The sequence below is a fragment of the Pantoea sp. Cy-640 genome (assembly GCF_011752635.1).
GTDB classification, from domain to species: Bacteria; Pseudomonadota; Gammaproteobacteria; order Enterobacterales; family Enterobacteriaceae; genus Pantoea; species Pantoea dispersa.
Genome location: NZ_VWXB01000001.1, coordinates 855,041 through 911,778 on the forward strand (window position 1 = coordinate 855,041; position 56,738 = coordinate 911,778).

At 55.9% G+C, this 56,738-nt stretch carries 54 protein-coding genes, 2 tRNA genes, 1 other RNA gene, 1 pseudogene and 1 other annotated feature (2 of these 59 running past the window's edge); of the genes and pseudogenes, 29 read left to right on the forward strand and 29 right to left on the reverse strand.

What is annotated here, in order from left to right:
• From acnA to topA, 5 genes are all read right to left on the reverse strand, one after another.
• Positions 1–1,678: the 5' portion of an aconitate hydratase AcnA gene (gene acnA, locus F3J36_RS04260; RefSeq protein ID WP_166718996.1), read on the reverse strand. 1,004 nt of this gene lie to the left of the window's left edge; only the first 1,678 of its 2,682 coding nucleotides appear in the window; the start codon lies at positions 1,676–1,678; its stop codon lies beyond the left edge, outside the window.
• A gap of 436 nt (positions 1,679–2,114) precedes the next feature.
• Positions 2,115–2,291: a hypothetical protein gene (locus F3J36_RS04265; protein ID WP_021314644.1), complete on the reverse strand. Its 177-nt coding sequence runs from the start codon at positions 2,289–2,291 to the stop codon at positions 2,115–2,117.
• Positions 2,292–2,294: 3 nt separating this feature from the next.
• Positions 2,295–2,453, reverse strand: coding sequence for a YmiA family putative membrane protein (locus tag F3J36_RS04270; protein WP_071813666.1), 159 nt, complete (start codon positions 2,451–2,453; stop codon positions 2,295–2,297).
• A gap of 492 nt (positions 2,454–2,945) precedes the next feature.
• Positions 2,946–3,920, reverse strand: a complete 975-nt coding sequence (gene cysB / locus F3J36_RS04275; protein WP_021510116.1) for an HTH-type transcriptional regulator CysB — start codon at positions 3,918–3,920, stop codon at positions 2,946–2,948.
• 192 nt (positions 3,921–4,112) lie between these two features.
• The gene (topA, locus tag F3J36_RS04280; RefSeq protein WP_166718997.1) at positions 4,113–6,710 is read right to left on the reverse strand and encodes a type I DNA topoisomerase; all 2,598 of its coding nucleotides are present in this window, start codon (positions 6,708–6,710) and stop codon (positions 4,113–4,115) included.
• Positions 6,711–7,080: 370 nt separating this feature from the next.
• Between topA and F3J36_RS04285 the strand changes: the two genes are divergently transcribed.
• On the forward strand, positions 7,081–7,329 hold the full coding sequence (locus tag F3J36_RS04285) for a YciN family protein (protein WP_132462435.1): 249 nt from the start codon (positions 7,081–7,083) through the stop codon (positions 7,327–7,329).
• A gap of 26 nt (positions 7,330–7,355) precedes the next feature.
• Here the strand turns inward: F3J36_RS04285 and sohB are convergent, their stop codons facing one another.
• On the reverse strand, positions 7,356–8,402 hold the full coding sequence (sohB, locus tag F3J36_RS04290) for a protease SohB (RefSeq protein ID WP_058758624.1): 1,047 nt from the start codon (positions 8,400–8,402) through the stop codon (positions 7,356–7,358).
• Positions 8,403–8,576: 174 nt separating this feature from the next.
• Between sohB and F3J36_RS04295 the strand changes: the two genes are divergently transcribed.
• Together F3J36_RS04295 and cobO are read left to right on the forward strand one after the other, a co-directional pair.
• On the forward strand, positions 8,577–9,341 hold the full coding sequence (locus F3J36_RS04295) for a YciK family oxidoreductase (protein ID WP_166718998.1): 765 nt from the start codon (positions 8,577–8,579) through the stop codon (positions 9,339–9,341).
• The gene (cobO, locus tag F3J36_RS04300) at positions 9,338–9,925 is read left to right on the forward strand and encodes a cob(I)yrinic acid a,c-diamide adenosyltransferase (RefSeq protein WP_166718999.1); all 588 of its coding nucleotides are present in this window, start codon (positions 9,338–9,340) and stop codon (positions 9,923–9,925) included. The genes F3J36_RS04295 and cobO overlap by 4 nt, the downstream gene beginning before the upstream one ends.
• A 33-nt stretch (positions 9,926–9,958) precedes the next feature.
• Here cobO and rluB read toward each other — a convergent pair whose 3' ends face one another.
• Positions 9,959–10,837, reverse strand: a complete 879-nt coding sequence (rluB, locus tag F3J36_RS04305) for a 23S rRNA pseudouridine(2605) synthase RluB (RefSeq protein ID WP_058782079.1) — start codon at positions 10,835–10,837, stop codon at positions 9,959–9,961.
• Between the two features lie 818 nt (positions 10,838–11,655).
• Between rluB and F3J36_RS04310 the strand changes: the two genes are divergently transcribed.
• Complete coding sequence (locus F3J36_RS04310) at positions 11,656–12,312, forward strand: serine protease (RefSeq protein WP_211072856.1); 657 nt, start codon at positions 11,656–11,658, stop codon at positions 12,310–12,312.
• Here the strand turns inward: F3J36_RS04310 and F3J36_RS04315 are convergent, their stop codons facing one another.
• Both F3J36_RS04315 and F3J36_RS04320 read right to left on the reverse strand, forming a co-directional pair.
• Entirely contained in the window at positions 12,313–12,933 is a 621-nt protein-coding gene (locus tag F3J36_RS04315) for an L-threonylcarbamoyladenylate synthase (RefSeq protein WP_021510107.1), read from the reverse strand. It abuts the gene before it with no gap.
• 12 nt (positions 12,934–12,945) lie between these two features.
• Entirely contained in the window at positions 12,946–13,830 is an 885-nt protein-coding gene (locus F3J36_RS04320) for a PHP domain-containing protein (RefSeq protein ID WP_166719001.1), read from the reverse strand.
• Positions 13,831–13,985: 155 nt separating this feature from the next.
• Positions 13,986–14,090, forward strand: a sequence feature (Trp leader region).
• Positions 14,091–14,113: 23 nt separating this feature from the next.
• On the opposite strand from F3J36_RS04320, the gene F3J36_RS04325 reads away from it, so the two are divergent.
• The 6 genes and pseudogenes from F3J36_RS04325 (at position 14,114) to F3J36_RS04355 (ending at position 21,167) form a co-directional block, all read left to right on the forward strand.
• Positions 14,114–15,676: an anthranilate synthase component 1 gene (locus F3J36_RS04325; protein WP_031280219.1), complete on the forward strand. Its 1,563-nt coding sequence runs from the start codon at positions 14,114–14,116 to the stop codon at positions 15,674–15,676.
• Positions 15,676–17,269: pseudogene (gene trpD, locus F3J36_RS24120) on the forward strand (bifunctional anthranilate synthase glutamate amidotransferase component TrpG/anthranilate phosphoribosyltransferase TrpD). The gene F3J36_RS04325 and the pseudogene trpD overlap by 1 nt, the downstream one beginning before the upstream one ends.
• Position 17,270: 1 nt before the next feature.
• Positions 17,271–18,638 carry a bifunctional indole-3-glycerol-phosphate synthase TrpC/phosphoribosylanthranilate isomerase TrpF gene (gene trpCF / locus F3J36_RS04340; RefSeq protein ID WP_166719004.1) on the forward strand — a complete coding sequence of 456 codons (1,368 nt, stop codon included), beginning with the start codon at positions 17,271–17,273 and terminating at the stop codon, positions 18,636–18,638.
• Between the two features lie 46 nt (positions 18,639–18,684).
• Complete coding sequence (gene trpB, locus F3J36_RS04345; RefSeq protein WP_021510101.1) at positions 18,685–19,878, forward strand: tryptophan synthase subunit beta; 1,194 nt, start codon at positions 18,685–18,687, stop codon at positions 19,876–19,878.
• Entirely contained in the window at positions 19,878–20,681 is an 804-nt protein-coding gene (gene trpA / locus F3J36_RS04350; RefSeq protein WP_058771266.1) for a tryptophan synthase subunit alpha, read from the forward strand. Before trpB ends, trpA begins: the two co-directional genes overlap by 1 nt.
• 171 nt (positions 20,682–20,852) lie before the next feature.
• On the forward strand, positions 20,853–21,167 hold the full coding sequence (locus F3J36_RS04355; RefSeq protein ID WP_021510099.1) for a BON domain-containing protein: 315 nt from the start codon (positions 20,853–20,855) through the stop codon (positions 21,165–21,167).
• 47 nt (positions 21,168–21,214) lie between these two features.
• Here the strand turns inward: F3J36_RS04355 and ompW are convergent, their stop codons facing one another.
• Positions 21,215–21,847 (reverse strand): outer membrane protein OmpW, encoded by a 633-nt coding sequence (ompW, locus tag F3J36_RS04360; protein WP_058771265.1) that lies wholly within the window; start codon positions 21,845–21,847, stop codon positions 21,215–21,217.
• Between the two features lie 245 nt (positions 21,848–22,092).
• Here ompW and F3J36_RS04365 point away from each other — a divergent pair, with 245 nt between their 5' ends.
• Genes F3J36_RS04365 through yciA form a run of 4 tightly spaced genes read left to right on the forward strand, consistent with a single transcriptional unit; the run spans position 22,093 to position 24,342 of the window.
• Positions 22,093–22,509 carry a YkgJ family cysteine cluster protein gene (locus tag F3J36_RS04365; RefSeq protein ID WP_150057951.1) on the forward strand — a complete coding sequence of 139 codons (417 nt, stop codon included), beginning with the start codon at positions 22,093–22,095 and terminating at the stop codon, positions 22,507–22,509.
• A 27-nt stretch (positions 22,510–22,536) separates the two neighbouring features.
• Entirely contained in the window at positions 22,537–23,271 is a 735-nt protein-coding gene (locus F3J36_RS04370; protein ID WP_104092993.1) for a YciC family protein, read from the forward strand.
• A gap of 60 nt (positions 23,272–23,331) precedes the next feature.
• Positions 23,332–23,871 carry a septation protein A gene (locus tag F3J36_RS04375; protein ID WP_058758637.1) on the forward strand — a complete coding sequence of 180 codons (540 nt, stop codon included), beginning with the start codon at positions 23,332–23,334 and terminating at the stop codon, positions 23,869–23,871.
• Between the two features lie 54 nt (positions 23,872–23,925).
• Entirely contained in the window at positions 23,926–24,342 is a 417-nt protein-coding gene (gene yciA / locus F3J36_RS04380; protein ID WP_021510094.1) for an acyl-CoA thioester hydrolase YciA, read from the forward strand.
• Between the two features lie 51 nt (positions 24,343–24,393).
• Here yciA and tonB read toward each other — a convergent pair whose 3' ends face one another.
• Entirely contained in the window at positions 24,394–25,125 is a 732-nt protein-coding gene (gene tonB, locus F3J36_RS04385) for a TonB system transport protein TonB (protein ID WP_211072809.1), read from the reverse strand.
• Positions 25,126–25,330: 205 nt separating this feature from the next.
• Here tonB and F3J36_RS04390 point away from each other — a divergent pair, with 205 nt between their 5' ends.
• A complete protein-coding gene (locus F3J36_RS04390; RefSeq protein WP_010617723.1) occupies positions 25,331–25,627 on the forward strand; it encodes a YciI family protein in 297 nt (98 codons plus the stop codon).
• Complete coding sequence (locus tag F3J36_RS04395) at positions 25,627–25,800, forward strand: hypothetical protein (RefSeq protein WP_166719006.1); 174 nt, start codon at positions 25,627–25,629, stop codon at positions 25,798–25,800. Before F3J36_RS04390 ends, F3J36_RS04395 begins: the two co-directional genes overlap by 1 nt.
• Positions 25,801–25,816: 16 nt before the next feature.
• Here F3J36_RS04395 and F3J36_RS04400 read toward each other — a convergent pair whose 3' ends face one another.
• Positions 25,817–25,990, reverse strand: a complete 174-nt coding sequence (locus F3J36_RS04400) for a YciY family protein (protein ID WP_088517180.1) — start codon at positions 25,988–25,990, stop codon at positions 25,817–25,819.
• Positions 25,991–26,152: 162 nt separating this feature from the next.
• On the opposite strand from F3J36_RS04400, the gene cls reads away from it, so the two are divergent.
• Both cls and F3J36_RS04410 read left to right on the forward strand, forming a co-directional pair.
• Positions 26,153–27,613, forward strand: a complete 1,461-nt coding sequence (gene cls / locus F3J36_RS04405; RefSeq protein WP_125308554.1) for a cardiolipin synthase — start codon at positions 26,153–26,155, stop codon at positions 27,611–27,613.
• A gap of 37 nt (positions 27,614–27,650) precedes the next feature.
• Positions 27,651–27,980: an HI1450 family dsDNA-mimic protein gene (locus F3J36_RS04410; RefSeq protein WP_013509338.1), complete on the forward strand. Its 330-nt coding sequence runs from the start codon at positions 27,651–27,653 to the stop codon at positions 27,978–27,980.
• Positions 27,981–28,039: 59 nt separating this feature from the next.
• On the opposite strand, the gene oppF is transcribed toward F3J36_RS04410, so the two are convergent.
• The 7 genes from oppF to F3J36_RS04445 all read right to left on the reverse strand — a co-directional run bounded on the left by oppF (position 28,040) and on the right by F3J36_RS04445 (position 36,650).
• Entirely contained in the window at positions 28,040–29,044 is a 1,005-nt protein-coding gene (gene oppF / locus F3J36_RS04415) for a murein tripeptide/oligopeptide ABC transporter ATP binding protein OppF (protein ID WP_058785617.1), read from the reverse strand.
• Complete coding sequence (locus F3J36_RS04420; protein WP_021510087.1) at positions 29,041–30,060, reverse strand: ABC transporter ATP-binding protein; 1,020 nt, start codon at positions 30,058–30,060, stop codon at positions 29,041–29,043. Before F3J36_RS04420 ends, oppF begins: the two co-directional genes overlap by 4 nt.
• A gap of 11 nt (positions 30,061–30,071) precedes the next feature.
• Complete coding sequence (oppC, locus tag F3J36_RS04425) at positions 30,072–30,980, reverse strand: oligopeptide ABC transporter permease OppC (protein ID WP_021510086.1); 909 nt, start codon at positions 30,978–30,980, stop codon at positions 30,072–30,074.
• Between the two features lie 15 nt (positions 30,981–30,995).
• A complete protein-coding gene (gene oppB, locus F3J36_RS04430; RefSeq protein ID WP_021510085.1) occupies positions 30,996–31,916 on the reverse strand; it encodes an oligopeptide ABC transporter permease OppB in 921 nt (306 codons plus the stop codon).
• Between the two features lie 81 nt (positions 31,917–31,997).
• Positions 31,998–33,638, reverse strand: a complete 1,641-nt coding sequence (gene oppA, locus F3J36_RS04435; RefSeq protein WP_021510084.1) for an oligopeptide ABC transporter substrate-binding protein OppA — start codon at positions 33,636–33,638, stop codon at positions 31,998–32,000.
• Between the two features lie 158 nt (positions 33,639–33,796).
• Positions 33,797–35,431, reverse strand: a complete 1,635-nt coding sequence (locus tag F3J36_RS04440; RefSeq protein ID WP_166719007.1) for an ABC transporter substrate-binding protein — start codon at positions 35,429–35,431, stop codon at positions 33,797–33,799.
• A gap of 571 nt (positions 35,432–36,002) precedes the next feature.
• Positions 36,003–36,650, reverse strand: a complete 648-nt coding sequence (locus F3J36_RS04445; RefSeq protein ID WP_031280216.1) for a YchE family NAAT transporter — start codon at positions 36,648–36,650, stop codon at positions 36,003–36,005.
• 444 nt (positions 36,651–37,094) lie between these two features.
• Between F3J36_RS04445 and adhE the strand changes: the two genes are divergently transcribed.
• Positions 37,095–39,773 (forward strand): bifunctional acetaldehyde-CoA/alcohol dehydrogenase, encoded by a 2,679-nt coding sequence (adhE, locus tag F3J36_RS04450; RefSeq protein ID WP_166719008.1) that lies wholly within the window; start codon positions 37,095–37,097, stop codon positions 39,771–39,773.
• Positions 39,774–39,828: 55 nt separating this feature from the next.
• Here adhE and tdk read toward each other — a convergent pair whose 3' ends face one another.
• Positions 39,829–40,449: a thymidine kinase gene (tdk, locus tag F3J36_RS04455; protein WP_058774613.1), complete on the reverse strand. Its 621-nt coding sequence runs from the start codon at positions 40,447–40,449 to the stop codon at positions 39,829–39,831.
• A gap of 10 nt (positions 40,450–40,459) precedes the next feature.
• Here tdk and F3J36_RS04460 point away from each other — a divergent pair, with 10 nt between their 5' ends.
• Both F3J36_RS04460 and hns read left to right on the forward strand, forming a co-directional pair.
• Entirely contained in the window at positions 40,460–40,771 is a 312-nt protein-coding gene (locus tag F3J36_RS04460) for a hypothetical protein (protein WP_166719009.1), read from the forward strand.
• 82 nt (positions 40,772–40,853) lie between these two features.
• Positions 40,854–41,261 carry a histone-like nucleoid-structuring protein H-NS gene (hns, locus tag F3J36_RS04465; RefSeq protein WP_031280215.1) on the forward strand — a complete coding sequence of 136 codons (408 nt, stop codon included), beginning with the start codon at positions 40,854–40,856 and terminating at the stop codon, positions 41,259–41,261.
• A 98-nt stretch (positions 41,262–41,359) separates the two neighbouring features.
• On the opposite strand, the gene F3J36_RS04470 is transcribed toward hns, so the two are convergent.
• From F3J36_RS04470 to rssA, 5 genes are all read right to left on the reverse strand, one after another.
• Positions 41,360–42,367 carry an NAD-dependent epimerase gene (locus tag F3J36_RS04470; protein WP_058757710.1) on the reverse strand — a complete coding sequence of 336 codons (1,008 nt, stop codon included), beginning with the start codon at positions 42,365–42,367 and terminating at the stop codon, positions 41,360–41,362.
• A 14-nt stretch (positions 42,368–42,381) separates the two neighbouring features.
• The gene (locus F3J36_RS04475; RefSeq protein ID WP_058757711.1) at positions 42,382–43,722 is read right to left on the reverse strand and encodes a UDP-glucose/GDP-mannose dehydrogenase family protein; all 1,341 of its coding nucleotides are present in this window, start codon (positions 43,720–43,722) and stop codon (positions 42,382–42,384) included.
• A gap of 23 nt (positions 43,723–43,745) precedes the next feature.
• The gene (galU, locus tag F3J36_RS04480; RefSeq protein ID WP_021510076.1) at positions 43,746–44,654 is read right to left on the reverse strand and encodes a UTP--glucose-1-phosphate uridylyltransferase GalU; all 909 of its coding nucleotides are present in this window, start codon (positions 44,652–44,654) and stop codon (positions 43,746–43,748) included.
• Between the two features lie 192 nt (positions 44,655–44,846).
• The gene (rssB, locus tag F3J36_RS04485; protein ID WP_166719010.1) at positions 44,847–45,863 is read right to left on the reverse strand and encodes a two-component system response regulator RssB; all 1,017 of its coding nucleotides are present in this window, start codon (positions 45,861–45,863) and stop codon (positions 44,847–44,849) included.
• A 101-nt stretch (positions 45,864–45,964) separates the two neighbouring features.
• Entirely contained in the window at positions 45,965–46,870 is a 906-nt protein-coding gene (gene rssA, locus F3J36_RS04490) for a patatin-like phospholipase RssA (protein ID WP_021510074.1), read from the reverse strand.
• Positions 46,871–46,966: 96 nt separating this feature from the next.
• Between rssA and F3J36_RS04495 the strand changes: the two genes are divergently transcribed.
• From F3J36_RS04495 to xthA, 6 genes are all read left to right on the forward strand, one after another.
• Positions 46,967–47,422 (forward strand): YchJ family protein, encoded by a 456-nt coding sequence (locus F3J36_RS04495; protein ID WP_040679954.1) that lies wholly within the window; start codon positions 46,967–46,969, stop codon positions 47,420–47,422.
• A gap of 57 nt (positions 47,423–47,479) precedes the next feature.
• Positions 47,480–48,328 (forward strand): formyltetrahydrofolate deformylase, encoded by an 849-nt coding sequence (gene purU, locus F3J36_RS04500; RefSeq protein ID WP_031280214.1) that lies wholly within the window; start codon positions 47,480–47,482, stop codon positions 48,326–48,328.
• Between the two features lie 144 nt (positions 48,329–48,472).
• A tRNA-Tyr gene (locus F3J36_RS04505) sits at positions 48,473–48,557 on the forward strand.
• 44 nt (positions 48,558–48,601) lie between these two features.
• Positions 48,602–48,686: transfer RNA gene (locus F3J36_RS04510), tRNA-Tyr, on the forward strand.
• A 40-nt stretch (positions 48,687–48,726) separates the two neighbouring features.
• Positions 48,727–48,854: non-coding RNA, RtT sRNA (locus tag F3J36_RS04515), on the forward strand.
• 224 nt (positions 48,855–49,078) lie between these two features.
• Positions 49,079–49,885 carry an exodeoxyribonuclease III gene (gene xthA / locus F3J36_RS04520; RefSeq protein WP_104189042.1) on the forward strand — a complete coding sequence of 269 codons (807 nt, stop codon included), beginning with the start codon at positions 49,079–49,081 and terminating at the stop codon, positions 49,883–49,885.
• A 33-nt stretch (positions 49,886–49,918) separates the two neighbouring features.
• Here xthA and F3J36_RS04525 read toward each other — a convergent pair whose 3' ends face one another.
• From F3J36_RS04525 to F3J36_RS04540, 4 genes are all read right to left on the reverse strand, one after another.
• A complete protein-coding gene (locus F3J36_RS04525; RefSeq protein WP_166719011.1) occupies positions 49,919–50,215 on the reverse strand; it encodes a YnjH family protein in 297 nt (98 codons plus the stop codon).
• Positions 50,215–52,137: a DNA topoisomerase III gene (locus tag F3J36_RS04530; protein ID WP_166719012.1), complete on the reverse strand. Its 1,923-nt coding sequence runs from the start codon at positions 52,135–52,137 to the stop codon at positions 50,215–50,217. Before F3J36_RS04530 ends, F3J36_RS04525 begins: the two co-directional genes overlap by 1 nt.
• Before the next feature lie 21 nt (positions 52,138–52,158).
• Entirely contained in the window at positions 52,159–53,202 is a 1,044-nt protein-coding gene (gene selD / locus F3J36_RS04535) for a selenide, water dikinase SelD (RefSeq protein ID WP_166719013.1), read from the reverse strand.
• A gap of 153 nt (positions 53,203–53,355) precedes the next feature.
• Positions 53,356–53,907, reverse strand: coding sequence for an NAD(P)H nitroreductase (locus F3J36_RS04540; protein ID WP_166719014.1), 552 nt, complete (start codon positions 53,905–53,907; stop codon positions 53,356–53,358).
• Between the two features lie 171 nt (positions 53,908–54,078).
• Between F3J36_RS04540 and sppA the strand changes: the two genes are divergently transcribed.
• Positions 54,079–55,935, forward strand: coding sequence for a signal peptide peptidase SppA (gene sppA, locus F3J36_RS04545; protein ID WP_166719015.1), 1,857 nt, complete (start codon positions 54,079–54,081; stop codon positions 55,933–55,935).
• 85 nt (positions 55,936–56,020) lie between these two features.
• A protein-coding gene (gene ansA / locus F3J36_RS04550; RefSeq protein WP_058757717.1) for an asparaginase crosses the window boundary here: on the forward strand, positions 56,021–56,738 show its 5' portion. The gene runs 296 nt beyond the window's last position; 718 of the gene's 1,014 nt are visible here — the first part of the coding sequence; the start codon lies at positions 56,021–56,023; its stop codon lies off the right edge, out of view.

The window sequence follows — 56,738 nt, forward strand, 5'->3', positions numbered from 1 at the left end:
ACGCCACCACCAGCGGCGGAGACGCCAGCCAGTTGGTTTTTACCAGCGGATGGATACGCCCTTCGAAGTTGCGGTTGCCGGACAACACGGCGCCCACCGTCAAATCGCCCTCTTTGATCGCGCTTTCGATCTCATCCGGCAGCGGGCCGGAGTTACCGATGCAGGTGGTGCAGCCGTAACCCACCAGGTTAAAGCCCAGCTCATCAAGATACGGGGTCAGCTGCGCCACGGCGAGATAGTCGGACACCACTTTTGATCCCGGTGCCAGCGAGGCTTTAACCCAGGGTTTGCGCATCAGCCCGCGCTCAACGGCTTTTTTCGCCAGCAGGCCAGCCGCCATTAAGACGCTGGGGTTGGAAGTGTTGGTACAGGACGTAATCGCGGAGATCACCACGGCGCCATCATCCAGCTGGATGCGGTCGCCGGTTTCACTGTCCAGATAGCTGACCGTTTTGTGCGGCTTCTGCGCGTGATTCACTTCCAGCTCGTTACTGGCGTCAAAGGCCGCCGGTACGTCGCCGAGGGAGACGCGGTCCTGCGGACGTTTCGGACCGGCGAGGCTCGACTCTACCTCAGCCATATCCAGCGCCAGCGTGCTGGTGAAGATGGGTTCATCGCCCGGTTTACGCCACAGCCCCTGCTGTTTTGCATAGGCTTCCACCAGCTCAACCTGCTGTGCATCGCGCCCGGTGAGCGTCATGTAGCTGAGCGTGACTTCATCAATCGGGAAGAAACCGCAGGTTGCGCCATATTCTGGCGCCATGTTGGCGATGGTGGCGCGATCCGCCAGCGGCAGATCGGCCAGTCCGTCACCGTAGAATTCGACAAACTTACCGACCACCCCGTGCTTGCGCAGCATCTGCGTCACGGTTAATACCAGGTCGGTGGCGGTGATACCGGGACGCAGTTTGCCGGTCAGCTTGAAACCCACCACATCGGGAATCAGCATTGAAACCGGCTGGCCCAGCATGGCGGCTTCAGCTTCAATGCCGCCTACGCCCCAGCCAAGCACGCCCAGGGCGTTAATCATGGTGGTATGGGAATCGGTGCCGACCAGCGTATCCGGATAAGCCACTTCTTTGCCGTCCAGCGTTTCATGCCAGATGGCTTTACCGAGGTACTCCAGATTGACCTGATGACAGATACCGGTGCCCGGCGGCACGACGCGGAAACGGTTAAAGGCTTTTTGCCCCCAGCGCAGGAAAACGTAGCGTTCGTGGTTGCGTTCCATCTCCAGGCGCACGTTTTCTTCAAATGCATCGTCATCGCCAAAATGGTCGACCGTGACCGAGTGGTCAATCACCAGATCGACCGGTGACAACGGGTTAACTTTCGCCACATCACCGCCCAGCCGCTTAACGGCTTCACGCATCGCCGCCAGGTCAACCACGGCCGGTACGCCGGTGAAATCCTGCATTAATACGCGCGCCGGACGATAAGCAATTTCGCGATCGGCATGTGCAGTTTGCTGCCACGCCACCAGCGCCTGAATATCTGCTGCCGTTACGGAATCTTCATCCTGCCAGCGCAGCAGGTTTTCCAGCAGAACCTTGAGGGATTTTGGTAAGCGATCAATATCACCGACCTGCTGAGCGGCTTTCGGCAAGCTATAGTAATGATATTTTTTTGCCCCTACTTCCAGCGCATCCTGACTCTGCTCACGTAACGTTAACGACATAACTCCTCCTTTTATGGGCTCTTCTGCTAAACCTCAGAGAGTGCAAGGTTTAGCTTAAAGATAGACCACATTTTCTTTAACGTTTTGATAACAACACGAATTGACACACAAAACCGCAACGAAAAATGCCCTGACAAAAGTCAGGGCATTCAGAAAGCGTTAACTGGCAGGATTAGCGAATTACAGCACGGCCCAGACGGCCGCAGCCCAAAAGGCCATTGAGAAGGCATAAACGCTGAGCCATGAAAAAGTTGTGGTATTCATCTGTCACTCCTCCCGGATCGCGGGCAACAAAAAGCCATCGTCTTCAGCGTTGTACTGATGACACCGTTTTTTTAGATGCTGAGTGTTAAAGGACGGGCTTTTAACGTGCCCACCGGAGAGTCCGGTAAAATGCGCGACAGTATGTCTTAATAAGAATTGGACGCAGACTGCGTTATTTAGACTTCGGATCCATGAATGATTCAATAAAGCTGCGCTGCTGTTCACTCAGTTCCCAGGAAGCCGGGATTGCCACTTGCGGTTCAGCAGGCGCTTCTTTGGCTTTGCACACCGGTGCTTTAGGCTGACGCGCAGCGACCGGATATTTACGACTGAGTGTATTTGCCCACATGGCTTAACCCCACATACGCCAAATCATTAACGCCACCACTACCCAGAACAGTGCTGAAGCAGCGAAGACAGTCAACCAGGCTTTGCGACGGATGTTACCTGAACGCTCTACCTTGGTGCTTTTAGCCCGGAAGTCCGGTTGTACAGTTAATCTCGTAGTCATAGTTTTTGATAATCACTCTCAATAAAACGATTGATAACAACGATGAAGATTTAGGACGAATCCTAAACTTGTTAAGTCCAAAAATCCAGTTATTTTTATTGAGCACAACGATTAACGCTATTTATCAAAACCGCCAAAACTGATGAGATAAATTTAAGCACGCTGCAAACTATTAATTTAATAGTTACATTGTAAATTTGGCTTAAACCAAAATTAGATCCACTCTAAATTTGAGTTTAATTTAACGAGCCAGTTAAAAAGCCCTTTCTCATCAGCTCTTAACTGGAGTATGGGAATATTCCTGGCAGTCCGCAAAGCGGCAAAGTAAAAATTGTGTACTGATTCGCATTTAATAAATAACAATGAAAAAACATGTGACGCATGTTTCATTTACAAAAAAATAATGGAATTTTTTGAGGTTCTGCTGGTGCTAAGCGGCGGGAAGTGTGCGGGAAGTCGCTGGACATCCCGCAAAAATAATGAGTTAGGTGATTACCTGAAAGGAAGCTTGATATCGCGGAACATCGCTTCAATATCTTCGTTTGAGCGCAGCGCCACGGCGGCGTCCACCACGTCTCGCGTCAGATGCGGTGCGAAGCGCTGAATGAAATCATACATATAGCTGCGCAGGAAGGTGCTGCGCCGGAAACCAATCTTGGTGGTGCTATTGGTGAAGATTTCTGAAGCTTCAATGCGCACCAGATCCGGATCGGAAACCGGGTCCACCGCCATGCTGGCAATCACCCCAACCCCCAGGCCTAGACGCACATAGGTTTTGATCACGTCGGCATCGGTTGCGGTAAAAACAATACGCGGCGTTAAACCGGCACGGTTAAACGCAGTATCCAGTTCTGAGCGGCCGGTAAAACCGAAGGTGTAAGTCACCAGCGGGAAATCAGCCAGCTCCTCAATCGACACATTGGATTTCCCCGCCAGCGGATGATCCGGCGTGACCACAATGGCACGGTTCCAGTGATAGCACGGCAGCATAATTAAGTCGTCGTACAGGTGCAGCGCTTCGGTGGCAATGGCGAAATCGGCATTACCTTTAGAGACCGCCTCAGCAATTTGTGTGGGGGAGCCCTGATGCATATGCAGGGAAACGCGCGGATAGCGTTCGATAAAGCCTTTGATTACGCCAGGCAGTGCATAACGTGCCTGAGTGTGGGTCGTGGCCACGTACAGCGATCCTTTATCTGGCCAGGTGTGTTCACCGGCAACCGATTTGATCGCATCCACTTTGGACAAAACTTCGCGGGCAATACGGATAATCTCTTCACCCGCTGGCGTCACCTGCGTCAGATGTTTGCCGCTGCGGGCAAAAATCTGCACGCCCAGCTCATCTTCCAGCATGCGCACCTGCTTACTGATGCCCGGTTGCGAGGTATACAGCCCCTCTGCCGTGGAGGAGACATTGAGGTTGTGGTTAACGACTTCAACGATGTAACGCAACTGCTGCAATTTCATAGTTATATCTTCCCGATAGCGACAGAGGTGCATTCCCTGCAGGCGTGTATCCGCCCTGATGGCGTAATAATGAGGGAAAGCGAGTCAGCAAAATGCAATAAGCTATAACTACTATATCAGTTAACGTAAGAATGTAGAACGATTAGCTATAAGGATGGGAAAAAGGCCAGCGAACGCTGGCCTTCAGGGAGATTACTTCTTCGCTTCCTGCCACTTACCGTCGATATAGAAAACCGACCAGCCGGTCGCTTTGCCCTCTTTTTCTGAGGCAACATACTGCTGTTTAGTCTTACGGCTAAAACGCACCAGCGTTTTATTGCCTTCCGGGTCCACTGCCGGCGCTTCGGCCAGATATTTCAGTTTCTCCGGCAGACGGTCAGCAAAGCGCTGTAGCTCTTCCACCAGCGGCGCACGGGTTTCACGCGATTTCGGGAAGGTGTTAGCGGCAAGGAACACGCCCGCAGCTCCGTCACGCAGCACAAAATACGCATCCGATTTCTCGCACGGCAGCTCCGGCAGCGGTACCGGATCTTCTTTCGGCGGCGCGACTTCGCCGTTACGCAGAATTTTACGGGTATTTTTACACTCGTCGTTAGTACAGGCCATGTACTTACCAAAACGCCCCATCTTCAGGTGCATTTCAGAGCCACATTTTTCGCACTCAACAATCGGTCCGTCATAACCTTTAATACGGAATTCACCCTGCTCGATTTCATAACCGTCACACTCCGGGTTATTACCACAGACGTGCAGTTTACGGCCGTTGTCGATCAGGTAACTGTCCATCGCGGTGCCGCACTTCTGGCAGCGACGACGGGCGCGCAGCGCGTTGGTTTCGGCATCATCGCCTTCCAGCACGTTAAGCACTTCGTTTTCAGGGATCAGGTTAATGGTCTGCTTGCAGCGCTCTTTCGGCGGCAGTGCATAACCGGAACAGCCCAGGAACACGCCGGTGCTGGCGGTGCGAATCCCCATTTTGCGTCCGCAGGTTGGGCAGTCGATGGAGGTCAGCACCATCTGGTTCGGCTGCATGCCGCCCTCTTCCGGATCTTTCTCCGCCTGCTCCAGCTGCTGGCTGAAATCACTGAAGAATGAATCCAGCACCGCTTTCCATTGCGCTTCGTTATTCGCGACCTGGTCGAGACTGTCTTCCATGTGCGCGGTGAAATCATAATTCATCAGCTCACGGAAGTTCTCTTCCAGACGATCGGTAACAATCTCACCCATCTTCTCGGCGTAGAAACGGCGGTTTTCCACCCGCACGTAACCGCGATCCTGAATGGTGGAAATGATCGAAGCATAGGTAGACGGACGGCCAATGCCACGCTTCTCCAGCTCGCGTACCAGCGAAGCTTCGCTGAAGCGCGCCGGCGGCTTGGTAAAGTGCTGGCCCGGCAGCAGGGATTTCAGATCCAGCGTGTCGCCCACGTTCACCGGCGGCAGCGTCAAATCTTCATCATTTTTACGCAGCGCCGGCATCACTTTAGTCCAGCCGTCAAAACGCAGCGTACGCCCTTTCGCTTTCAGTTTGAAATCTGCCGCGCCAACGGTCAGCGTGGTGGAATCATATTGCGCAGGCACCATCTGGCAGGCTACGAACTGGCGCCAGATCAGCTGATACAGCTTCTGCGCATCCGCTTCCATATCCTTCAGCTGCTCGGCGGCAACGTTGACATCAGAAGGACGAATCGCTTCGTGCGCTTCCTGTGAATTCTCTTTGCTGGCGTAGGTGTTGGGCGCATCCGGCAGGTAGTTCTTACCGAATTTTTTCTCCACGTAGCCACGCGCCATCGCCACCGCATCCTGACTCAGGTTGGTGGAATCGGTACGCATATAGGTGATGTGACCCGCTTCATACAGACGCTGCGCCATCATCATGGTTTTCTTCACGCCAAAACCAAGGCGGGTGCTCGCCGCCTGCTGCAGCGTCGAGGTGATAAACGGCGCCGACGGTTTGCTGCTGGTCGGCTTGTCTTCACGATCCAGAACGGCGTAACGCGCCTTTTCCAGGATGGCCACGGCCGCTTCGGTTTGCTCGCGGTTCACCGGGCGGAACGCTTTGTCGCCCTGATGCGTCACTCTGACCGCCAGCGCATCGCCTTTCGGCGTCGACAGATCGGCGTCAATTTCCCAGTACTCTTCCGGTACGAAGGCTTTGATTTCGCGCTCGCGTTCCACCACCAGACGCACGGCAACCGACTGCACGCGTCCGGCCGACAGGCCACGGGCAATTTTTTTCCACAGCAGCGGCGAGACCATATAGCCCACCACGCGGTCCATAAAACGACGCGCCTGCTGCGCATTGACGCGCTCAATATTCAGTTCGCCCGGCTTCTCGAACGCCTGACGAATCGCATTTTTGGTGATTTCGTTAAACACCACGCGGCTGAAGCGTTTGTCATCGCCGCCGATCACTTCCCGCAGGTGCCAGGCAATGGCTTCCCCTTCGCGGTCAAGGTCGGTTGCGAGATAGATGTGGTCGGCATCGGCAGCCAGACTCTTCAGTTCGGAGACAACTTTTTCCTTGCCGGGCAGAATCTGGTAGTCCGCTTCCCAGCCGTGCCACGGGTCAACGCCCATGCGATTAACCAGCGCGGCCTTTTCATCTTTCTTTACTTTCTTGCCGGTTTTCGCCTTTTCCCCGTCGGCACTTTTACGGGCCGTTGAACCACTGGTCGGCAAATCACGGATATGACCGACGCTGGATTTCACCACGTAGTCATTACCGAGGTATTTATTGATTGTTTTGGCCTTTGCCGGGGACTCAACGATGACGAGTGCTTTACCCATATGTACCTTTACCTAATTGAAACGTCCTGATAAACGGGAGAGGATTGGCAGCCCCAAAACCCAATGGGTTCAATATTGCTGCTGACTTTTTGCTTTTCAAGCCAGCGGGGACAATCTCTGGTCAGATTGCATCGGCATTTGCAACTTGATGATTAAGAGCGAGTTTTCCGTCTGACGGTATCACACATCCTGGTGTGATCTCCCTGAAAGCTGAATCGCCCACACTCTACCTGATAAAATCTGTTACGCAACTTAATTAGCATTCTGGTTAATTTCTCGCCAGTTTTCTGACCGAACGCTGATTTGCTGAACGCACCGACAGGCAAGTAATATAGAAGGAGAAAATTCGCTGTCAAAAAAGAGGTGAAAAATGTCAGCAGAAACGGAATCCATTTCACGCCAGGCGCTACTGGAAATCGCTAATCAGCTCATTCAGCAGCACGATGAATATTTTGCCGGGATGGAAGCCACTGAGGTGATTCAGCAGGGCGAGGTTCTGGTGTTTCGCGGCCCGTGGTTCCTCGACGATGAAGGGTTGCCGACCGCCAAAACCACGGCGGTGTTTAACGTGTTTAAGCACCTTGCCGTGGTGCTCTCCGCGCAGTATCACCTGGCATAAAAAAACCCGGCCTGCGCCGGGTTGGTTCACAACAGCGGTTTATCACCGCGCTGCCAGATTTTCAGAATCAGCCGCTCGGCTGCCACGCTGGCACTGTGGGTCACGCGATCAATCATCTTTTTCTTGCGCGCGAAGTGCACACCCAGCACGCTAAAACGGTCCATGCGCGCAATGATCAGCGCATCGCTGGTACCAATCTCATCAATCAGCCCCAGATCCAGCGCCTGACGGCCATACCAGTGTTCGCCTGTCGCCACTTTGTCCAGATCCAGCGCCGGACGCATCTGATGCACAAAATCTTTAAACAGCTGATGGGTTTCATTCAGGTCTTCCTGAAACTTCTCCCGCCCTTCCTCGGTATTCTCACCAAACAGCGTCAGCGTACGCTTGTACTGGCCGGCAGTGTGCAGCTCCACATCAATGTCGTTACGCTTCAGCAGCCGGTTAAAGTTAGGGATTTGCGCCACCACGCCGATGGAACCAATGATGGAGAACGGCGCCGCCACGATGCGATCCGCAACGCAGGCCATCATGTAGCCACCGCTGGCGGCAACTTTATCCACTACCGCGGTCAGTTGCAGCCCCGCATCACGCAGACGTTGTAGCTGCGACGCGGCCAGGCCATAGCCGTGCACCACGCCACCGGGACTTTCCAGCCGCAGCAGCACTTCATCACCCGGCTGCGCCACCGCCAGCACGGCGGAGATCTCTTCGCGCAGCGAGCTGACTTCACCGGCGTCCATACTGCCTTTGAACTCCAGCACATAGAGAGTCGGCTTCGCCGCTTCAGTTACACCGGCTTTGGCATTGCGCTTTTCGGCTTTGGCTTTCTGTTTCTCTTCTTTCTTATGCTGTTTCAGCCACACTTTTTGCGCCTGCGGCTTCATCTTCGCCAGCTGCAGGTCCTCTTTCATCTCGCGATAGGCTTCGTCGAGATGGGTTAAGCGCAGCTGACCGCCGCTGTGACGTTTACGCAGCGCGGCATTGAGCACAATCAGTACAATAGCTGCGATCGCCACCACGACGGTGACGGCCTTGGCCAGAAATAATCCATAGCTGGAGAGTAAATCCATTCTGCCGCCTTATTAAACAGTGAATTACAGTCAAACCCTGAGTTTACCCGCTTTGATGCCGTTCGTCGCCTGAAATGCCGGCAGGCGGCACAGAATGCGCGTTGCGGCGATTGCACCTTGCGCCAAATTGAGGCATAAAGCCAAAAAACCCTCTGACCTGCAAAGGACATCGCTGTGCATTATCAACCGAAAAGCGACCTGCTGGACAATCGCATCATTCTCGTGACCGGCGCTTCCGACGGCATCGGCCGCGAAGCCGCCCTGACCTATGCGCGCTACGGTGCGCGCGTGATTCTGCTCGGCCGCAACGCCACCACGCTGCAGCAGACCGCTGAGGCGATTAATCAGCTCAATAAACAGCCCGCCGCTACGCTGCTGCTGGATCTGGCGCACGCCACACCGGAAAGCTGCCAGCAGCTGGCGCAACAGGTTGCCGCGCTGGTGCCGCGGCTGGATGGCGTGCTGCATAACGCCGGCATTCTCGGTGAGATCGTGCCGCTGGCGGAACTCGATCCGGGGGTCTGGCAGCAGGTGATGCAAATCAACCTCGACGCCACCTTCTATTTAACGCAGGCGCTGCTGCCGCTGCTGCTGAAATCCGACGCCGGTTCGCTGGTGTTCACCACCTCCAGCGTGGGCCGTACCGGCCGCGCAGGCTGGGGCGCCTATGCCGTGTCGAAATTCGCCACCGAAGGCATGATGCAGGTGCTGGCCGATGAGTATAAAAACCGCCATCTGCGGGTGAACTGCATCAATCCGGGCGGCACGCGCACCAAAATGCGCGCCAGCGCCTTCCCGGAGGAGAATGCCAGCCTGCTGAAAACCCCGGCCGACCTGATGCCGCTCTACCTCTATCTGATGGGCGATGACAGCCGCCGTAAAACCGGCATCAGCTACGATGCACAACCGGGGCGCAAGCCGGGACCGGCCAGCGCATGAGCGATCGTCACCAGCAACGCCAGCAGCGGCTGAAAGAACAGGTTGACGCCCGCATCGCCGCCGCCACCGAAACGCGCGGCATCCTGATGGTGTTTACCGGCAACGGCAAAGGTAAAACCACCGCCGCTTTTGGCACCGCGCTGCGCGCCTGCGGCCACGGTAAAAACGTGGCTGCCGTGCAGTTTATTAAGGGCGAATGGCCCAATGGTGAACGTAATCTGCTGGCGCAGCACGGGGTGGAGTTTCAGGTGATGGCTACCGGCTTTACCTGGGAGACGCAAAACCGTGCCAGCGATACGGCCGCCTGCCAGCAGGTGTGGCAACACGCCAGACGCATGTTGCAAGACGCGTCGCTGGATCTGGTGATACTGGATGAAATCACCTACATGGTGAGTATGGATTATCTCAATCTGGATGAGCTGATCGCTGCACTGCAGCAGCGTCCGCCGCAGCAAAGTGTGATCATAACCGGCCGCGGCTGTCACCGCACGCTACTGGAACTGGCCGATACCGTCAGCGAGATGCGTCCGGTCAAACACGCGTTTGATGCCGGCATTCAGGCACAGCAGGGAATCGACTGGTAAAAACGGACGCCGCAGGCGCGGCGTCAGGGAGCATCAGGAACCGCGTTTGGTGTTGTTGCGACGCGGGCTGTTATTGCTTACCGCGCTATGGCGTTTCACCGCCCGGCGGATTTGGTTCGCTTTGGTGCGGCGACGATCTTTCTCGACCGCCACTTTGGTCACCGTCTCTTCCGGCAGTCCCACCAGCTTACGCAGGTAGTTGACCGCCGGCAGTTCCATCTCCATCCAGCCGCCGCGCGGCAGACCTTTTGGCAACTGAATATCGCCGTAGCGCACGCGCATCAGACGGCTTACCTGCACGCCAACCGCTTCCCACAGACGACGCACCTCACGGTTACGCCCTTCCGTCAGGGTGACGTTGTACCACTGGTTAATGCCTTCGCCGCCGGCAAATTTGATGGTTTTAAACGCTGCCGGACCGTCTTCCAGCTGCACGCCCTTGCTCAGCTGACGCACTTTTTCGTCATCCACTTCACCAAATACGCGCACCGCGTATTCACGCTCAACTTCGCGGCTTGGGTGCATCAGGCGGTTGGCCAGCTCACCGTCGGTGGTGAACAACATCAGACCGCAGGTGTTCACGTCCAGACGGCCGACGGCAATCCAGCGTGAACCGCGCAGGCGCGGCAGGCGATCAAATACCGTTGGGCGCCCTTCCGGATCGTTGCGCGTGCACAGCTCACCTTCCGGTTTGTAATACGCCAGTACGCGACACACCTCGGTGGCCGATTCAGCAATCGATACCAGATGGCCATCAATACGGATTTTCAGGGTTTTGTCATTTTCGATGCGATCGCCCAGCGTCGCCAGTTTGCCATCGACGCTGATGCGTCCGGCTGAAATCATTGCTTCGATTTCACGGCGCGAACCGTGTCCGGCGCGCGCTAATACTTTTTGTAATTTCTCGCTCATGGAGCTGCCTCGTTGTCGCCTTCCCAGGCGTCGTGGTAATGAAGAGGTAAGATACCGGCGTTACCAGGTCCCGTATCAGAATCTGTGACCGCTTCGCGCCAGGTGCCAGCGCGGACGGCCGGAGATTTTACACCAGCTACAGTTTCGTTAACACCTTTTCCTTTTCTGCCGATAATAAAGCGCCTGTGATCCGGAGGCTGAAGCGGGCAGCACGGTCATTGATTCAGATTTCTGATTGATTTGCGTAAAGAGCGTGATGATAGCCTGCGCAACCCGCTGAAATTACGTCGTTTTGCCTGAGACCGTTTATTTATTTAATGTTGCGCCGATTAGTGCCGCAATAGATTAAAGAGACTCACCAGTCTGTTACCCGCAGTGTTCCCGGCCAGGCTGCAGTTGTGCAAACAGAAAATCGGCGCAAAACACCAAAATCAGCACAAAGAACTGAACAGTGGTGTTAGTAAAGCTTATTGCAGCCAGCAACCCTAGCCATACAGCGGATTGGCGCTGCAGGTTGGATTAAGTCTGTATTTTCGTTTTTATTTGATAAAGATTAAATATGATGAATTGTTCTGCCGCGAAAACTGTGTAAAATTTAATCCTGAATTCGGCTAAGCAGTATCAGAAATTATTTTAATTACTTTTTATAAGCTTTCAAACAACAAGCCATTAACAAATAATGGTACAGCTGGCCTGATAATATAATCCGGCGCGCTCAGGAAATGGCGCGCTAATCGTTTCACGGATTGAATTTAATTTGTCTGTCGAAAGTCTTCACCAGGGATTTTGCTGACGGACATTAAATGAAGACCGCCATCATGAGAACCTCCCTGCTTTGGCCGGCGCTTGCAGCGCTGGCACTGAGCGGCTGTTCCGTGGGCCATACTGAGTACAGTCGTACGGCGCTGCAGCACGTGGATATGAGCGTGACCGGCATCCCGACGGTACTGGGTCTGGGCATCCTCGGTACAACCATTCCGTTAACGCCGGAATACAGTCTGACTGCCGCGCACGTGGCCAAAACCGCCGTGCAGCGCGTGAAGGCTTATCACCCCTATTGCGACGTCGCAATTATTTATCATAAAAACAGTCCGGATACGCTGGCGAAATTCCGCAGCAGCGCGGTGGGCGAGCCAATTAAAATGTATGGCTACAGTTTTATTTCCGCGATGCCGGTCGAGTCGAGCGGCGTTAATCTGGCGCGCACCGCCATTAATAATCGCTGGAATAAAAAGCCCTGTATGGCAATGGCTTCCGATGCCGGTGTCGTTCAGGGGATGTCAGGCGGCGCTGTCTATAATGCCGACCAGACCATCAGCGGAGTGATTGTGGGTTTCAGCCATGAAATTGCTAACGTACGCAGCAAAAAAGTCATCTTAAAAGATGTCTCGCTGTACATTCCGTACGGCGATTTCAAACGCTGGCTGGAAGCCAATATCGGCCAGACGCCACAAACAGCGCCTGGCCCGGCGTAATTACAGGAACGGGCGGGTATCGCCTGCCCCTTCACGCACGATGACGGGCGCATCGCTGGTGAGATCGATCACGGTGGTTGGCTGCTGGCCCAGCGTGCCGCCATCGATAATTAAATCCACCAGCTTACCGATACTGTGCTGGATCTCTTCCGGATCGGATTCAGTGAAATCATTGCCTGGCAGCATCAGCGAGGTCGACATCATCGGCTCATTGAGGCGTTCCAGCAGTGCCAGCGCCACCGGATTTGACGGTACGCGCAGGCCGATGGTTTTACGTTTATCGTTCATCAGACGACGCGGCACTTCTTTGGTGGCCTTCAGAATGAAGGTGTAATTGCCTGGCGTGTTGTTTTTCAGAATGCGAAACGCGCTGTTATCCACCTGCGAATAGGTCGACAGCTCTGAGAGATCGCGGCACATCAGGGTAAAGTTATGGTTACCATCGAGCTGACGAATGCGGCAGATACGCTCCATGGCATTCTTCTCTTCCAGACGGCATCCCAGCGCGTAGCCGGAATCGGTCGGATAGACAATAACGCTGCCTTTGTTGAGATAATCCACCGCCTGATTAACCAGACGCGGCTGCGGATTTTCCGGATGAATGTGAAAAAGTTGACTCATAAAAACCTCATATCACCCATCAACGTGCGATCTGACTTGCGCTAAAGCGGGAAAACGCTCCCAGACCGGCTCCACGCCGCCCGGCAGCCATAGCTTGCGCCCCAGTTCAATCCACGGACAGGGTTGGTGAAAATCGGACCCCTGCGAGGCCGCCAGCTGATTATCGCGCGCATAGCTCGCCAGCTGGGTACGTTCATTCGGTGCCTGCTGACACTGCGCCACTTCCATCGCATCGCCGCCTTCTGCGGCAAAATGCGCAATCAGTCGCTTCAGCCATTTGGCCGACAGCCCGTAGCGCGCAGGATGGGCCAGCACCGCCACGCCGCCAGAATGATGAATAGCATCAATGGCTTGTTTAATTGTACACCATTGTGGCGGCACGTAGCCGGTTTTGCCGCGCGCCAGATAGTTTTTAAATACCTGCGCCATGTTATCGGCTTTGCCCAGCTCTACCAGATAGCGGGCAAAATGCCCGCGGGTGATCACCCCGCCCTGCGCCAGACGCTGAGCGCCGGTCAGCGCGTCAGGAATGCGCGCGCGCTCCAGCCGTTCGGCAATCAGTTCTGCACGTGCCATACGGCACTGGTGCTGCTGCGCCAGAAAAGCGGTTAACGCCGGATGCTGCGTATCAACGTTGAGCCCGACAATATGAATTTCGTGGTTTTCCCACAGCGTCGACGCTTCCACACCGGCCAGTACGCGCAGCGGTAGCTGAAGCTGCTGCACCGCCGCCTGCGCTTCGGCAACGCCCGCCACGCTGTCGTGATCGGTAATCGCCAGCACGCCGACATGCATCTCAACGGCGCGCTGCACCAGCGCAGTCGGCGTCAGCAAACCGTCAGAAGCCTGGGTATGGCTGTGTAAATCATAAAGTGGAAAACGGGCAATATCTGACAAGGTCACTCCAGCGACTGCATTAAACCGGCTGGCATGATAACGATTTTGCCCGTAACTGAAAAAGGGTATTGACTTTTTTCACCCGAACCAGTTAACTAGTACACAAGTTCACACGTAACGGGTATTTAATCATGGCTCTTATCGGTACGCATGTTAATGGTTGGTGGCGCGATGATCCCTTTCACGGGCGACGTCGTCATGCACATTTTGCGTAACCGCAGTGCAGATACCTGAGCCCGCCACCGAGCGGGCTTTTTTTTGAGCGAAATTCAGAGAATCCATTATGGCTAATGCGAAACCTACATTGAAGTTGATTACCGGTACCGCGCCCTACCGCGAAGATCCGGCCGCAGTGTTTCATCAATTATGCGGCGCACGTCCGGCAACTCTGCTGCTTGAATCTGCCGATATCGACAGCAAGCAGAACCTGAAAAGCCTGCTGATTGTCGACAGCGCGCTGCGCATCAGCGCCCTGGGCAATGTTGTTACCCTGCAGGCGCTGTCGGAAAACGGCCGCGCGCTGCTGCCGCTGCTGGACGAAGCGCTGCCGCCCGAGGTGCGCATCGCCGTGCGCCCGGACGGACGTGAGCTGCATTTCACGCCGGTTGAGGGTCTGCACGATGAAGACTCCCGCCTGAAGGCGCTGTCGGTGTTTGATGCACTGCGTCTGATTCCGCATCTGGTGAACAGCCCGGCCGAAGAACGTGAAGCCATGCTGCTGGGCGGCCTGTTTGCCTACGATCTGGTGGCGGGATTTGAAGATCTGCCGCCGCTGCGCAATGACCAAAGCTGCCCGGACTACTGTTTCTACCTGGCCGAAACGTTACTGGTGATCGATCATCAGCAGCGCAGTGCCCGTCTGCAGGCCAGCCTGTTTGCGCCGTCGACCAGCGAGTTTCAGCGTCTGCAGAGCCGTATTGAACAGCTGCACGGTCAGATGACGCAGCCAGCGCCAGCGCTGCCGGTGCAGCGCGTCGAGCAGATGACGCTGAGCACCAGCCAGAGCGATGAGGCTTACTGCAATGTAGTGAGCGAACTGCAGCAGGCCATTCGCATCGGCGAAATTTTCCAGGTGGTACCGTCGCGCCGCTTCTCGCTGCCGTGCCCGTCACCGCTGGCGGCTTACGATACGCTGAAAAACAGCAATCCCAGTCCCTACATGTTCTTTATGCAGGATCAGGACTTTGCGCTGTTCGGCGCTTCGCCGGAGAGCTCGCTGAAGTATGACGCCAGCTCGCGCCAGATCGAAATCTACCCGATTGCCGGTACGCGTCCGCGCGGTCGCCATGCGGATGGCTCGCTGGATCGCGACCTGGACAGCCGTATTGAACTGGAAATGCGCACCGATCATAAAGAGCTGGCTGAGCACCTGATGCTGGTTGATCTGGCGCGCAACGACCTGGCGCGTATCTGTGTGCCCGGCAGCCGTTACGTGGCGGATTTAACCAAAGTGGACCGCTACTCGTTTGTGATGCATCTGGTGTCCCGCGTGGTAGGCACGCTGCGCAACGATCTTGATGTGCTGCACGCCTATCGCGCCTGCATGAACATGGGCACGCTGAGTGGCGCACCGAAAGTGCGTGCGATGCAGCTGATTGCGGAAAAAGAAGGCACGCGGCGCGGCAGCTACGGCGGCGCGGTCGGCTACTTCACCGCCAGCGGCGACCTTGATACCTGCATCGTCATCCGCTCCGCCTGGGTGGAAGGTGGCGTTGCCACCGTGCAGGCCGGTGCCGGCGTGGTGCTGGATTCTCAGCCTCAGGCTGAAGCGGATGAGAGCCGCAACAAAGCCCGCGCGGTATTGCGCGCCATCGCTACTGCCCATCACTGCAAGGAGATTTTCTGATGGCCGATATCCTGCTGCTCGATAATATCGACTCCTTTACCTACAACCTCGTTGATCAGCTGCGTACCTTTGGCCACAACGTGGTGATCTACCGCAACAACGTCCCGGCAGAAGTGCTGATTGACCGCCTGCAGCAGATGGAAAATCCGGTGCTGATGCTCTCACCCGGCCCTGGCGCACCGAAAGATGCCGGCTGCATGCCGCAGCTGTTAGAGGCGCTGCGCGGTCAGCTGCCGATCATTGGTATCTGTCTCGGCCATCAGGCCATTGTCGAAGCTTACGGCGGGCACGTCGGCCAGGCGGGCGAAATTCTGCACGGCAAAGCCTCCGCCATTACCCATGATGGCGAGGCGATGTTTACCGGCCTCAGCAACCCGCTGCCGGTGGCGCGCTACCACTCGCTGGTGGGCAGCAATACGCCGGCGGAACTGACGGTTAACGCCAGCTACAACGGCATGGTGATGGCGGTGCGTCACGAAACGGACCGCGTGTGCGGCTTCCAGTTCCATCCTGAGTCGATTCTCACCACGCAGGGCGCACGTCTGCTGGAGCAAACACTGGCCTGGGCGCTGGCGAAATAACAGGGAGATGATGATGCAAACTATTCTGGAAAAACTGTATCAGGCGCAAACGCTGAGCCAGGCCGAGAGCCACCAGCTGTTCAGCGCGATTATTACCGGACAGCTGGAGCCAACGCAGCTGGCAGCAGCGCTGATCGCCATGAAATTGCGTGGCGAGCGCCCGGAAGAGATCGCCGGTGCCGCCTCCGCGCTGCTGGCCGATGCCAGACCGTTCCCGCGTCCGGACTATACCTTTGCCGATATCGTTGGCACCGGCGGTGACGGCAGCAACAGTATTAATATTTCAACGGCCAGCGCCTTTGTCGCCGCCACCTGCGGACTGAAAGTGGCCAAGCACGGCAACCGCAGCGTCTCCAGCAAATCCGGCTCTTCCGATCTGCTGGCCGCTTTCGGTATCAATCTCGACATGCCGGCTCAGCAGGCACGGCAGGCGCTGGACGATCTCAACGTCTGCTTCCTGTTTGCGCCGCAGTATCACAGCGGTTTCCGCCACGCAATGCCGGTGCGCCAGCAGCTGAAAACCCGCACGCTGTTTAACGTGCTGGGTCCGCTGATCAACCCGGCGCGCCCACCGCTGGCGGTGATTGGCGTCTACAGTCCGGAACTGGTGCTGCCCATCGCCCAGACGCTGAAAGTGCTGGGCTACCAGCGTGCTGCCGTGGTGCACGGTGGCGGCATGGATGAAGTAGCGCTGCACAGTGCGACCCAGGTCGCTGAGCTGCGTGACGGCGAGATCACCAGCTATCAGCTGACGCCGGAAGACTTTGGCTTCAGCTTCCAGCCGAAAGAGGCACTGGCCGGCGGCACACCGGAAGAAAACCGTGACATTCTGACGCGTTTGCTCCAGGGTAAAGGCCAGCCCGCCCACGAGCAGGCCGTTGCGGTAAATGTCGCAATGTTGCTGAAAGTATTCGGAAATGAAGATTTGCGCGATAACGCTGAGCGCGCCATGGCTGCCATTCGCAGCGGTCAGGCGTACGAGCGCGTTGTGGCACTGGCAGCGAGAGGATGAAATGAGTATCAAGGGCACCGTATTAGAGAAAATTGTGCAGGATAAAGCCCTGTGGGTTGAAGCACGTAAATCGCAGCAGCCGCTGGCCTCCTTCCAGAACGATCTGCAGCCGGCGGAGCGTCATTTTTACGAGGCGCTGCGTGGCACGCGCACCGTCTTCATTCTGGAGTGTAAAAAAGCCTCCCCGTCGAAAGGGCTGATTCGCGCCGATTTTGATCCCGCGACTATCGCCGGGATCTATCGCCATTACGCCTCTGCGGTGTCAGTGCTGACCGATGAGAAATATTTCAAGGGCAGCTTTGATTTCCAGCCGGTGGTCAGCGCCGCCATCACGCAGCCGGTGCTGTGCAAAGACTTTATTATTGATCCCTACCAGATTTACCTGGCGCGCCATTATCAGGCCGATGCCATTCTGCTGATGCTGTCCGTACTGGATGATGAGCAGTACCGTCAGCTGGCTGCGGTGGCGCATAGCCTGAAAATGGGCGTGCTGACCGAAGTCAGTAATGAAGAAGAGCTGGAGCGCGCTATCGCGCTGGAAGCTAAAGTGGTCGGCATCAACAACCGCGATCTGCGTGATTTGTCGATTGACCTGAATCGCACGCGTCAGCTGGCCCCGCGTCTCAGCCATGGCGTCACCGTAATCAGCGAGTCCGGCATCCATAATTACGCCCAGGTGCGCGAGCTGAGCCATTTTGCCAACGGCTTTTTAATTGGCTCGGCGCTGATGGAAGAGCACGACCTCGACGCCGGTGTGCGCCGCGTGCTGCTGGGCGATAACAAGGTGTGCGGCCTGACCCGCCCGGAAGATGCGCAGGCCGCGCATCAGGCTGGTGCGCTATATGGCGGCGTGATCTTTGCCGCCGGTTCGCCGCGCCAGGTTAACGAGGCGCAGGCACAGGCGGTGATCGCCGCCGCACCGCTGAAGTATGTCGGCGTGTTCCGCAATCAGGCTATCGGTGACGTTGTCACGTTGGCCACACGTCTATCGCTTGCGGCCGTCCAGCTGCACGGCGACGAAGACAAAGCCTACGTTGCGGAACTGCGCCAGGCGCTGCCAGCCAGCGTGCGCATCTGGAAGGCGCTGAGCATTCAAGATCGGTTGCCGCCACGCGACTGGCCGCACGTTGATCGCTACGTGCTGGATAATGGCCAGGGTGGCAGCGGTCAGCGCTTTGACTGGTCGCTGCTGCAGGGTGAAGGCCTGGCTAATGTGCTGCTGGCCGGTGGCCTGAGCGCCGATAACTGCGTCGAAGCCGCTCAGCTAGGCTGTGCCGGCCTCGACTTCAACTCCGGCGTGGAGTCCGCGCCGGGCATCAAAGATGCCAGCAAAGTCGCGGCGGTATTCCGCACGCTGCGCGCCTATTAATTGCGTCTGCCCGCCTGCGGGCGGGCCGGATAAGGAAGAGGACACGATGACGACATTACTTAATCCCTACTTTGGCGAGTTCGGCGGCCAGTATGTGCCGCAGATTTTGATGCCAGCACTGCGTCAGCTGGAAACGGCCTTTGTTGAAGCACAGCGCGATCCGGCGTTTCAGGCAGAATTTACTGACCTACTGAAAAACTACGCCGGTCGCCCGACGGCCCTGACGCTGTGCAGCAACCTGACCAAAGGCAGCAAAACCCGCCTATACCTGAAGCGCGAAGATCTGCTGCACGGCGGCGCTCACAAAACTAACCAGGTGCTGGGCCAGGCGCTGCTGGCAAAACGCATGGGCAAAAACGAGATCATCGCGGAAACCGGCGCCGGTCAGCACGGCGTGGCGTCGGCACTGGCGTGTGCCCTGCTCGGCATGAAATGCCGTATTTACATGGGCGCGAAAGACGTTGAGCGTCAGTCACCCAACGTGTTCCGTATGCGGCTGATGGGCGCAGAGGTGATTCCGGTACACAGCGGCTCGGCCACGCTGAAAGATGCCTGTAACGAGGCGCTGCGCGACTGGTCCGGCAGCTACGAAACCGCGCACTACATGCTCGGCACTGCCGCAGGCCCGCATCCGTTCCCGACCATTGTGCGTGAATTCCAGCGCATGATTGGCGAAGAGACCAAAGCGCAGATTCTGGAAAAAGAGGGTCGCCTGCCGGATGCGGTACTGGCGTGCGTCGGCGGCGGTTCTAACGCCATCGGCATGTTTGCGGATTTCATCGAAGAGAGCAGCGTGCGCCTGATCGGCGTGGAGCCTGCGGGTCACGGTATTGACACCGGTGAGCACGGTGCGCCGCTCAAGCACGGTCGCGTCGGCATCTATTTCGGCATGAAGGCGCCGATGATGCAGACCGAAGAGGGACAGATCGAAGAATCCTACTCCATCTCTGCCGGTCTCGATTTCCCGTCGGTCGGTCCGCAGCATGCGCACCTGAACAGCACCGGCCGCGCTGACTACGTGTCAATCACGGATGACGAAGCGCTGGATGCCTTTAAAACGCTGTGTCGTGCCGAAGGTATCATTCCGGCACTGGAGTCATCACACGCGCTGGCGTATGCGCTGAAGATGATCCGCGAAAACCCGGACAAAGAGCAGCTGCTGGTGGTGAACCTTTCCGGCCGCGGCGACAAAGACATCTTTACCGTACACGATATTCTGAAAGCTAAGGGAGAGATCTGATGGAGCGTTATAATCAGCTGTTTCAACGTCTGTCCGCGAAACAGGAAGGCGCGTTTGTGCCCTTCGTCACCCTTGGCGATCCGTCGCCGGCGCTGTCGCTGAAAATTATTGATGCGCTGGTCGCGGGCGGTGCGGATGCGCTGGAGCTGGGGATTCCGTTCTCCGATCCGCTGGCCGATGGCCCGACGATTCAAGGCGCTACGCTGCGCGCCTTTGCCGCCGGCACCACCGTGGCGCAGTGTTTTGAAATGCTAGCCACCGTGCGCCAGAAATACCCCGATCTGCCAATTGGCCTGCTGATGTACGCCAACCTGGTGTTCAGCAGAGGTATCGACAACTTCTACGCGCAGTGCGCTGCGGTGGGTGTTGACTCGGTGCTGGTAGCTGACGTGCCGGTGGAAGAGTCGGCACCATTCCGCCAGGCGGCGATGCGTCACAACATTGCACCGATCTTTATCTGTCCGCCCAACGCGGATGACGATCTGCTGCGCGAAATCGCCTCGCACGGCCGTGGCTACACCTATCTGCTGTCACGCGCTGGCGTTACCGGTGCGGAAAATCGCGCCAGCCTGCCGCTGCACCATCTGATCGAGAAGCTGCGCGAATATCATGCTGCGCCGCCGCTGCAGGGCTTCGGCATCTCTGAGCCGGGTCAGGTGAAAGAGGCCGTTGCCGCCGGAGCCGCCGGAGCCATATCCGGCTCGGCCATCGTGAAAATCATTGAGCGTAATCAGAACGACCCAACGGCGCTGCTCAGCGAACTGCAAACGTTCGTCAGCGATCTCAAAGCGGCTACCCGCTGAGTTGGCACGGCCCTGCACTGGCTGCAGGGCCCTTCTTGCTTCTTACCCCTTTTTTCTCCCCTGCGACAAACTTTTTCATCGCGCCTGAGTTGCCGAAATGCGAGGCACGGCCCACACTTAAGCGTGCCGTCACGTTACGGTGCACCACCATCTATGACAGGGAGATAACCAATGAAATTGTTCAAAGTCGTTGCGGGTTTTTTAGTGGCTGCAGTGATGGCGCTCACCTTAAGTGCCTGTGCACCAACAGCAACAAAGGAAGGGACCGGCGGTTACATCGATGACACGGTCATTACCACCAAAGTGAAGGCACAGCTGCTGAATGACGAGGCGCTGAAATCGACAGAAATTAACGTTGAGACCTTCAAAGGGAAAGTACAGCTGAGCGGCTTTGTCAGCTCGCCGCAGATGGCCAACCGTGCGGTTGCGGTAACGCGTAACGTGGCGGGGGTAAAATCCGTCGTCAACAATATGCAGATTAAGTAACTAAACGGGCGACCTGCGGGTCGCCCTTTTTCTTTCTGGTGTAAAAATCAGAAACGGTAGCCCGCGCCAAAAAAGAACACCCACGGATCGATGCGGGTATTGATATTCTGCTGTTCGCCCGCCGCTTTGAATTTCACTTCGGTATCGATGTCCATGTACCACAATGACGCGTTGAGCATCCAGTCGCGGTTGATCTGATAATCCAGCCCGACCTGACCCGCTACGCCCCACGAATCTTTCACGCTTAAATCGCTCAGCTGCGCATCCTGCCCGGTCTGGTTGAACTTCGCATCGTAGAAGGTGGTGTAGTTGATCCCGACGCCAACGTAAGGGCGCAGCGCGCTTTGGCTGTCGAAAAAGTAGTACTGCGCCATTAAGGTGGGCGGCAGCTGACGCACGGTAGCGAGATTGCCGGTCGGGCCAAGTCCCACTTTGTGGCGGAACGGCGTGGCCGCCAGCAGCTCAACGCCGATATTGTCGGTCGCCATCCAGGTAAACGTCAGACCCAGCTGGGTATCATTACTGACGCTGAAGCCGCCCATACCCAGCACATTATCAGAGCCTTCGGTCGGACGAACGGTCGCGCTACCGGCGCGCACAAAAAAATCACCGGCCTGGTGAGCCAGTGCCAGTTGCGGGATCGCCAGCGCCAGCAGCAGCGCGCATTTAGCCAGTTTCATAATCACTCCTTTGCCGGAAAACAGGGTATTGAGGTTAATCGCGGCACAAGATTTACCCCTTTTTTGCGAAAAGATCATCAGCATCAATTCAAATTAATCACTTATAAAACAATGAATTGATTCAGATCAATTTTGCCTTTACAAGCGGACATAAAAATCCTGTTGCCGCCATGACACGGCGTGATTATGTTGCTATTCCCCTTTTGTGATTTTGGTTCGAAGCCTCAGGAGTGGCGGGCGATCAGATGAGCGATTTACTTAACCCCTGTATGACCTGTGGCGCCTGCTGCGCCCATTTTCGCGTTTCATTTTACTGGGCCGAAGCCGACGACGGTGGTGGCACGGTGCCGGTTGAACTGACGGAACCCCTGAGCCTGCTGATGCGCAACATGCGCGGCACCAACGATCGTGCCCCGCGCTGCGTGGCGCTGCAGGGTGAAATTGGCGGCTGTGTTTCCTGTGGTATTTATGCGCAGCGGCCGTCACCGTGCCGGGAGTTTGCCATGTCCGGCGAAAATGGCGTGCCGAATGACGCCTGCGATCGCGCCCGGGCGCGCTATGGTTTACCCCCGCTTTTTCACCCTTCTTTACCTGAGATGACAGAAAGTTATGGGATTCCGGGTGCCAGCCTGCCTGCAGAACATGTACAATCGCCGGGTTAATTAACCCGGTTCCTTCAAGGAGTGTACATGTCTATCACGGCAAGCTCGTTATACCGTGACACAGGAAATTTTCTGCGCCATCAGCTGGTCACCATCGTGCTGATGGCGTTGCTGACCTCGTTTATTACCGTGATTGTTGGCCACGCCCTGACGCCGGGCGAGGATCAGTTATCCCTGCTCAGCCAGACCGACAGCAGCGCCTCTTCGCTGTTTGAAATCGTCCAGAACATGTCACCGGATCAGCAACGCATTCTGCTGCGCGCCTCTGCCGCCGGCACTTTCGCTGCCCTGATTGGCAACACGCTGCTATTGGGCGGCATGCTGTGCCTGCTGCCGATGGTATCCAGTGGACAGCGCGTCAGCGCGCTGCGCGCGATTGGCGCCTCTGCGCCGCTGCTGCCGAAACTGCTGGTGCAGACCTTCCTGATCACCCTGCTGGTGCAGCTGGGCTTTATGGTACTGATGGTGCCGGGTGTGATTCTGGCGATTCTGCTGTCGCTGGCGCCGGTGATGCTGGCAAGTGAAAAAATGGGCATTTTCAGTGCGATGCGCGCCAGTATGCGTCTGGCCTGGAAGAACATTAAGGTGATCGCCCCGGCGATTATTTTGTGGCTGCTGGCGAAAATTGCGCTGATGTTCTTCTTCTCCTCGCTGACCGTGCTGCCTGCCAATATCGCTTCGGTGGTGCTCAACGCGCTGGGCAACCTGGTATCAGCCATTCTGATTATCTATTTGTACCGGCTGTATATGCTGTTACGTTAAGCGTTATGGCGCCCGCGGCGGCGCCGTAACTCAACGCTCCTGCCCCTGACTGGAAACGCTATGAAGCAGTTACTCGATTTTCTTCCCCTGGTAGTTTTCTTTATTTTCTACAAGCTGTACGACATTTTTGTCGCCTCCGGCGCGCTGGTGGTGGCGACCGGTATTGCGCTGGTGGTCAGCTGGGTGCTGTACCGCAAGCTGGAAAAAATGACCATTTTCACCTTTGTGCTGGTTGCGGTGTTCGGCACCCTGACCTATGTGTTCCACAACGATGAGTTCATCAAGTGGAAAGTCACGGTGATTTACTCGCTGTTCGCGCTGGCACTGCTGTACAGCCAGTGGTTTATGCAGCAACCGCTGATCCAGACCATGCTTGGTAAAGAGCTGCAGCTGCCGGGTGCGGTATGGCGTCGGCTGAATATCGCCTGGGCCCTGTTCTTCCTGGCCTGCGGTCTGGCGAATATTTATGTCGCGTTTTGGTTATCCCAGGCGTTTTGGGTTAACTTTAAGGTGTTCGGTCTTACCGGCCTGACCCTGCTGTTTACGCTGTTAAGCGGACTGTATATCTGGCGACAGATGCCGCAACAAGAACAAAAATAATCGATGCAGCCCGGTCTCCGCCGGGCTTGTCTTCACCTGCAGAAGAACTGAGCAATGGACGAAAAACATAAGTTGCCGCAAGGCGAGATGGTCTCGCGTACCCTGGCGATGCCGGCAGATACCAATGCCAACGGTGATATCTTCGGCGGCTGGCTGATGTCGCAGATGGATATGGGCGGCGCGATACTGGCTAAAGAGATTGCCAAAGGCCGCGTGGTAACGGTGCGCGTGGACGGTATGACCTTCCTCAAGCCCGTCGCCGTCGGCGATGTGGTGAGCTGCTACGCGCGCTGCATCCGCACCGGCAATAGCTCGATGACCATTAACGTGGAAGTGTGGATTAAAAAAGTGTCGTCCGAACCGATCGGCCAGACTTACTGCGCCACCGAAGCGGTGTTTGTTTATGTGGCGGTCGATAACAGCGGGAAATCCCGTCCACTGCCGGAAGGCCAGGCCAATCTGAGCGATTAAGCGTATAAAAAAGCGGCCCGGAATGGCCGCTTTTTCTTTGCCTGTCTGGCTTTACTCGATGTTCGCGCCGCCGTTAATGCGGAACACGATGTTCATCGTCAGACCTTTGCCCGGCCGCCCTGGCTGATAGCGCCATTTCTTCATCGCCTGCTTCACTTCGCGCTCAAACATGTTGCGCGGCTCGGCGGACAAAATCTCTACGTTATCGACGCGCCCATCGCTGTCCACGTCAAACTTCACCCGCACCCGCCCTTCAACGCGCAGCGCGAACGCACGCGCCGGATACGCCGGCTTGCTGACGCTCATCGCTTTCGGTCCATCCGACACCGTCTGCGTCGGGGCCGGGTTACTCTTCGGTGCCGTCGAGGGGCGCGTTTGCGCGGCTGGCGCGTCCTGTTTAAACGGATTCTCCTGCGGCTTCACCTGCTGTCGCGGCTTCGGCTCTGCCTTTTTCTCCACCTTTGGCTTCGGTTTCGGTTTTGGCTTCGGTTTAGGTTCCGGCTTAGGGATCGGCACCGGCTCGGCTTTTGGTGGCTCTGGCGCGACTTCCGGCTCGGGTTCCGGCTCGGGCGGCGGCAGCGGGGTTACGGCTGCCGGCGCCGGTTCAGGCTGCACTTCGGGGGCTACCATGCTAATGCTGATAGGCTGAGACGCTTTAGGAACCTCAATGGTCTGATGAAATGAAGCATAAAGAATGCCGGCGATTACCGAACCGTGAAGGAGCACGGATAAAATCACGGACACAGGCGTTCGGGTTGGAAAAGGCGTAGTCAACGTCGTCATATCAGTCATGTTCATTGAGTGAAGCGCTGATTTTAAATGCAAATAGCAATCAGTTTCAATAAGCACGCTACTGAAGCCCAAAAGAAAGGCGCTTTTTAACCCTGCCTGCGTTGCAGCGTGCGCCCATTATCTTTCGTTTGCACTCTGTTTAGCGATCACTTAACGTGTCTCGCAAATTCGGCAAGTCTAACGGGAGTATCCCATCGTGCTTTACGTCATTTATGCGGAAGATACCGCAGATTCACTGGAAAAACGTAACTCTGTGCGCCCGGCACACCTGGCGCGTCTGCAGCTGCTGCAGGATGAGGGGCGTCTGATTGTCGCCGGTCCTCTGCCTGCCGTCGACAGTAATGAGCCGGGCCCGGCTGGTTTCACCGGTTCTGTGATTGTTGCCGAGTTCTCATCGCTGGAAACGGCCCAGTCATGGGCCAATGACGATCCGTATATCGCCGCTGGCGTGTACGACAAAGTCACGGTTAAACCGTTTAAACGGGTGTTCTGATGCAGTGGCAGCCCCTTCTGTTGTTAGTGCTGGTGCTGCTGCTGATTGGTCGTGCGCTGTGGCTGTGGCGCCGTCAGGGCTGGCGTCAGGCGCGCCAGCACATCGTCATGCTGGTGGTACTGGCGGCGGCCCTGCAGATAGTGAATGTTTCACTGCTATTACGCGGCCACTGACGACCGCGTTCATTGCTCAGGTATTCTGCGTGATAAACAGGATGGAGCGGCGCTGCTGCTGCGCTACCTGATGACGAATCGCATGGATGCGCTTATAACGACGTGACTGCCCTTCCAGCCAGCGGGCACGACGGCGATGCGCCTGGCGTAACATTCTCCAGCGGGCCACTTCATTTCTGCTGCGTCTCATCACATCCTCTCTGACTGGCTAAACCCGCGACGCATTATAGTGATCTGGCTAAAAATGCCAAATCGAAACCTTCATCGAAACGTCATCAACGATTAAAGGTTTCGCTGGCGCAGATCAACACGTAAACTTTGCCCATCAAAGCGCGAACGGGACGTCCACTTTATGACCACATTTTATACCCTTATCAGCTGGCTGCTGCTGTTTGGCTACTGGCTGCTGATTGCCGGGGTTACGCTGCGCATCCTGATGAAGCGGCGTGCGGTGACCTCAGCGATGGCCTGGCTGCTGATCATCTACATTCTGCCGCTGGTGGGTATTATCGCCTATCTGTCGTTTGGCGAACTGCATTTAGGTAAACGTCGCGCAGAACGCGCCCGCACCATGTGGCCCTCGACCGCCAAATGGCTCAACGACCTGAAACAGTGTCGTCACATTTTCGCGACTGAGCACAGCGACGTGGCGCGTTCCCTGTTCGAGCTGTGCCGTCATCGTCAGGGCATTGCCGGCGTTAAAGGCAATCAGCTGCAGCTGCTGACCAGCGCCGATGACGTGATGCAGGCGCTGATCCGCGATATTCAGCTGGCGCGCCATAATATTGAGATGGTGTTTTACATCTGGCAGCCGGGTGGTCTGGCTGATGATGTGGCGGAATCGCTGATGGCTGCCTCACGGCGCGGCGTGCACTGCCGCCTGATGCTGGACTCCGCCGGCAGCGTGGCGTTCTTCCGCAGTCCGTGGGTGGGCATGATGCGCAACGCCGGTATTGATGTGGTCGAGGCATTGCAGGTCAGCCTGTGGCGTGTATTCCTGCGCCGCATGGATTTGCGTCAGCACCGCAAAGTGGTGCTGATCGATAACTACATTGCCTATACCGGCAGCATGAATCTGGTGGATCCGCGCTTCTTTAAACAGGAGGCTGGCGTGGGTCAATGGATTGATCTGATGGCGCGCATGGAGGGCCCGGTGGCCACCACCATGGGCATCGTCTACGCCTGCGACTGGGAAATCGAAACCGGCAAACGCATTCTGCCGCCGGCGCCGGACGGCAATGTGATGCCGTTTGAGCAGGAGAGCGGTCACACCATTCAGGTGATCGCCTCAGGTCCGGGCTTCCCGGAGGACATGATTCATCAGGCGCTGCTGACGGCGGTGTATTCGGCGCGCGAGCAGCTGATCATGACCACGCCCTACTTCGTGCCGAGCGACGACTTACTGCACGCCATCTGTACCGCCGCGCTGCGTGGCGTTGAGGTGAGCATTGTTGTACCGCGCCACAATGACTCGCTGCTGGTCGGCTGGGCCAGCCGCGCCTTCTTCACTGAACTGCTGGAAGCCGGGGTGAAAATCTATCAGTTTGAAGATGGCCTGTTGCACACCAAGAGCGTGCTGGTGGACGGTCAGCTCAGCCTGGTGGGCACGGTGAACCTGGATATGCGCAGCCTGTGGCTCAACTTCGAGATCACGCTGGTGGTGGATGATGACGGCTTTGGTAGCGATCTCGCCACCGTCCAGGATGATTATATCGCCCGTTCGCGTCTGCTGGACGGCGCGCGCTGGGCAAAACGTGCCTGGTGGCAGCGCATCGTCGAACGACTGTTTTACTTCTTTAGCCCTTTACTGTAAAACGAGCGAAAATATTACCGCCTCAGGGCAAGCAGGAATGACCATGGATTTAAATAATCGCCTTACTGAAGATGAAACGCTGGAACAGGCTTACGATATTTTTCTTGAGCTGGCAGGCGATAACCTCGATCCGGCAGACATCATTCTGTTCAATCTGCAATTTGAAGAGCGCGGCGGCGCCGAGCTGTTTGATCCATCCGAAGACTGGCAGGAACATGTGGATTTCGATCTCAACCCTGACTTCTTCTCAGAAGTGGTCATCGGCCTTGGTGAAGCGGACGGCGAACCGATTACCGATGTGTTCGCACGCATCCTGCTGTGCCGCGAGAAAGACCACAAGCTGTGTCATATTCTGTGGCGTGAATAAGCTGGAGCGCATAAAAAAACGCCGGGCACTGCCCGGCGTTGTTGTTTATGGCACCGCCCTTATAGCGGATCAACTTTCAGACAGGACACCGCATGGCGGAAACTGCCTTCCAGTAGCGGTCGGGTTTTGGCGCACTCCGGGCCGGCAATCGGGCAGCGGGTGCGGAATACGCAGCCTGATGGCGGATTGATTGGCGACGGCAGTTCCCCTTCCAGCAGCTGAATCTGCTTATTCTTCTCCAGGTCCGGATCAGGAATCGGCACCGCCGACATCAGCGCTTTGGTATACGGATGCTGCGGATCGTTATACACCGCATCATAGGTTCCCAGCTCAACTGCGTGGCCGAGATACATCACCAGTACGCGATCAGAGATGTGCTTCACCACCGCCAGGTCATGCGCGATGAAAATCAGCGACAGGCCCATTTCACGCTGCAGTTTCTGCAGCAGGTTAACCACCTGCGCCTGAATCGACACGTCGAGCGCCGACACCGGCTCATCACAGATAATCAGCTTCGGCTCAAGAATCAGTGCACGGGCGATACCGATACGCTGGCACTGGCCACCGGAGAACTCGTGCGGATAGCGGTTGATTAGGTTCGGCAGCAGACCGACCTTCATCATCATGGTTTTAACCTTATCCTTCACTTCCTGACGCGGCATCTTTGGATAGTAGGTGCGCAGCGGTTCGGCGATGATGTCACCAATGGTCATACGCGGGTTGAGCGAGGCCAGCGGGTCCTGGAAGATCATCTGAATGTCACTGCGCGCCTGACGCCACTCTTCCTGGCTCTGGCCCAGCAGATCGCGCCCCAGCCACGCCACGCGCCCGTCGGTGGCTTTCACCAGACCGATAATGGCGCGCGCCAGCGTGGATTTGCCGCAGCCGGACTCACCCACCACGCCGAGGGTTTCGCCTTCATACAGACGCAGACTGACACCATCCACCGCTTTCAGGGTTTTCGGCGGCTGCCAGAACCACTGCTTGCCGTCTTTGATATCGAAATGCACCTTGAGATCGGCGATTTCCAGCAACACTTTTTTCTCTTCAGTTACGGTGCTCATACTAACTCCTCCACCGGTTTGAAGCAGGCGCGCAGGCGCCCTTCGGCAAACGGTTCAAGCGGCGGTGATTTGGCACAAATATCCATGGCATATGCGCAGCGCGGCTGGAACGGACAGCCCTGCGGCAGACGCAACAGGTTGGGCGGGTTGCCGGGAATGGTAGTCAGCGACTCCCCCTCCGCGTCAAGACGCGGCACCGCGCTCAGCAAACCGATCGAGTACGGATGGGCCGGCTGGTAGAACACATCGCGCGCACGGCCATATTCCATGGTGCGCCCGGCATACATCACCAGTACCTTGTCACAGATCCCGGCAACAACGCCGAGATCGTGAGTGATCATGATGATGGCGGTGTTGAATTCACGCTTCAGCTCATTCAACAGCGTCATGATTTGCGCCTGCACGGTGACATCCAGCGCGGTGGTTGGCTCATCGGCAATCAGCAGCTTTGGCCGGCACAGCAGCGCCATGGCGATCATTACGCGCTGACGCATGCCACCGGAAAACTCGTGCGGGAACATCTTCATGCGTTTGCGCGCTTCCGGCATTTTCACCGCGTCCAGCATGCGCACCGACTCTTCAAACGCCTGGGCGCTGCTCATGCCTTTGTGCAGTTTCAGCACCTCCATCAGCTGTTCGCCGACGCGCATGTAAGGATTGAGCGATGTCATCGGGTCCTGGAAAATCATCGCAATCTGTTCCGCGCGCAGCTTGTTCAGTTTGCTTTCCGGCAGATTGAGGATTTCGCTGCCGTTAAACTGCGCCGAGCCGCCAATGCGACCATTTTTCGCCAGCAGTCCCATCAGTGCAAACGCGGTTTGCGATTTTCCGGAGCCGGATTCACCAACAATGCCCAGCGTTTCACCGGCTCGCAGGGAAAAGTTGAGGTCGTTCACAGCGGTCACGTCGCCGTCGTGGGTACTGAAGGTGACGCGCAGATCTTTAACGTCCAGCAGCAGGTTAGCGTTTCCCGCAGGTGCAGCCGCCAGCGGCTGCTGAGTATCATGATGGGTCATCGGGAAACTCCTTAACGATCTTTCGGGTCGAGGGCGTCACGCAGGCCATCGCCGATAAAGTTGAAACAGAACAACGTCACCACCAGGAAGCCCGCCGGGAACATCAGCAGCCACGGTGATACTTCCATCGAGTTGGCGCCGTCGCTCAACAGCGCGCCCCAGCTGCTCAGTGGCTCCTGGGTGCCGAGGCCGAGGAAACTCAGGAAGGATTCAAACAGGATCATGCTTGGCACCAGCAGCGAGGCATACACCACCACCACGCCCAGCACGTTCGGCACGATGTGGCGCAGCACGATATTGCCGGTAGAAACACCGCCGACCTGCGCCGCTTCGATGAACTCTTTGCGCTTCAGTCCCAGCGTCTGGCCGCGCACGATACGCGCCATATCCAGCCATGACACCATGCCAATGGCAACGAAGATCAGCAGGATATTGCGGCCAAAGAAGGTCACCAGCAGGATGACGAAGAACATAAACGGGAACGAGTTAAGGATTTCCAGGATACGCATCATCACCGAGTCAATCTTGCCGCCGAGGTAGCCGGCCAGCGAACCGTACAGCGTGCCCACCAGCACCGCGATCAGCGCCGAAGCGATGCCAACCATCAGTGAGATACGGCCGCCAATCGCCACGCGCACCAGCAGGTCACGTCCCGAGGAGTCGGTGCCAAACCAGTGGCCTGAGGTGGTGTCCGGCGGTGCAGACATCATCGCCCAGTCGGTATCATCATATTTGAACTGCGCCAGCATCGGGGCGAACACCACGAACAGCGCAATAACCAGCAGCACCAGCAGGCTGATAAGGGCCGCACGGTTATGAATAAAGCGGCGACGTGCGTCCTGCCACAGGCTGCGCCCTTCCACTTCCAGCTTTTCGCTGAACGCGTCCAGAGCTTCGCTATTTTTCTTACTTAACATCATGAGCGAGCTCCACCATCAGTAACGAATTTTCGGATCGATAACGGCGTACAGCACGTCAACGATCGCATTGAACAGGATGGTCAGCACGCCGACCAGAATGGTCAGGCTCATCACCAGTGAGTAGTCACGGTTTAGCGCGCCGTTGACGAACAGCTGACCGATGCCCGGCAGACCGTAAATTGATTCGATTACCATCGAACCGGTGATGATGCCAACAAACGCTGGCCCCATATAGGAGAGCACCGGCAGCAGTGCCGGCTTCAGCGCGTGGCGCAGCACAATACGGCGCAGCGGCAGACCTTTCGCACGCGCGGTGCGGATGAAGTTGGAGTGCATCACTTCAATCATCGAGCCGCGGGTGATACGGGCGATGCTGGCGATGTAAGCCAGTGACAGCGCCACCATCGGCAGCAGCATGTAGTTCCACTGCCCGCCATTCCAGCCGCCGCCTGGCAGCCAGCGCAGGGTGATGGCAAAGATCAGTACCAGCAGCGGTGCCACCACGAAGCTGGGAATGACCACCCCGGTCATCGCCACCCCCATGACCGCGTAATCCCACAAACTGTTTTGCTTCAGCGCGGCGATAACCCCCGCCGTGACGCCCAGCACCACCGCAAGGAAGAAGGCTGCCAGCCCCAGTTTGGCCGATACCGGAAACGCATGACCGACCAGGTAGTTAACCGAATAGTCTTTATATTTAAACGACGGCCCGAAATCGCCGTGTGCCAGCTGCACCAGGTAGCTGAGATACTGTTTGCCGATCGGATCGTTGAGGTGATATTTGGCCTCAATGTTGGCCATGACTTCCGGCGCCAGCGCACGCTCGCCGGTGAACGGACTGCCGGGTGCCAACCGCATCATAAAGAAGGAGATGGTAATCAGAATGAATAGCGTCGGGATGGCTTCAAGGAGCCGACGCAGGATGAATTTTAACATTGCCGTACCTACCAGGCTGTTGCTTCACAAAGTCAAAAAGGCGGCGCCGCAGCACCGCCACTGTCGATAGCCTGAGTGCTATTAATGCTTAATGATGTACAGGTTCTTATCCAGGGTTTTATCCAGCGGATCGTTGCCGGTGTAGCCGCCAACGTACGGTTTCACCAGACGCGCGTTCACGTAGTAGTAAACCGGCACGATGGTGCTGTCTTTATCCAGGATCTGCTCTGCTTTCTGATAATCGGCCACGCGCGCTTTGTCATCCGCCGCTTTCACCGCATCGTGAATCACTTTGTCGAAGTCCGCACTCTTATAGTGCGAGGTGTTACTGCTGCTGTCCGACAGCATGATGTTCAGGAAGGAAGTCGGTTCGTTATAGTCGGCACACCATGCTGCGCGGGAGACATCGAAGTTGCCCTGATGACGGGTATCCAGGAAGGTTTTCCACTCCTGGTTTTCCAGCTTGATGTTGACGCCGATGTTCTTTTTCCAGATGGACGAGGCGGCAATCGCCAGTTTTTTGTGCAGATCGGAGGTGTTGTACAGCAGGTTGAAGGTCAGCGGTTTGTCAGCGGTATAACCGGCTTCGGCCAGCAGTTTCTTCGCTTCTTCGTTACGCTTGTTCTGATCCCACTTATACCAGTCCGGCGGCAGCAGTTCCATGCCGTCAGTGGCTGGCGGTGTGAAGCTGTAGGCCGGCTGTTGACCCTGCGCCAGCACTTTGTTCACCATGATGTCGCGATCCAGACCCAGCTTCAGCGCGGTACGCACGCGGACATCGGTAAACGGCGCTTTCTGGTTGTTGATTTCATAGTAGTAGGTGCACAGATACGGTTTCACCATCAGCTCTTTACCGTTATCACGCTGCAGTTTTTTAAACAGCTCGATCGGCATGTTGTTGTAAGTGATGTCGCTGCCGTTCTCGGAGAAATAACGGTTCACATCGCTGACTTCGGAGTTGATTGGCAGGAAGGTGACTTTATTCAGTACGGTATGTTCGTTGTCCCAGTATTCCGGGTTACGCACCAGCGTCACGCGTTCGTTGATCACGTGAGATTCCAGTTTAAATGCACCGTTGCCGACCCAGTTCTGCGGCTGCGTCCACTGGTCGCCAAACTTCTCAATGGCGGGCTTATACACCGGTGACATCACCGCGTTGATCAGCAGCTTATCGAAGTACGGTACCGGCTCGCTCAGCGTCACTTCCAGCGTGTGGTCATCCAGTGCTTTCACGCCAAGATCGGAGGTCGGTTTTTTACCGGCGATGATGTCATCCACGTTGAGGATGTGGCCATACTGCGGGTAGCTCGCATAAGGCGAGGCGGTTTTTGGATCGACCAGACGCTGCCAGCTGTAGACGAAGTCCTGCGCGGTGACCGGCTCGCCGTTTGACCATTTGGCATTTTTACGCAGATGGAAGGTCCAGACTTTGTAGTCTTTGTTTTCCCAGCTTTCCGCGACGCCCGGAACCGGCTTGCCGTTGCTGTCGCTCACGATCAGACCTTCATACAGGTCACGGGCGATATTATCTTCCGGCACGCCTTCGATTTTGTGCGGATCCAGCGACTGCACTTCATCGCCATTGCCGCGTACCAGTTCCTGTTTCGCTGCCAATTCGGTACCCGCCGGTACGTTGGCCGCCAGTGCAGCATTCCCTGCCAGCGCGCCGATGGCCGCCAGTACGCCTGCGGCGATCAGGCTTTTTTTCGTGATGTTGTTCATTATTACGCTCCAGTTTTATTATCGTCACCGGGTCGGCTGACCGCCCGGCGTACCCCGTTTCCGGGAGATCTCCGCCTGTCTGCGCGAAGATCACTACCACCCTGCAGGGTTACCACGGCAACGTGACGCCCGACTGTAGCGCCGGATCGTCACATTACTCAATGTTTCTTTATGTAATAGTATTTCAGCGCCAGCATATCCTGCGGATCTTTGCCGCTGAAACCGCCCACCCACGGCTTCACCAGCCGCACGCTAACGCGGTAGTAAACCGGGATGATCGGTGAATCCTGATCCAGCTGTTGTTCCGCCTGCTGATAGAGTTGCGCGCGCTGCGCGTCATCAGCGGTGTTGAGCGTTTGCGCCATCAGCGCATCAAATGCGGCGCTGTGATAAAACGCGGTGTTGATGGAGGAGCCACTCAGCAGCAGATTGAGGAAGCTGGATGGCTCGTTGTAATCCGCACACCAGGTGGCGCGCACCACATCAAACTGTGCCTGATGACGGGTCTCCAGTAGCGTTTTCCACTCCTGATTTTGCAGCGTGACCTGTGCACCGAGATTCTTTTGCCACATCGAGGCAGCCGCAATCGCCTGACGCTTGTTCTGTTCTGAGGTGTTATACAGCAGGGTAAAACGCAGCGGATGCTGGGCATTGAAGCCAGCTTCCGCCAGCAGCTGCTTCGCTGCCGCGTTACGTTGCGCCTGCGTCTGCTGCGCCCACGCTGGCGTATTGAGAGCAATACCGTGAATAAAGGGCGGCGTCAGGCCGTAGGCCGGGATCTGTCCCTGCCCCATGATTTTCTGCGCGATGATGTCGCGGTCGAGCGTTAACTTCAGCGCGCTGCGTACGCGGACGTCGTCAAACGGCGCTTTCTTGTTATTGATTTCGTAATAGAAGGTGCACAGCAGCGGGCTGACTTTTACTTCATCTCCCAGCGCCTGCTGCAGTTTTTTGAACATATCGGGCGGCACCACGCTGTTGGTCATGTCGGTGCCGCCACTGCGATAGCGGTTTATATCGCTATTCTCAGAGGTGAGTGCCAGAAATACGCCTTCGTCCAGCGTGGTATGGGCATTGTCCCAGTAGTGCGGATTACGCTTCACCACGATCTGCTCATTCACCACCCAGTCCGCCAGCGTGTAAGCGCCATTACCCACGTAGTGCTGCGGCTGTGTCCAGGCATCGCCCCACTGCTCTACCGCCGGACGATACACTGGTTTCATCGAAGTATGAGCCAGCATATCAACAAAATACGGGACCGGTTCAGAGAGCGTAACCTGCAAATGATGGTCGTCCAGCGCTTTCACGCCCAGCTGGGAAGGCGCCGCTTTACCGGCGAGGATGGCATCAATGTTGCTGATGTGCGCAGCCTGCAAATAGCTGGCGTACGGCGAGGCGGTGCGCGGATCGGCCAGACGCTGCCAGCTGTAGACAAAATCCTGCGCGGTGACCGGCTCACCATTGCTCCAGCGGGCGTCTTTACGCAGCGTGAACGTCCAGATGCGGCCCTGCTGATTTTGCCACTGCTGCGCCACGCCGGGCACCAGTTGACCGTTGTTGTCGGTCTCAACCAGTCCTTCCAGCAGATTGCGAATCACATTGGATTCCGGCACGCCCTCGACTTTTTGTGGATCAAGCGAGGACACTTCGCTGCCATTGTTAATAACGATGCGTTGCGTATCCGCTAATGACGTCCCGGCTGGGATCTCAGCGGCCTGACTTTGCGCCAGCGCACTGGAGAGGCAAAGCGCCAGAAACGTGCGCGCTGCCGTTTTCGCTACCATGCTTTTCATCAACCAATATCAACCTTCAACATAAACCTGATAGCAGTAAGCAAGAAGCGTACACATTTGTTGCTAGCAGATAAAAAATTTTGCGGTGAGCCGAAAATTATCAGAAGCGTTGCCCGCACGCCAAAGCTAAACCACAAAAATGTTAGCTGATTCTCTTTTATCACGTTGCCGTGCACAGGAAAAGTGTTAATTCTTGAGCAGAATTATCGATTAATCCACTGATAAACAATGAATTTCAGCCTGATTTGCACGTTAATTATTCGTTAATCAACAAACTTTATAATATTTACGAATATTGCTGCTTTTAATGCTGAAGCCCGGATATTTATTCGGATTTACAGCGCAAGCTGTAGAATGATACTGCGGATTATTTGCAGAGTAGTGGGATATACTGTGACGATTATCACAGTATTTTGCGGCTCAGGGTATATGCGGGATAACACCAGTAGTAAAACTGATGAGGTTAAGCCGATATTAAGCGCGACAAATAAAATCACTATAATGGTGCAATATTTCGTTTAATTGCACCATTATGGTTCACAAAGCGCTTAGCGATAAAAAATAACCGTCGTTAATTCAGTAATCCTGGAAACAGGGCTTTCATTCCGGTCACGACAAATTCAATGCCCAGCGCCATGAGCAGCAGCCCCATGATACGCGTAATGACGTTAATACCGGTTTGCCCCAATACGCGCACCATCAGCGGTGCGGCCCGGAACAATAACCAGCAGCAGAAGGCAAATATCGCAATCGCCAGGGTAAAGCCCAGCAGATTTGGCCAGCTGTGATAACGCGAGCTCCAGACAATGGTCGAGCTGATCGCGCCCGGCCCTGCCATCAGCGGCAGCGCCAGCGGCACCACGCCGATACTTTCACGAATCGCCGTTTCTGACTTCTCCTGCTTGTTCTGTTTGTCTTCACCCAGCTTACCGCTGATCATCGACATGGCGATGGTGACCACCAGAATGCCACCGGCGATGCGGAAAGAGTCAATCGAGATACCAAACAGATGCAGGATACCGTCGCCAAGAAACAGCGAGGTCCAGAGGATAATCGCCACTGCCAGGTTCGCGGTCAGGTTGGTTTTATTGCGCTCCGCCACCGCCTGGTAGCTGGTCATGCTGATAAATACCGGAATAATGCCGACCGGGTTAACCAGCGCGAACAAACCCACAAAAAATTTAATGTAGCCAGAAAGATCGAGTAGCGCAGGGGTCACGGTGGGCTCCAGGTGATGGCGAAAAAAATCGCGCTTAATGTAGTGCAAAAGCCTGGCGAAACACCAGAGGCTAACGCAGAAATAAATGCTGCACTTAAAGCACTATCCCAGTTTATTCCGCTACTGTTAGCGCGATGTTATCGGCCTGCAGCGGGTCAGATCGGCTTCTGTAGCCGCCGACGCTAACTTTACTTGCAAAAGTGAGCGCTGAAAGGTGTCAGCTGATAGTTAAATTGATCTGCATCATAAATTGCCTACCCCATCAGGGGTAATCTTAGCCCATCGGAACTCAACCCTTTGACACAGGTCATCCTGGCGGAAAAACCTTTTTAGTAAGCAACGGCACGGGCATCGCCATCCTTAGCTATCCATAAGCGTGACGAGACTATACTTCTGGATTCAGGCTTGTTTACTAAAAAAGTTTAACTTCCTTAGGAGAGTATTATGGCCGTTACTAATGTTGCCGAGCTTAACGCACTGGTAGAACGTGTTAAAAAGGCACAGCGCGAATACGCCAATTTTAGTCAGGAACAAGTTGATACCATTTTCCGTGCGGCCGCCCTCGCCGCTGCCGATGCCCGTATCCCTCTCGCCAAAATGGCCGTTGCCGAATCCGGCATGGGTATCGTTGAAGATAAAGTCATCAAAAACCACTTCGCTTCCGAATATATCTACAACGCTTACAAAGACGAAAAAACCTGTGGCGTGCTTGACACCGATGATACCTTTGGCACCATCACCATCGCTGAGCCGATTGGCCTGATTTGTGGCATCGTGCCCACCACCAACCCGACCTCTACCGCCATCTTCAAAGCCCTGATTAGCCTGAAAACCCGTAACGGTATCATCTTCTCTCCTCATCCACGTGCCAAAGACGCCACCAATAAAGCGGCTGACATCGTACTGCAGGCTGCTATCGCGGCCGGCGCGCCAAAAGACATTATTGGCTGGATTGATGCGCCATCGGTTGAGCTCTCTAACCAGCTGATGCATCACCCGGATATTAACCTGATTCTCGCCACCGGTGGTCCGGGCATGGTGAAAGCGGCTTACAGCTCCGGCAAACCAGCGATTGGTGTGGGCGCGGGTAACACTCCGGTGGTGATTGATGAAACGGCCGATATCAAACGCGCGGTTGCCTCGATCCTGATGTCAAAAACCTTCGACAACGGCGTGATTTGCGCGTCTGAACAGTCAGTGATTGTGGTGGATTCTGTCTATGACGCCGTGCGTGAGCGCTTTGCCAGCCACGGTGGCTACCTGCTGCAGGGTAAAGAGCTGAAAGCGGTACAGGATATCATCCTGAAAAATGGCGCGCTGAACGCGGCGATTGTCGGTCAGCCGGCTTACAAAATTGCTGAACTGGCAGGGATTAACGTGCCGGTGAGCACCAAAATTCTGATTGGTGAAGTGAAACTGGTGGATGAGTCTGAGCCGTTCGCCCACGAGAAGCTTTCGCCAACGCTGGCCATGTACCGCGCTAAAGACTATTACGATGCGGTGGATAAAGCAGAAAAACTGGTGGCAATGGGTGGTATCGGCCATACCTCCTGTCTTTATACCGACCAGGACAACCAGCGCGAGCGCGTAAACTTCTTCGGCGACAAAATGAAAACCGCGCGCATCCTGATCAACACCCCGGCTTCACAAGGCGGGATCGGTGACCTGTATAACTTCAAGCTGGCCCCTTCACTCACGCTGGGCTGCGGTTCATGGGGTGGTAACTCTATCTCTGAAAACGTGGGTCCAAAACACCTGATCAACAAGAAAACCGTGGCCAAGCGAGCTGAAAATATGTTGTGGCATAAACTTCCGAAGTCTATCTACTTCCGCCGCGGTTCTCTGCCAATTGCGCTGGAAGAAGTGGCGACTGACGGTGCAAAACGCGCCTTTATCGTCACCGACCGCTTCCTGTTCAACAACGGTTATGCTGACCAGGTCACCCGCGTGCTGAAATCACACGGAATCGAAACCGAAGTGTTCTTTGAAGTAGAAGCAGACCCAACGCTGAGCATCGTGCGTAAAGGTGCCGAGCAGATGAACAGCTTCAAACCTGACGTGATCATCGCCCTGGGTGGGGGTTCACCGATGGATGCGGCCAAGATTATGTGGGTGATGTACGAGCATCCGGAAACCCACTTTGAAGAACTGGCGCTGCGCTTTATGGACATCCGTAAACGTATCTACAAGTTTCCGAAAATGGGTGTCAAAGCGCGCATGGTGGCCATCACCACCACTTCCGGTACCGGTTCAGAAGTTACGCCGTTTGCGGTAGTGACTGACGATGCCACCGGCCAGAAATATCCGCTGGCAGACTATGCCCTGACGCCGGATATGGCGATTGTCGATGCCAATCTGGTGATGGAGATGCCGCGTTCGCTGTGCGCCTTTGGGGGTCTGGATGCCGTCACCCATGCGCTGGAAGCCTACGTATCGGTACTGGCCAACGAATATTCCGATGGTCAGGCGCTGCAGGCACTGAAACTGCTGAAAGAGAATCTGCCTGCCAGCTACCGTGACGGCGCGAAAAATCCCGTGGCGCGTGAGCGCGTTCACAATGCGGCAACCATTGCCGGTATCGCTTTCGCCAACGCCTTCCTCGGCGTGTGTCACTCCATGGCGCATAAACTGGGCTCTGAGTTCCACATTCCACACGGTCTGGCCAACGCCCTGCTGATTTGTAACGTGATTCGCTACAACGCGAATGACAATCCAACCAAGCAGACTGCCTTCAGCCAGTACGACCGTCCGCAGGCACGCCGCCGCTATGCTGAGATTGCTGACCATCTCGGTCTGAGCGCTGCCGGTGACCGTACCGCGCAGAAAATTGAAAAACTGCTGGCATGGCTGGAAGAGATGAAAACTCAGCTGGGTATCCCAACCTCTATCCGCGAAGCGGGCGTGCAGGAAGCTGACTTCCTGGCGAAAGTCGACAAGCTGGCGGATGATGCGTTCGATGACCAGTGTACCGGCGCTAACCCACGCTATCCGCTGATTGCTGAACTGAAACAAATCATGCTGGATACCTTCTATGGCCGTGAGTTCTCAGAAGCAGATAACAGTGTTGCCGCTGAGGGTGAAGCTAAAGCTGTAAAGAGTGAGAAGAAAACCAAAAAGGCCTGACTGGCCTGATACAAAAAAACCCGCTGCGGCGGGTTTTTTTTTATGCTGCGGCTATTCAGGCGTGAGGCAGTTGTGAACCGTAAATGGCGTTTAGCGAGCCGTCATTAATCGCCTGTTTATAGTGCTTGCGGCACACAGAGATATAGCGCTCATTACCACCGATCACCACCTGCTCCCCTTCGCTGAACGGTTTACCCTTCGCATCCAGCCGTAACACCATGCTGGCTTTGCGTCCACAGTGACACACGGTTTTCAATTCCACCAGCTTATCGGCCCAGGCCAGTAAATACTGACTGCCGGTAAATAACTCACCGCGAAAGTCGGTACGCAGACCATAACACAGCACCGGTATATCCAGATTATCTACCACGTCCGACAGGGCTTTCACCTGCTCCCGCGTCAGAAACTGGCTCTCATCCACCAGTACACAGTGAACCGTCTGCTTCGCGTGCTGTTCCGCTATTTCACTTTCCAGGTTGGTCTGCGCGTTATATAAAAAAGCCGGAGACGAAAGGCCAATACGCGAGCTGACTTTTCCGGCGCCGAAGCGGTCGTCAATTTCCGCGGTATACACCAGCGTACGCATGCCGCGTTCATGGTAATTGTAGGAAGACTGCAGCAGTGCGGTGGATTTTCCCGCGTTCATCGCTGAGTAATAAAAATAGAGTTGCGCCATAAAATGTCTCTTGTCACTGCCCGAAACTGTTGCGCGTGAGTCTATCATAAAGCTGCTGCACTGTTGCGATGCATTATTTTTATCAACTGCTCAAATTAACGCCATCGTCATAGATCAGCAGCATCGTTATCAACATTTCGCACGTTATGTCAAAGCCGTCATCATGCAGCAATTTTATTCAGCATTATTAGCGCTGATGCCCGGGCAAAAGGCGCACAGCGGTATTTATCCCTGCAAAACCTGTGCTATCAAATCTATAAAAAGAATAATAAATAGCGCCTTAAAAAGCTTTACAACATTAACTTTACGTTTTGCTTTTTAATCTGGCTATTGCAGTTATTTTTCGCCGCCACTATTATGAGGCGGCAGAACAACTCCATTTATTATATTTTGAGATTAGGACAATGAGCGAAGCACTTAAAATTCTTAATAATATCCGTACATTGCGCGCGCAGGCTCGGGAATGCTCTCTGGAAACACTGGAAGAGATGCTGGAAAAACTTGAGGTTGTGGTGAATGAACGTCGTGAAGAAGAATCTCTTGCCCAGGCGGAAAATGCCGAGCGCAGCCGTAAGCTGGAACAATATCGTGAAATGCTGATGGCAGACGGTATTGATCCAAACGAATTGCTGCAGGCATTAGCTGAAACCAAAGCGCCAGGTAAAGCCAAACGCGCGGCACGTCCGGCGAAGTATGGTTACGTCGACGAGAACGGTGAGAACCGTACCTGGACCGGCCAGGGACGTACGCCAGCCGTGATTAAAAAAGCGATTGAAGAACAAGGTAAACAACTGGACGATTTCCTGCTGTAAGGAACCAGTGCTTCGCAGCGTGCCAGCCCTGGCGCTGTGCTCTGTTTTACACCGGGTAAGAAAAAAGGAAGCCGCTGGCTTCCTTTTTTTATCGCCACTTATTGCTGATAGAAGTCGCGGTACCAGTCAACAAAACGCTGCACGCCCTGCTCTACGCTGGTCTGCGGGCGGAAATTTATCGCGTCATACAGCGGCTGGGTGTCTGCACTGGTGCCTAATACATCGCCGGGCTGCATCGGCAGCATATTTTTCTTCGCCTCAATCCCCAGCGCTTTTTCCAGCGACTCAATGTAAGTCATCAGGCTGGTAGGCTGACTATTGCCAATATTGTATACACGATACGGCGCCGAACTGGTGGCAGGCGAGCCGTTTTCCACCGTCCAGTTTTCATCTGCCTGCGGAATCACGTCCTGCAAACGCACAATCGCTTCGGCAATATCATCAATATAGGTAAAGTCACGTGTCATCTGGCCGCGGTTATACACATCAATCGCGTCACCGGCCAGCATCGCGCGGGTGAACTTAAACAGCGCCATATCCGGACGGCCCCACGGGCCATAAACGGTAAAGAAGCGCAATCCGGTGGTGGGTAATTGGTAAAGGTGTGAATAGGTATGCGACATTAATTCGTTGGCTTTTTTCGTCGCAGCATAAAGTGATACCGGATGATCAACCGAATCATCCGTGGAGAACGGCATTTTACGGTTCAGGCCATAAACCGAACTCGATGAAGCATACAGCAGGTGGCCAATCTTATGATGACGGCAACCTTCCAGAATATTTAAGTGACCAATCAGGTTAGCATCAGCGTAGGCGTGTGGATTCTCGATGGAATAGCGAACACCCGCCTGTGCGCCTAAATGGATCACACGCGCAAAAGCATGCTGTTCAAACAGGGAAGAAATGGCCTGGCGATCTGCCAGGTCCATTTTAAGGAAAGTAAACGCGGGATGTGCGGTAATCTGGTCGAGGCGCGCCTGTTTCAGACTAACATCATAGTAATCATTCAGGTTATCGATACCAACAACCTGGTGACCGGCAGCCAGCAAACGCTGACTAACGTGAAAACCAATAAATCCTGCCGCGCCGGTGACCAGAAAATTCATACATCCCTCATTTATTACACAATTTGAATAGACGCTCCGCGGCCGATTGCATAATAAACGAAACCGCGTTTGCTGATACGCTCCGGATCATACAGGTTACGACCATCAAAAATCACGGGTTGTTTTAACGAGGATTTAATCACGTCGAAATCCGGAGCTCGGAAGTTCTGCCACTCGGTGCAGATCACCAGACCATCGGCACCCTGCAGTGCAGCTTCTTTAGTGCCGCACAGCTTCAGATCGTCACGATGACCGTAGATGCGCTGGGCTTCTTCCATCGCTTCCGGATCAAACGCCTGCACCGTTGCGCCCGCCTGCCACAGTGCTTCCATCAGCACGCGGCTTGAGGCTTCACGCATGTCGTCGGTGTTCGGTTTGAACGCCAGACCCCACAGCGCAAACGTCTTGCCACGCAGATCGTCGCCAAAATGACGTTTAATAAACGTCGGCAGCTTGTTCTTCTGCGAATCGTTGACGTCTTCTACCGCCTGCAGCAGGCGCGGGGTGTAGCCGATTGACTCTGCAGTGCGAATCAGCGCCTGCACGTCTTTCGGGAAGCAGGAACCGCCGTAACCACAGCCCGGATAAATAAAGTGATAACCGATGCGTGAATCAGAACCGATGCCCTGACGTACTTTTTCCACGTCAGCACCCAGGCGTTCCGCAAGGTTGGAAATCTCGTTCATGAAGCTGATTTTGGTCGCCAGCATGCAGTTAGCTGCATATTTGGTCAGCTCTGCACTGCGGATATCCATCAGAATCATGCGATCGTGATTACGGTTAAACGGCTCGTACAGTTCACGCAGCAGTTCGACCACTTCATCATTGTCGGTGCCCACCACGATACGTTCCGGACGCATGCAGTCGTTAACTGCGGCGCCCTCTTTCAGGAACTCCGGGTTGGAGACCACATCGAACGCAATATTGGCGTCACGCTGCTTCAGCGTTTCGCTCATCACCGCGCGCACACGGTCAGCGGTGCCTACCGGTACGGTAGATTTGTCGATGACGACTTTGTGATCGTTCATGTGCTGCGCAATAGTACGCGCAACCGCAGTCACATATTTCAGGTCGGCAGAGCCATCCTCATCCGGCGGCGTGCCCACAGCAATAAACTGCATTACACCATGGTTTACGCCCTCTTCTGCGTTGGTGCTGAATTTCAGACGCCCCGCTTCATAGTTCGACATAACCAGCGGCGTCAGGCCCGGTTCAAAAATTGGGATGATGCCCTTTTTCAGGCTTTCGACTTTCTTTTCGTCGACATCAATACAGAGAACGTCATGTCCGACTTCGGCCAACACCGCAGCCTGAACCAGACCGACATAGCCGATACCAAATACAGTGACTTTCATTGAATTATCCTGTGCTTAATGAATTACTTTTTGTTGCCTGCAACGCCGTCGAGCCACTGAGCGAAATCTTTGCCCAGCACCGGATGACGCACGCCATACTCAACAAAAGCTTGCATATAACCCAGTTTGTTACCGCAGTCGTGGCTCACGCCGGTCAGGTGGTAAGCTTCTACGGTCTCTTTTTCCATCAGCATGGCGATGGAGTCGGTCAGCTGTACTTCGCCGCCGGCACCCGGAGGGGTTTTCGCCAGCAGAGGCCAGATGTCCGCAGACAGCACGTAACGACCCACCACCGCCAGGTTAGATGGCGCTTCCGAGGCTTTTGGCTTCTCAACCACGCCCACCATCGGTGCGCTCTGGCCCGGGGCCAGCTCTGCGCCCTGGCAGTCAACCACGCCGTAAGCGGTGACATCGGCGACTGGCTCAACCATGATCTGGCTGCGACCGCTCTCTTCGAAGCGCGTCAGCATTTCTGCCAGGTTATCTTTGGTTGGGTTAGATTCGTACTCATCAATGATCACGTCTGGCAGAATCACCGCGACTGGCTCATCACCGACCAGCGGATGAGCACACATCACGGCGTGACCGAGGCCCTTGGCGATACCCTGACGTACCTGCATGATGGTGACGTGTGGCGGGCAGATGGACTGGATTTCATCCAGCAGCTGACGCTTAACGCGTTTTTCCAGCATCGCTTCCAGTTCGAAACTGGTATCAAAATGGTTTTCGATGGAGTTTTTAGAGGAGTGCGTAACCAGCACGATCTCATTAATACCCGCAGCAATACACTCGTTCACGACATACTGGATCAACGGCTTATCGACCAGCGGTAACATCTCTTTTGGAATAGCTTTGGTGGCAGGCAGCATACGCGTACCCAGACCTGCAACCGGGATTACCGCTTTTTTTACTTTAGACTTATAGGCAGACATCAAATACCTCTCTTAATAGGCCGTTCAAGTTAATACTTGATATGTCGGTTTAAAAACGAAATGAGTATATCAGTTAGTGTCAGACGGATTTATCCTGGATGGAGTTAATCCGCGGAATTTAAGACTATTACCCAAGTGTAAAGCTAAGCTTTGGCCCTGTCTTTAACCCGCGGAAAATATAAATCTGAGTGGTTATTCTTCGGACGATAACATCAGGCGAAGCCGGCCGCCGGCTCCCCAGACGTGACATTGCCAGGCATCGGCGCGCTGGCTGATTTGATTAAGATGGGTGCTGCCCATAGTGCCAAGCGGCACGCCGTTACTGAGCTGGATTTGCTGAGTATTGATGTGCAGTGTGGCATTCAGGCCGGCTGAAACCAGAATCAGATTTTTCAACTGACGATGGTAGTAGCCCACCAGCAGCGGGAACTGACCGTTCAGGTTGGCCTGACGCAACAGCATATTCACCTGGCGCAGCAGACCATTGAGTTCCGGCAGACGCTGCTTTTGGCCGGACAGTTGCTCCTGCAATAAACCGTTAAACAGTGCTCTGAGCAATAATGCAGCCAGCACGCCGTTGTCGCCGGCACGCGTCACGTCCAGGCAATAAAACGCCAGATCTTTGTCCGACAGCGCGGCAATATCCAGCACCAGCCCCGGCTGTTCCGCCATGGTGAGTTGACGGTAGTTTATACGGCAGCTGGCGATGGTTTGCTGGACTGGCGGTTGCAGCTGTTTGAGCAGCTTGGCGGCAGCGAGCGGATCGCGCACCAGGGCATCCCAGTCCTGAAAGAGCTGTTCATCTTCTTCCACTTTCGAGGTGAACATCGAAGGATAGAGGCACTCAAACACCGCTTCACGGAAACGTTCCAGGTTTTTTAGCGGCTTGAGCAACACGTCCTGCACGCCAAGGCGCAGCACGTGGGCAATATCGGCCATGTTCTGCGTGGCGGAGATGATCAGGATGGGCACGCTATTACCGCGTGTACGAATTCGCTCAACAAACTCAATACCGCCCATGCGCGGCATTTCCAGATCGCAAATGACCAGGTCAACCGACTGCGCGGCGAGTAAATTCAGGCCGTCGAGTCCATCGCCCGCTTCGAACGTGCTGGCTCCGAGGCCAGTTAACAATGAGTCCAGCAATGAACGGAAAACGACCTCATCTTCGACAATGAGTATCTTTTTGCCGATTAGCGGTTTTTCCATTCTCTCCCCCTGCGTACCAGATATTTCAATAGTGGTTCATAAAACGCCGTTGCGCCTTTCAGAATTGGCTGAAGTCACAACCCCCGTGAATGAACAACTGATTATCTGCTACGGACCAGCGGTAATAGTTCATCCATTTTTTTCTCCACGGCGGCCTTGCCTGCCGCAATGGCCTCTTCAGCCCGATGAAAGTCCAGCGTTGAAATCTGCGGACAAAAAGGCTGAATCAGCACATCCGGCGGATCGCCTGCCATACGGTTACGTTTCAGGCGATTTTCCAATACCTGGATTGACGTTGACATAATTTCCATCGCGCCCGGAGACTGGCTGGCGCGCCGATGGGTTAACCCCATCAGACGCTGGCGCAGTTTTTTGCCCCAACTCAGTGCTTCTGCCGCTGCCGCCTCTTCACCGCTCTGCGGCGTGACCGACAGCAGATCCTGCTGCATCAGGTGCGCATCATGTTGCAGGTCAACGGCAATCACAATGTCAGCGCCCAGCGCGCGGGTCAGCGAAATCGGCACCGGATTGACCACCGCACCATCCACCAGCCAATAACCATTGTAGCCAACCGGAGGCAATAAGCCTGGCATACTACACGATGCACGCACCGCCTGGTGCAAATCACCTTCGGTTAGCCACAGCTCGCGTCCGGTGCTGAGGTTGGTTGCCACCACGCCAAAGCGCTTATCCGCGTCTTCGATGAGCTCGTTGGGGATCAGTTGACGGATATGGCTAAACACCCGATCGCCGCGCAGCAGGCCACCACGCTGCCATGAGAGATCCATCAGACGGATAACATCCCAGTAGCGAAACGCGCTGACCCACTTCTCCATCAACGCCAGACGGCCGTTGACGTAGGCAGAACCCACCAGTGCGCCGACGGAACAGCCGGCCACGACATCCACCTCAATACCGGCGCGCTCCAGCGCGTTAATGACACCGATATGCGCCCAGCCTTTGGCAGCGCCCGATCCCAGGGCCAGCCCAATCCTGACTTTTCTCATCTCACCTCGTGATCAACCTGATGCGTAGCTTCACGCTGGCCAGTCGGCTAACATAGCGCACACTTTCATAAACTTTAATCACTCTCAGGAGATGATGTGTCCGAAAAGTGCCCCTGCTGCAGCGGAGAGCAGTATAGCCTATGTTGTCAGCCCTTTCTGAACGGGCAACAAACGCCACAACGCGCTGAACAGTTAATGCGCTCGCGTTACAGCGCTTACGTTAAGCAAAACGCCGCCTGGCTGGTGGAAACCTGGCATCCCAGCCAGCGCGTGGCCGGACTGGAGACGCTATTATCCGAAAGTTTCGCCACCACAGAATGGCTTGGCCTGAATGTAACCCGTTGTAATCACGGAAGCCATGAGAATGAAGCCTTCGTGACTTTTTTTGCGCGTTATCTCGAAAAAGGCCGTACCTGCAGCCTGTATGAATGTTCACGCTTTCTTCGCGAGGATCAACGCTGGTACTATGTCGACGGAACAACGCCGGAGTTAGGGCGTAACGATCGCTGTCCTTGTGGCTCCGATAAAAAATACAAAAAATGTTGTGGCTAATCTGGACAGATGCCCAACAGCTTCACCATTCATCGCTTTGACAGGACTCTGATCGAGATGCAAGCGCAAACCATGCAACGAAAAGTTTTACGGACCATTTGCCCCGATGCCAAAGGTCTGATCGCCAAGATCACCAATATTTGCTACAAGCACGAACTGAACATTGTGCAGAACAATGAGTTCGTCGATCACCGTACCGGGCGCTTTTTCATGCGCACAGAGCTGGAAGGCATTTTCAACGACAACACGCTGCTGGCTGATCTCGACAGCGCGCTACCGACCGGTTCGGTACGTGAGCTGCACAGCGCCGGACGTCGCCGCGTGGTGATTCTGGTTACCAAAGAGGCGCATTGCCTGGGCGATCTGCTGATGAAGAGCGCCTTTGGTGGTCTGGACATGGAAATCGCCGCCGTCATTGGTAACCATGAAACGCTGCGTTCGCTGGTCGAGCGTTTTGACATCCCGTTCGTGCTGGTCAGCCATGAAGGCCTGACGCGTGAAGAGCACGATAACCGCATGGCAGATGAGATCGATCGCTATCAGCCGGATTACGTGGTGCTGGCGAAATACATGCGCGTGCTGACGCCGGCGTTTGTGCAGCGTTATCCCAACCAGATCATCAATATTCACCACTCGTTCCTGCCAGCCTTTATTGGCGCACGCCCTTATCATCAGGCCTATGAGCGCGGCGTGAAGATCATCGGTGCCACAGCGCACTACGTGAACGACAACCTGGATGAAGGCCCGATCATCATGCAGGACGTGATTAACGTCGATCACAGCTATACCGCTGAAGAGATGATGCGTGCCGGACGCGACGTGGAAAAGAATGTACTGAGCCGCGCGCTGTACAAAGTGCTGGGCCAGCGCGTGTTTGTTTACGGTAATCGTACGATCATTCTTTAACCACTGCGGCGCTGATTTGCGCAACTCTTCAGCGCCACGCGTAAAAAGTGGGCAAACGATTGAGTTTTTTACTGCGGGCGCTTTACAGACTGAACGCATTTGGTATGATGCGCCCCGCTTTCAGGCATAAAGATTCAGGCCAGTGGCGGGATTCCCGAGCGGCCAAAGGGAGCAGACTGTAAATCTGCCGTCATCGACTTCGAAGGTTCGAATCCTTCTCCCGCCACCATCTGAATCCATTCTGCGCCTGAATCTTCTGAGCTTTATATCCCTGGCGGGATTCCCGAGCGGCCAAAGGGAGCAGACTGTAAATCTGCCGTCATCGACTTCGAAGGTTCGAATCCTTCTCCCGCCACCATTTCATGCTGCACTCTTCTTCCAGCCAGTCAACAAAGCCAGTTAATAACACCTGGAGAAGGATGAGAAGCTTCGACCGAAGGTTCGGGTCGAACGCAGTGAGACAACGCGCGTCAGCGCGGCCCGCAGGGTGAGCCGCTTGCGGCGAATAATCCTTCTCCCGCCACCATCTCATGCTGCACTTTTCACCAGACCGACATTTGAATTTACGCGATGCCTGTTCGCCATCAATGGCGCCCCTACAGTGGTGCGGGATGACGTGTTACCCATGTGACCGGTTTGTACCTTCTGCCTCTCGCTCTTATCGTCACGCTCTTATGACGCAAGCCATGACTTTTGCCGCAAACCTGGTTACCATCGCCGCAACCTTTTGCGACGAAAAATGGCAGCGAAATGAAATTTGTCTCTTTTAACATCAACGGTTTGCGCGCACGCCCTCATCAGCTGGCGGCGCTGGTTGAACAGCATCAACCGGATGTCATTGGCCTGCAGGAAACCAAAGTGCACGATGACATGTTCCCGCTGGAAGAGGTCAGCAAGCTCGGTTACAACGTGTTTTATCACGGCCAGAAAGGCCATTACGGCGTGGCGCTGCTGACCAAAACGCAGCCGGTAGCAGTTCGACGCGGTTTTCCCGATGACGGCGAAGATTCCCAGCGACGTCTGATCATGGCAGAAATTCCCAGCCCGATTGGCGATATCACTGTCATCAACGGTTACTTCCCGCAGGGGGAAAGCCGTGACCATCCCATCAAGTTCCCGGCCAAAGAGAAGTTTTATCGCGACCTGCAAAGCTATCTCGAGCAGCAACTGGCGGCCGACAAGCCGGTGCTGATCATGGGCGATATGAACATCAGCAGTACTGACCTGGACATTGGTATTGGTGAAGAGAACCGCAAGCGCTGGCTGCGCACCGGCAAATGCTCTTTCCTGCCGGAAGAGCGCGAGTGGATGGACCGGTTGCTGCAGTGGGGACTGGTCGATACGTGGCGTGAGAAAAACCCGGAAACCGCAGATCGCTTCTCGTGGTTCGACTATCGCTCCAAAGGATTTGATGACAACCGCGGTCTCCGCATCGATCTGCTGCTGGCCAGCCCACCGCTGGCGTCGCGCTGCATCGATAGCGGCATCGACTACGACATTCGCAGTATGGACAAACCGTCCGATCACGCGCCAGTGTGGTCCAGTTTCAAGCTGTAACTGAACAGCGTGGCGCCTGCGCGCCACGCCCGCTTATTTAATGATTCTCCAAATCAGCGGATTGGTGCCCAGTACTTTTTCGTCACGCGCACACTGCAGCAGTACGCCCTCTGCTTTCACCACGGCACCTTCAGAGTAGCTGCGGTTTTCATAGATACAGCACTGCAGGCAGTTGTTCTGCTGGCGATTCTGCCCCTGCGTCCACACTTCCGGCGGCATATCCACCACCACATCGGTATTGCCCATTCGCGCGGGCTCCGGCTGGCGATTAGCCAGCGCGGCATGGCTGCACAGCAGCAGCCCACTCAGCAACAGCGTTGCGTAACGCATTATTCCGTCTCCTTCGTTTTGCGCCGTGGCGTTTTGCCTTTACTGCGCGTCTTCGCTCCGGTCGCGGCTAATCCACGAAAAGCCTGCAGCGACGGCCTCTGGCGCGCCTCGCCGATCAGTCCGATCAAGGTACTGACCAGCGGCTGCATAAACTCATCATAGCGACAGGCTTTTTCACTGATGCGGGTAAGCGTTGACTCCCAGTGTGCCGTCATATCCGGCCGCGCGGCCATCTCAGGTAACGCATGAATCAGCGCCCTGCCCGCCTCGGTTGAGTGAATATAGCGACCTTTTTTCACCAGAAATGTACGGCGGAACAGCAATTCTATGATGCCGGCACGCGTCGCTTCCGTTCCTAAACCATCGGTCGCACGCAGCACTTTCTTTAATTCTTTATCCTGCACAAAGCGGGCAATACCGGTCATGGCCGACAGCAGCGTGGCGTCGGTGAACGGCCGCGGCGGCTGAGTCTGCTTCGCCAGCACCTCACCACGCTCACACAACAGCTCATCGCCTTTACTCACCACCGGCAGCGGCGTGCCATCATTCTCTTCATCGCGCTCTTTACTGCCCAGCAGCGCACGCCAGCCGGCTTCGGCAAGAAAACGTGCTTTGGCGACGAACCTGCCACCGCCGATATCGAGGTCGATGACGCATTTGCGAAATACCGCGTCGGGACAAAACTGCATCAGATACTGGCGCGCAATCAGACCGTAAATATTGGCTTCATTGTCGCTCAGGTTCACCTTGCTGGCGCGCGCCGTAGGAATGATGGCATGGTGCGCATCCACTTTTTTATCGTCCCAGCAGCGATTTTTCTGATCCGCATTGAAGTCCGCTGGCAGCGACACGTCCGGCTGATGCGCCTGAATGGCGTTCAGCACCGCATGACGTCCGGCAAAATGTTCATCCGGCAGATAGCGGCTGTCGGAACGCGGATACGTAATCAGTTTATGGGTTTCATACAAACGCTGACAGCAGTCCAGAACCGTCTGGGCACTCAGGCCAAAACGCTTTGCCGCCTCGATTTGCAGGCTGGAGAGGGAAAATGGCAGCGGCGCCGTTTCTGACTCCCGCTTATCGTTGTAGCCGGTAACCCACGCCGGTTTGCCGTTGATACGTCCAAGCACGTGGTTAGCGAGAGCACGATGCAGTAAACGGCCCTCGTCATCCTGCCACGGTTCACAGGCATCGCTGGGGATCCAGCTGGCAACGAAGCGCTCCTCTTTTGGGGTGACGATGTGCGCTTTAACTTCGAAGTAATCCTTCGGTACAAAGTTTTCGATCTCTTCATCGCGCCTCACCACCAGCCCCAGCACCGGCGTCTGTACGCGTCCGACCGAGAGCACGCCGTCGTAACCGGCGTTGCGGCCCAGCAGCGTCCAGGCGCGGGTCATGTTGATGCCGTATAGCCAGTCAGCCCGCGCCCGGGCCAGCGCCGAGACGCACAACGGAATGAATTCACGGTTCTCGCGCAGACGGCTCACCGCGCGCTCGACCGCCGCAGGGTTGAGGTCGTTAATCAGGCAGCGCTGCACCTGCTGGCGCTTTTCAGCCGACAGCTGCAGATAATCGAGCACTTCGTCGACCAGCAGTTGTCCTTCGCGATCCGGGTCACCGGCGTGCACCACCACGCTGGCCTGCTGCAGTAAACCCTCGATCACTTTGAGCTGCTTCGCCACCGACGGGCGCGGCTGCAGCCGCCATTTATCCGGGATGATGGGCAAATCCGCCAGATTCCAGCGCGCATAGCGACTGTCATAGCTGTCAGGCTGCGCCTGCTCCAGCAGATGCCCGACACACCAGGTTACAACCTGGTCATTACCACAGGCAATATAGCCGTCGCCACGTCGATGCGGTTTGGGTAGCACATCGGCGATGGCGCGTGCCAGACTGGGTTTTTCAGCAATAAACAAACGCATGAATGGCGTCGTTCCTTTACGTCAGGTGACTACAGTAATCAGTGGATAGGCACGGTCGGCCGGCAGCAGCGAGCCAATCGCCGTAGCCTCAACACCAGCCTGCGCGGCGCACGCGTGAAACGCCGCGACAGCGTCAGGCTGTACCGCCACCAGCAGTCCGCCGGAAGTTTGCGGATCGCAAAGCAGTGCGCGCGTGGCCTCATCCATGGCAGAAATGTGCTCGCCATAGCTGGCAAAGTTGCGGCTGGTGCCGCCCGGCACCGCGCCGGCCGCAATGTACTGGTCCACGCCGGGCAGACGCGGTACCTGTGCGGCCTGCACGTGCGCGCGCAGGCCGGAGCCCAGACAGATTTCACTCAGGTGCCCCAGCAGACCAAAGCCGGTGACATCGGTCATGGCGCTGACGCCGGGCAGTTTAGCAAATTCCGCCCCTGCGCTATTGAGCTGGCACATCACCTGCGCCGCCAGCGTCTGATGCTCCGCACGCAGCAGCCCTTTTTTCTCTGCGGTAGTCAGAATTCCGATGCCGAGCGGTTTGGTGAGGAACAGCTCGCAGCCCGCCTGCGCGGCGCTGTTCTTTTTCACGCGCGCCACGTCAACGATGCCGGTAACGGCAAGGCCAAAAATCGGCTCCGGCGCATCAATTGAGTGCCCCCCCGCCAGCGCGATGCCGGCCGCCTGGCAGGCCGCGCGACCGCCTTCAATCACCTGCTGTGCCACTTTCGCGTCGAGCACATTAACCGGCCAGCCGAGAATAGCGATAGCCATGATCGGTTTGCCGCCCATGGCGTAAATATCACTGATGGCGTTGGTGGCCGCGATACGGCCAAAGGTGTGCGGATCGTCAACGATGGGCATAAAGAAGTCAGTGGTGCTGACCACCGCCGTGCCGTTGCCAAGATCGTACACGGCAGCATCGTCACGGGTTTCATTGCCGACCAGCAGTCGCGGATCGTGAAAGGCAGCCAGTTCGCTGTGCAGAATGGTCTCAAGCACCTGAGGTGAAATTTTACAGCCGCAGCCAGCGCCGTGGCTGTATTGCGTCAAACGAAGCGGTTCGCTCATGGCGGGTTCCTTGTGCGCTGAACAGAGAGGGCTATGTTAGCCTGGCTGCCCGCTGCTGGTAAGCGCTGTCGCCGCGAAGCGCGATCTTTCGCACAGCGACTGTGCAATCAGTGTCGTTGTATGCACCTTGCCGCAGAAACCCGCTGCTGTCTGTCAGAAATAACTGACAAACGCCTCGCTGTCGGGCGCAACCACGGTGGTATTGGCTTTCAGCTGCGGCGTACCGAGGTAGAGGAAACCCACAATCGCATCCTGCTCGCGGCAGCCAAAGGCGGCGCGTACCTGCGGATGATCGGTCCATGGCCCGCTGCGCCAGATGCCGTTAAAGCCCTGCGCGACGGCCGCCATTTGCATCGCCATCACCGCGCAACCCGCGGACACGACCTGCTCCCAGCGTGGCACTTTGGCGGAGGCTTCGCAGTGCGCGACAACGGTGATGATCATCGGCGCGCGGAACGGTGACGTCCGGGCCTTCTCAATGGCTTTGTCATCCAGCTGGCTGTCGCGTGCGGCCTGCTCCAGCAGATGGCTGAAGCGTTCGCGCCCCTCATTTTCAATAATGATGAAGCGCCACGGCTGCAGCGTTCCGTGATCCGGTGCGCGCATACCCGCGTGCAGAATATTCTGCAGCACCTCACCGGTCGGTGCCGGCTCGGTCAGGCGCGACGCTGAACGACGGTTTACCAGTAATTCCAATGCATCCATCTTGATTCTCCCGTGATTAACAAAGCGTGGGCTAATCCTGGCACAGCGCGATCTTTTGTAACAGTCTGGCGCGATTTCCTGCTGACTTTTCGCACGCTGCTCTTTAGGATGAACCCGACATCGGGGCAGACCGCATACCGGCTGCCCTGGCTACGTGAATATGGAGAGTTTATGCGCACATTGTGGCGAATTATTGCTGGCCTGTTCCGCTGGAGCTGGCGGGTGCTGAATTTTATCCGGGAATTTATTCTGAATCTGTTCCTGATTGTGTTAATTCTGGCCGGCGTCGGCATCTGGCTGCAGCTATCCAGCGCCAGCAGCAGTGAACCGGTGCAGCAGGGTGCGCTGAAAGTCGATCTGAGCGGCATGCTGGTAGACAAACCGTCGGTCAGCAATCGTCTGAGCCGTATCAGCCGCCAGCTGCTGGGTGCCAGCAGCGATCGTTTGCAGGAAAACTCGTTGTTTGATGTGGTCGATGCCATTCGTCAGGCAAAGAGTGATAAAAATATCACCGGCATGGTGCTGGATCTGCGCGATTTTGCCGGCGGCGATCAGCCTTCGCTGCAGTACGTGGGTAAGGCGCTGCGCGAATTCCGCGACGCGGGCAAACCCATTTTTGCCCTCGGCGACAGCTATAGCCAGGCGCAATACTATCTCGCCAGCTACGCCACGAAGGTCTATCTGTCGCCGCAGGGCACGGTGGATCTGCACGGTTTCGCCACCAACGGCCTGTATTACAAATCCCTGCTGGATAAGCTGAAAGTCAGCTCACACGTGTTCCGTGTCGGCACCTATAAGTCCGCAGTTGAACCTTTCCTGCGTGATGATATGTCGCCGGAAGCACGCGATGCTGATGGCCGCTGGGTCGGCCAGCTGTGGCAGAACTACCTCAACACGGTGTCCGCCAACCGGCAAATCACGCCGCAGCAGCTGTTCCCGGGGGCGGCGGGCATCATCAGCGGTCTGCAGGCCGTTCAGGGCGATACCGCTAAATATGCCCTGGATAACAAACTGGTGGATGTGCTGGATTCGCGCGCTGCCGCCGATCGCGAGCTGGTGAAAACCTTTGGCTGGGATAAAGCCAGCAATGACTACCGCAACGTCAGCATCTATGACTACAACGTCAAACAACCGACGCAGCAGGATGGCAACATTGCGGTGATTCTCGCCAGCGGCGCCATCATGGATGGCGAAGAGAGCGCCGGCAACGTCGGTGGCGACACCACCGCAGCACAAATCCGCGACGCCCGCCTCGACGACAAAATCAAAGCCATCGTGCTGCGCGTCAACAGCCCGGGCGGCAGCGTAACGGCCTCTGAGGCCATTCGTGAAGAGCTGGCGGCGGCGCATGACGCCGGCAAGCCGGTGGTGGTGTCGATGGGCGGCATGGCGGCATCGGGCGGCTACTGGATCTCCACGCCGGCCGACTACATCGTTGCTGCGCCGAGCACCCTGACCGGGTCGATCGGCATCTTTGGCGTGATCAACACGGTGGAAAATAGCCTGAGCAGCATCGGCGTGCACGGCGATGGCGTTGCCACCTCGCCGCTGGCGGATGTGTCGACCACCAAAGCGCTGCCGACTGAAGTGCAACAGCTGATGCAGCTGACCATTGAAAATGGTTATCGCAACTTTGTCGGACTGGTCGCGGCGTCACGCCATAAAACGCCACAGCAGATTGATGCCATTGCGCAGGGTCACGTCTGGACCGGTAGCGATGCCAAAGCCAACGGGCTGGTGGATGCGCTGGGCGACTTCGACGATGCGGTGGCCAAAGCCGCCGAGCTGGCGAAGGTCGCAAAACCTGAACTGAGCTGGTATCAGGACGATCCGGGGATGATCGACCTGCTGCTTAACCAGATGAATGCGTCGGCGCAGGCCGTGCTGCCGGCCGCGCTGAAAGTGTGGCTGCCGGCACCGGTCAGCGAAGTGATGGGCGCGCTGCAGGCGCAGCCGGGCCTGATGAATAATCTCAACGATCCGCAAAACCGTTACGCGTTCTGCCTGACCTGCGGCAACGTACGCTAATCTTTACAGCCCGGCCGCTGGTCGGGCTGCTTTTCCCCGCTAATCCCCTTATACTGCGCGTTTTACGGCAAGTCTGAGTCCATTCATGCAAAAGAAAAATATCTATGTAGCCTACACGGGCGGGACCATCGGTATGCAACGCTCCGCGCAGGGTTACATTCCGGTCTCTGGCCATCTGCAGCAGCAGCTGGCGATGATGCCAGAGTTTCACCGTCCGGAAATGCCGGATTTCACCATCCACGAATACCATCCGCTGATTGACTCCTCGGATATGACGCCGCAGGACTGGCAGTCAATCGCTGACGACATCCAGCTGAACTACGATCGCTATGACGGTTTCGTCATTCTGCATGGCACCGACACCATGGCGTTCACCGCGTCGGCGCTGTCGTTCATGCTGGAGAATCTGGCCAAGCCGGTGATCGTCACCGGGTCGCAAATCCCGCTGGCCGAGCTGCGCTCAGACGGTCAGCAAAATTTGCTGAACTCGCTGTACGTCGCGGCCAACTATCCGATTAATGAAGTGGCGCTGTTTTTCAATAACACGCTGTTTCGCGGTAACCGCACCACCAAAGCCCACGCCGACGGCTTTAATGCGTTTGCGTCACCGAACCTGTCGCCGCTGCTGGAAGCGGGCATCCATATTCGCCGTCTCAATACGCCGCCAGCACCGCGCGGCAGCGGTGAGCTGATCGTCCATCCGATCACTCCTCAGCCGATTGGCGTGGTGACCATCTATCCGGGCATCTCTGCCGACGTGGTGCGCAATTTCCTGCGTCAGCCGGTCAAAGCGCTGATTCTGC

What these genes read in the sequence shown, in the direction of transcription:
- F3J36_RS04265 (WP_021314644.1), bottom strand. Translation starts at nt 2,291, where the DNA reads ATGTGGGCAAATACACTCAGTCGTAAATATCCGGTCGCTGCGCGTCAG.
- F3J36_RS04270 (WP_071813666.1), bottom strand. Translation starts at nt 2,453, where the DNA reads ATGACTACGAGATTAACTGTACAACCGGACTTCCGGGCTAAAAGCACC.
- cysB (WP_021510116.1), bottom strand. Translation starts at nt 3,920, where the DNA reads ATGAAATTGCAGCAGTTGCGTTACATCGTTGAAGTCGTTAACCACAAC.
- topA (WP_166718997.1), bottom strand. Translation starts at nt 6,710, where the DNA reads ATGGGTAAAGCACTCGTCATCGTTGAGTCCCCGGCAAAGGCCAAAACA.
- F3J36_RS04285 (WP_132462435.1), top strand. Translation starts at nt 7,081, where the DNA reads ATGTCAGCAGAAACGGAATCCATTTCACGCCAGGCGCTACTGGAAATC.
- sohB (WP_058758624.1), bottom strand. Translation starts at nt 8,402, where the DNA reads ATGGATTTACTCTCCAGCTATGGATTATTTCTGGCCAAGGCCGTCACC.
- cobO (WP_166718999.1), top strand. Translation starts at nt 9,338, where the DNA reads ATGAGCGATCGTCACCAGCAACGCCAGCAGCGGCTGAAAGAACAGGTT.
- rluB (WP_058782079.1), bottom strand. Translation starts at nt 10,837, where the DNA reads ATGAGCGAGAAATTACAAAAAGTATTAGCGCGCGCCGGACACGGTTCG.
- F3J36_RS04310 (WP_211072856.1), top strand. Translation starts at nt 11,656, where the DNA reads ATGAGAACCTCCCTGCTTTGGCCGGCGCTTGCAGCGCTGGCACTGAGC.
- F3J36_RS04315 (WP_021510107.1), bottom strand. Translation starts at nt 12,933, where the DNA reads ATGAGTCAACTTTTTCACATTCATCCGGAAAATCCGCAGCCGCGTCTG.
- F3J36_RS04325 (WP_031280219.1), top strand. Translation starts at nt 14,114, where the DNA reads ATGGCTAATGCGAAACCTACATTGAAGTTGATTACCGGTACCGCGCCC.
- trpCF (WP_166719004.1), top strand. Translation starts at nt 17,271, where the DNA reads ATGAGTATCAAGGGCACCGTATTAGAGAAAATTGTGCAGGATAAAGCC.
- trpB (WP_021510101.1), top strand. Translation starts at nt 18,685, where the DNA reads ATGACGACATTACTTAATCCCTACTTTGGCGAGTTCGGCGGCCAGTAT.
- trpA (WP_058771266.1), top strand. Translation starts at nt 19,878, where the DNA reads ATGGAGCGTTATAATCAGCTGTTTCAACGTCTGTCCGCGAAACAGGAA.
- F3J36_RS04355 (WP_021510099.1), top strand. Translation starts at nt 20,853, where the DNA reads ATGAAATTGTTCAAAGTCGTTGCGGGTTTTTTAGTGGCTGCAGTGATG.
- ompW (WP_058771265.1), bottom strand. Translation starts at nt 21,847, where the DNA reads ATGAAACTGGCTAAATGCGCGCTGCTGCTGGCGCTGGCGATCCCGCAA.
- F3J36_RS04365 (WP_150057951.1), top strand. Translation starts at nt 22,093, where the DNA reads ATGAGCGATTTACTTAACCCCTGTATGACCTGTGGCGCCTGCTGCGCC.
- F3J36_RS04370 (WP_104092993.1), top strand. Translation starts at nt 22,537, where the DNA reads ATGTCTATCACGGCAAGCTCGTTATACCGTGACACAGGAAATTTTCTG.
- F3J36_RS04375 (WP_058758637.1), top strand. Translation starts at nt 23,332, where the DNA reads ATGAAGCAGTTACTCGATTTTCTTCCCCTGGTAGTTTTCTTTATTTTC.
- yciA (WP_021510094.1), top strand. Translation starts at nt 23,926, where the DNA reads ATGGACGAAAAACATAAGTTGCCGCAAGGCGAGATGGTCTCGCGTACC.
- tonB (WP_211072809.1), bottom strand. Translation starts at nt 25,125, where the DNA reads ATGACGACGTTGACTACGCCTTTTCCAACCCGAACGCCTGTGTCCGTG.
- F3J36_RS04395 (WP_166719006.1), top strand. Translation starts at nt 25,627, where the DNA reads ATGCAGTGGCAGCCCCTTCTGTTGTTAGTGCTGGTGCTGCTGCTGATT.
- F3J36_RS04400 (WP_088517180.1), bottom strand. Translation starts at nt 25,990, where the DNA reads ATGAGACGCAGCAGAAATGAAGTGGCCCGCTGGAGAATGTTACGCCAG.
- cls (WP_125308554.1), top strand. Translation starts at nt 26,153, where the DNA reads ATGACCACATTTTATACCCTTATCAGCTGGCTGCTGCTGTTTGGCTAC.
- F3J36_RS04410 (WP_013509338.1), top strand. Translation starts at nt 27,651, where the DNA reads ATGACCATGGATTTAAATAATCGCCTTACTGAAGATGAAACGCTGGAA.
- oppF (WP_058785617.1), bottom strand. Translation starts at nt 29,044, where the DNA reads ATGAGCACCGTAACTGAAGAGAAAAAAGTGTTGCTGGAAATCGCCGAT.
- F3J36_RS04420 (WP_021510087.1), bottom strand. Translation starts at nt 30,060, where the DNA reads ATGACCCATCATGATACTCAGCAGCCGCTGGCGGCTGCACCTGCGGGA.
- oppC (WP_021510086.1), bottom strand. Translation starts at nt 30,980, where the DNA reads ATGATGTTAAGTAAGAAAAATAGCGAAGCTCTGGACGCGTTCAGCGAA.
- oppB (WP_021510085.1), bottom strand. Translation starts at nt 31,916, where the DNA reads ATGTTAAAATTCATCCTGCGTCGGCTCCTTGAAGCCATCCCGACGCTA.
- oppA (WP_021510084.1), bottom strand. Translation starts at nt 33,638, where the DNA reads ATGAACAACATCACGAAAAAAAGCCTGATCGCCGCAGGCGTACTGGCG.
- F3J36_RS04440 (WP_166719007.1), bottom strand. Translation starts at nt 35,431, where the DNA reads ATGAAAAGCATGGTAGCGAAAACGGCAGCGCGCACGTTTCTGGCGCTT.
- adhE (WP_166719008.1), top strand. Translation starts at nt 37,095, where the DNA reads ATGGCCGTTACTAATGTTGCCGAGCTTAACGCACTGGTAGAACGTGTT.
- tdk (WP_058774613.1), bottom strand. Translation starts at nt 40,449, where the DNA reads ATGGCGCAACTCTATTTTTATTACTCAGCGATGAACGCGGGAAAATCC.
- hns (WP_031280215.1), top strand. Translation starts at nt 40,854, where the DNA reads ATGAGCGAAGCACTTAAAATTCTTAATAATATCCGTACATTGCGCGCG.
- F3J36_RS04470 (WP_058757710.1), bottom strand. Translation starts at nt 42,367, where the DNA reads ATGAATTTTCTGGTCACCGGCGCGGCAGGATTTATTGGTTTTCACGTT.
- F3J36_RS04475 (WP_058757711.1), bottom strand. Translation starts at nt 43,722, where the DNA reads ATGAAAGTCACTGTATTTGGTATCGGCTATGTCGGTCTGGTTCAGGCT.
- galU (WP_021510076.1), bottom strand. Translation starts at nt 44,654, where the DNA reads ATGTCTGCCTATAAGTCTAAAGTAAAAAAAGCGGTAATCCCGGTTGCA.
- rssB (WP_166719010.1), bottom strand. Translation starts at nt 45,863, where the DNA reads ATGGAAAAACCGCTAATCGGCAAAAAGATACTCATTGTCGAAGATGAG.
- rssA (WP_021510074.1), bottom strand. Translation starts at nt 46,870, where the DNA reads ATGAGAAAAGTCAGGATTGGGCTGGCCCTGGGATCGGGCGCTGCCAAA.
- purU (WP_031280214.1), top strand. Translation starts at nt 47,480, where the DNA reads ATGCAAGCGCAAACCATGCAACGAAAAGTTTTACGGACCATTTGCCCC.
- xthA (WP_104189042.1), top strand. Translation starts at nt 49,079, where the DNA reads ATGAAATTTGTCTCTTTTAACATCAACGGTTTGCGCGCACGCCCTCAT.
- F3J36_RS04525 (WP_166719011.1), bottom strand. Translation starts at nt 50,215, where the DNA reads ATGCGTTACGCAACGCTGTTGCTGAGTGGGCTGCTGCTGTGCAGCCAT.
- F3J36_RS04530 (WP_166719012.1), bottom strand. Translation starts at nt 52,137, where the DNA reads ATGCGTTTGTTTATTGCTGAAAAACCCAGTCTGGCACGCGCCATCGCC.
- selD (WP_166719013.1), bottom strand. Translation starts at nt 53,202, where the DNA reads ATGAGCGAACCGCTTCGTTTGACGCAATACAGCCACGGCGCTGGCTGC.
- F3J36_RS04540 (WP_166719014.1), bottom strand. Translation starts at nt 53,907, where the DNA reads ATGGATGCATTGGAATTACTGGTAAACCGTCGTTCAGCGTCGCGCCTG.
- sppA (WP_166719015.1), top strand. Translation starts at nt 54,079, where the DNA reads ATGCGCACATTGTGGCGAATTATTGCTGGCCTGTTCCGCTGGAGCTGG.